A 56,070-nucleotide genomic window follows, 5' to 3' on the forward strand; every position below is an offset into this window, starting at 1 on the left:
ATCGTCGGCCGTGAAGCACCGCCCGAACGCCGCATGGGGCATGCCGGCGCGCTCACGCTTGGGGGAAAAGGCGATGCGGCCGACAAGATCAAGGCGCTGGAAGCAGCCGGCGTGCGGATCGCCTCGAGCGCTCATCTGGTCGGCGAGACCATCAGGCAGGCGCTCGCGGAGCGGGGGTGAATCTTGCCTTTTCCCGCAAGGGGAGAAGGGAAGAGCATCAATCGCGCCTTGGAAGCTGCCCGCCGATCGACAGGGTGATCTCGTCGGCGGCGCGGCGCACCATCGGGCCGAAGGCGTCGAGCTTGCGCTGCGTCACGCGCACGGCCGGGCCGGAGATCGAGACGCCCGCGATCGCCTCGGCGTGCTCGTTGAAGATCGGCGCGGCGATGCAGCGCATGCCGAGCGTGCGCTCCTCGTCGTCGATCGCCCAGCCGCGCCGGCGCCCTTCCGCGAGTTCGCGCAGCAGCCGGCTGAGATCGGTCAGGGTCTGGTCGGTGAAGCGTTCGAGCCGCCTTGCCGCGCAGATCTGGCGCACGCGGTGCTCAGGAAATTCCGCCAGCAGCGCCTTGCCGACGCCGGAGGTGTGCATGGCGCCGCGGCTGCCGGCTCGGAAGAAGGCGCGCAAGGTGTCATGGCTCTCGACCTGCGAGATGAACACCACCTCGCCATTGTCCTCGATGCCGAGATTGACCGTCTCGCCGCTGGCTTCCATCAGGGCATGCATCGTCGCCCGCCCCATGCTGGCGACACGGCGATTGCGCAGGAAGGCCGAGCCGATCTTGAAGGCTGCGACGCCGACCAGCCAATGGCCGCGATCCGTGTCGTGCTGGACATAGCCGCGGCTCTCCAGCGTCAGCAGGACGCGATGCACGGTCGAGGCCGAGACACCGGAGCGCCGGCCGAGCTCGGTCAGGGTCAGGCCGTCCTCCTCGGCCAGAATCTCGAGCAGCGCCAGCCCCCGGTCCAGCGCCTGGACCGATCCCCCAGTGAGCGCCGCCTTCACCGAACGCGGCCGTCCGCGCCCCTTCCGCTGTTCGACCAGGCTCATGCGCTCTCCTCCCGCCGCGTTCCGAAAACCGACGAAAACACAGCCGTCGCCGCTTGGCGAATAAAAAATGAAATAATTTTTCAGATTAGCGAAATCGGATTCGTGAAAGAAATTCAAGCTATTGATATTCAATGATATTTCATTGGACGTGCGCCGTCAGAATAAGTTTCTGAAAGAAATTGACCAGCCCAGGTCGATGGTATCTGGTATGCCAATCAACAAGCATCTCGCCGGGAGACTGCGCCATGTCGAAAATGAGAGCCGTCGAGGCCGCAGTCAGGGTTCTGGAGCGTGAGGGCGTCACGCAGGCCTTCGGTGTGCCGGGCGCGGCGATCAATCCGCTTTACGCCGCCCTGAAGAGCCGCCAGTCGATCCATCACATCCTGGCGCGCCATGTCGAGGGTGCCTCCCACATGGCCGAGGGCTACACCCGCGCCAAGGCTGGCAATATCGGCGTCTGCATCGGCACCTCGGGGCCGGCCGGCACCGACATGATCACCGGGCTCTATTCGGCCATCGCCGATTCCATCCCGATCCTCTGCATCACGGGGCAGGCTCCCCGGGCGCGTCTCTACAAGGAGGATTTCCAGGCCATCGACATCGAATCGATCGCCAAGCCGGTGACGAAATGGGCGGTGACGGTGCGCGAACCCGGTCTGGTGCCGCGCGTCTTCCAGCAGGCCTTCCACATCATGCGCTCGGGCCGCCCCGGCCCGGTGCTGATCGATCTGCCGATCGACGTCCAGATGGCCGAGATCGAGTTCGATGACGAGACCTACGAGCCTTTGCCGGTCTACAAGCCGGCCGCCTCGCGCCGCCAGATCGAAAAGGCGATGGCGATGCTGCAGGCGGCTGAGCGCCCGCTGATCGTCGCCGGCGGCGGCATCATCAATGCCGATGCCTGCGACCTGCTCGTCGAGTTCGCCGAGCTGACCGGCGTGCCGGTCGTGCCGACCCTGATGGGCTGGGGCGCGATCCCCGACGATCATCCGCTGATGGCGGGCATGGTCGGCCTGCAGACCAGCCACCGCTATGGCAATGCGACGATGCTGGCCTCGGATTTCGTCCTCGGCATCGGCAATCGCTGGGCCAACCGGCATACCGGGTCGATCGAAACCTACACCAAGGACCGCAAATTCATCCATGTCGATATCGAGCCAACCCAGATCGGCCGCGTCTTCAACCCGGATTTCGGCATCGTCTCGGACGCCAAGGCGGCGCTCGAACTGTTCGTCTCCGTGGCGCGCGAGCAGGAGGGCAAGGGCCAGCTCAAGAACCGCAACGACTGGGCGCAAGCCTGCCTCGGCCGGCGCGAGACCATGCTGCGCAAGAGCCATTTCGATAACGTGCCGCTGAAGCCGCAGCGGGTCTATGAGGAGATGAACGAGGCCTTCGGCCGAGACGTCTGCTACATCTCGACGATCGGCCTGTCGCAGATTGCCGGCGCGCAGTTCCTGCACGTCCACAACCCGCGCCACTGGATCAACTGCGGCCAGGCCGGGCCGCTCGGCTGGACCCTGCCGGCGGCGCTCGGCGTGCGGGCTGCCGATCCCGAGCGCGAGATCGTGGCGCTCTCGGGCGATTACGACTTCCAGTTCCTGATCGAGGAGCTCGCGGTCGGGGCGCAGTTCAAGCTGCCCTATATCCATATCGTCGTGAACAACTCCTATCTCGGCCTGATCCGCCAGGCCCAGCGCGGCTTCGACATGGATTTCCAGGTCGGGCTGGCCTTCGACAACATCAACTCGCCCGATCTCGCCGGCTACGGCGTCGACCATGTCGCGGTCGCCGAAGGCCTCGGCTGCAAGGCGATCCGGGTGCGCAGTCCCAACGAGTTCAAGGCGGCCTTCGCCCAGGCCAAGGCCTGGCTCAAGGAGCATCAGGTGCCCGTCGTGATGGAGTTCATCCTGGAGCGCGTCACCAACATCGCGATGGGCACCGAGATCGACAACGTCGTGGAGTTCGAGGAGGTGCTCGACCTGCCCTTGCCATCAGTGACGCAAGCCGAGCTCCAGCCGGCCGAATGACATCCCGGCGCGGCGTCCGTCGCCGCGCCCGGTATCGCCCTTGCCGGCTGGCCTCTGCCGATCCGGCTTTCGCAACGACGGGACAAGACCATGCCGCGCTTTGCCGCAAACCTGACGATGCTGTTCAACGAACTGGAATTCCTCGACCGGTTCCAGGCCGCCGCCGAGGCCGGCTTCACCGGCGTCGAGTATCTGTTCCCCTATCCTTTTGAAAAGCGCGATCTCGCCGCCCGGCTGAAGCGCTGGAACCTGACGCAGGTGCTGCACAACCTCCCGGCGGGGGACTGGGCCGCGGGTGAGCGCGGCATCGCCATCCTCCCCGACCGCATCAGCGAGTTTCAGCGCGGCGTGTTCGAGGCGATCGACTACGCCACGATGCTTGGCTGCAGGCAGGTCAACTGCCTCGTCGGCGTGGCGCCGCCCGGCATCGAGCCCGCCCGGCTTCATGAAACCCTGATCAACAATCTGCGCTTCGCGGCCCATGAACTGGGACAGGAGGGCATCGCGCTGCTCGTCGAGCCGATCAACACGCGCGACATTCCCGGCTTCTTCCTGAACACGACCGCGCAGGCGCTGCGCCTGCTCGACGATGTCGATTCACCCAACCTCTTCCTGCAATACGACATCTACCACATGCAGATCATGGAAGGGGATCTGGCCCGCACGATCGAGGCCAATCTCGACCGGATCGCCCATATTCAGCTCGCCGACAATCCCGGCCGCAACGAGCCGGGCACGGGCGAGATCAACTTCCCCTTCCTGTACCGGCACCTCGACGCCATCGGCTACGCCGGCTGGGTCGGCTGCGAATACAAACCCGCCCGCGGCACGCGCGACGGCCTGTCCTGGCTGCCCGACCGAACGTTGGCGGCCTGACGGACATGGTCGGCGAATGTTGACTGCAAGGAAGGGTGAGTGATGACGAATATCGGCTTCATCGGACTGGGCATCATGGGCCGCCCGATGGCGGAGCACCTGATCGCCGGCGGCCACAGCCTGCATGCCTCGAGCCATCACAAGCCGGTGGCGCCGGAGCTGACCGCCTTGGGCGTCACCGTCCATGCGACGCCCAAGGCGGTGGCGGCGGCAAGCGACGTCGTCATCCTGATGCTGCCCGACACGCCGCAGGTCGATGAGGTGCTGTTCTCGCCCGAAGGCATCGCGGCTGGCCTCTCGGCCGGCAAGATGGTCATCGACATGAGCTCGATTTCGCCGATGGCGACCAAGGATTTCGCGGGGCGGATCGAGGCGGCCGGCGGGCTTTATCTCGATGCGCCCGTCTCCGGCGGCGAGGTCGGCGCCAAGGCCGCCAGCCTGACGATCATGGTCGGCGGCCCGGAGGCGGCGTTCGAGCGCGCCAAGCCGCTGTTCGAGATGATGGGCAAGAACATCACGCTGGTCGGCGGCAATGGCGACGGCCAGACCACCAAGGTCGCCAACCAGATCATCGTCGCGCTGACCATCGAGGCGGTCGGCGAAGCCCTGCTCTTCGCCTCCAAGGCGGGCGCGGATCCCGCCAAGGTGCGCCAGGCCCTGATGGGCGGCTTCGCCTCGTCGAAGATCCTGGAAATCCATGGCGAGCGGATGGTGAAGCGCACCTTCGACCCGGGTTTCCGGATCGGGCTGCACCAGAAGGATCTGAACCTCGCTTTGCAAAGCGCCCGGTCGCTCGGAGTGTCGCTGCCCAACACCGCGACCGCGCAGGAACTCTTCAATGCCTGCATCGCCCATGGCGGCAAGGACTGGGACCATTCGGCCATGGTCAAGGCGCTCGAACTGATGGCGAACCACGAAGTCGCCTGACCACAACAACAACGGGGGAAGCTCCATGAAGATCTGCATCTACGGCGCCGGCGCGATCGGCGGATATATGGGCGTGATGCTGAAGCGTGGCGGCCACGACGTCTCGCTCGTGGCCCGCGGCGCCCATCTGGAGGCGATCAAGGCCAGGGGGCTGACGCTGATCCTCAAACACGAGACGGTGACGGAGCAGATGCCGGCGAGCCGCGATCCGCGCGATCTCGGCCGCCAGGATGTCGTCATCATCGCGCTGAAGGCGCATCAGGCCTGGGAGGCGGCCGAGGACATCAGGCCGCTGCTCGGGCCTGAGACCGCCGTGGTCACGGCCCAGAACGGCGTGCCCTGGTGGTATTTTCACGGGCTCGACGGCGAATATGCCGATCTCAGGCTACGCAGTGTCGATCCCGGCGACCGGCAATGGCGCGCCATCGGCCCGGAGCGGATCATCGGCTGCACGGTTTATCCGGCGACCGAGATCACCGAACCCGGCGTCGTCAAGCATGTCTATGGCGATCAGTTCGGCCTCGGCGAGCCCAACCGCAAGGAGAGCGAGCGGCTGACCCGCTTTGCCGCGGCGCTGACGGAGGGCGGGCTGAAGCCGCGCCTGTTTGCCGATATCCGCGACGACATCTGGCTCAAGCTCTGGGGCAATCTCTGCTTCAACCCGATCTCGGCCCTGACCCATGCGACGCTCGACGTCATCGCGACCGAGCCCGGCACGCGGGCGCTGGCCCGCAACATGATGCTGGAGGCGCAAGGGATCGGCGAGACGCTCGGCGCGCATTTCCGCGTCGATGTCGAGCGCCGCATCGACGGGGCGGCGGGCGTCGGCGCCCATCGCACCTCGATGCTGCAGGATCTCGACAAGGGCCGGCCGCTCGAGATCGATGCGCTGTTGACCGCCGTCCAGGAGATGGGCCGGCTGGTCAAGCTCCAGACGCCCTATATCGACGCCGTGCTCGGGCTGGTGCAGCAGATGGGGCGTGCGAAGGGCGTCTACCCGACCTTTCCGCAGGACTCTTCCCAAGAGGAAAAAGACGCTCACACTGAAGAAACCGTCTCGGAAGAAACCCATCCGGCGGGCCGTCCCGCAGTGGACGAGCGTCAACTGGCCGTCTCATGATGCGCGCGAATCGAAGCCGGTCAGGGCAGGGCACCTGCCGCCGGTCCGGGGCATTGTGAGGACACCGTGAAAAGACAACGACGTGCGAAGATCGTGGCCACTCTAGGGCCCGCGAGTTCCGATGCCGACACCATCAAGCGCCTGTTCGAGGCCGGGGTCGATGTCTTCCGGCTGAACTTCAGCCATGGCAGCAAGGACGACCACCGGGCGCGGCACGACATCATCCGCGCGCTCGAGAAGGAAGCGAATTATCCGATCGCCATCCTGCAGGATCTGCAGGGGCCGAAGATCCGCCTCGGTGCGGTCAAGGACGGCAAGATCGCGCTTCCCACCGGCTCGACGATCAGGCTCGTGCTCGACAAGGCGGCCAGCGATGCCCAGCATCTGCCGCTGCCGCACCCGGAGATCTTCGCCGCGGTCATGCCCGGCCACAACCTGCTCGTCGATGACGGCAAGGTCCGCCTGCAGGTGACCGGCTGCACCAACGACATGATCGAGGCGCGCGTCGTCACCGGCGGCGTGGTCAGCGACCGCAAGGGCGTCAATCTGCCCGACACCGTGCTGGACCTGTCGCCGATCACCGCAAAGGATCGCGAGGACTTGGCCTTCGGGCTGGACCTTGGCGTCGACTGGGTGGCGTTTTCCTTCGTCCAGCGCGCCTCGGATTTGATCGAGGCGCACGCTTTGGTCGGCGGCCGCGCCGGCGTCATGTCCAAGATCGAGAAGCCCTCGGCGCTGACGGCGATCGACGACATCATCGCGCTGTCTGATGCGGTCATGGTGGCCCGCGGCGATCTCGGCGTCGAGATTCCGACCGAGGACGTCCCCGGCGCGCAGAAGGATCTGGTCCGGCTCTGCCGCCTCGCGGGCAAGCCGGTGATCATCGCGACGCAGATGCTGGAATCGATGATCCTGACGCCGACCCCGACCCGCGCTGAAGCCTCCGACGTCGCCACCGGCATCTATGACGGGGCCGACGCGGTCATGCTCTCGGCCGAGAGCGCCTCGGGCCAGTTCCCGGTCGTGGCGGTCGAGACGATGGACCGGATCATCCGCCGCACCGAGCAGCACGGTTCCTATCGGCCGATCATCGAAGCGCTGAAGCCGACGGTCGAACCGATGCCGCAGCATGCAGTCGCGGCCGCCGCCGCCGAAGTCGCCGACGTGATCGGCGCCTCGGCCATCGTCGCCTTCACCCAGAAGGGCACGACCGCCTACCGGATCGCTCGCCAGCGCTCGCCGGTGCCGATCCTCGGCCTGACGCCGGAGATCTCGACCGCGCGCCGGCTCGCGCTGCTCTGGGGCACCTACAGCATCCAGTGCGACGAGGTCGGCGAATACTCGCAGATGGTCGAGCAGGCGGCGGCCCAGGCGCTCGCGGCGGACTACGTCAAGCGCGGCGAGAAGATCGTCGTCGTGGCCGGCGTCCCGTTCGGCCAGGCCGGCAGCACCAACAATCTCAGGGTGGTGGCGGTCTGACGCTTTCGGCTGTCGTCGCCCCCGTTTCCATCAGAAGTCGACAAGGGGGAAGACGATGGCCAGTTCAGCAATCCAGCAGAGGGTCCAGCAGGATCGCCAGGATGCGGCGACCTTCTGGATCCGCTTCTCGCGCGACGGGGTCGAGGGTTTCGGCACGGTCGCGGGCGAGACGGTCGCGGTCCACGTCGGCGATATGTTTGCCGGCGCAGAACCGACCGGCGAGACCGTGCCGCTCGGCGAGGTAACACTTCTGGCCCCGACGGCGCCCTCCAAGATCATCGCGCTGTGGAACAACTTCCACGCGCTTGCCGCCAAGATGTCGATGCCGGCCCCGGTCGACCCGCTCTATCTGATGAAGGCGCCGTCCTGCCTGGCGGCGCCGGGCGCCACCATTCCCCGGCCGCCATCCTATGCCGGTCGTGTCGTCTATGAGGGCGAGCTCGGCATCGTCATCGGCCGGCATTGCAGCGGCGTCACGCCGGAGGCGGCCGGCGATTTCATCTTCGGCTATACCTGCGTCAACGACATCACGGCGGCCGATTTGATCGCGGCCGATCCGACCTTCGCGCAATGGGTGCGGGCCAAGAGCTTCGACGGTTTCGGGCCGTTCGGGCCGGTGGTGGCGAGCGGGCTCGATCCGAGCAGCCTGACGATCCGCACCGTGCTCAACGGCCAGGAGCGCCAGAATTATCCCGTCGCGGACATGATATTCCAGCCGCATGAGCTGGTCAGCCGGCTCTCGCACGACATGACGCTGCTGCCCGGAGACCTGATCTGCTGCGGCACCTCGCTGGGCGTCGGCACCATGAAGGACCCAGTGAACATGGTCGAGGTGACGATCGACGGCATCGGCACGCTGACCAACGGCTTCGTGCAGTAGCCTCGGCTTTCGCGGATCGCGGAAGGCTGGCCTTCAATCGAAGATGTCGGCGTGCTCCACGCTCAATCGAAGATGTCGGCGTGTTCGTCAACATAGGCCGCAAGGCCGAGCGCATGGTCGCGCGACAACTGCTCGGCTTGCACCATGTCGCGGCGCTCCAGCGCCTCGATGATCTTCAGGTGATCGACGATCGAACGGCTGGCGCGGTCGTCGCGGCCGATGGTCATCTGGCGGATGCCGCGCACATGCAGCAGCAGGTTGTCGGTCATATCGACCAGCAATTTCGAGCGGCTGAGCCCGATCAGTGTCTGATGGAAGACGACATTGGTGTCGGAATATTCGGTGACGTGGTCGGAGGGCTTGTGGGCATCGTTGAAGCCCTTGAACAGGATGCGCAGCGTGCCGATCTCGGCATCCGTCGCATGCTGGACCACCAGCCGCGCCGCCATGCTCTCCAGCGCCGCCCAGGCCTGGATCATCTCGACGACTTCGCTCTTGGTCTTCTTCAGCACCATGATGCCGCGGCGCGGCAGCGACTTCACGAAGCCCTCCTGCTCCAGCATGGCGACCGCTTCGCGCACCGGTGTCCGGCTGACGCCGAGCTTCTCGGAAAGCTGGCGCTCGTCGATCCAGGTCGGCTCGGGTGAGCCGTAGATGTCCATGTTGATGATCGCCTGCTTCAGCGCGGCGTAGACTTTCGTCTTGAAGGTTTCCTCGGGCGCGAAACGCTCGAGCACGAGGCTCTGCGCGGAACTCTCCGGCGGAGACTTAAGCCTTGGAACTTTCAAAGGGAGCAACTCCTGCACCAGGCCGAGATGCGCGAGTCGCGCACGCTGGTCTATGTTCATGGTCTACCAGATACCTCGGCTTGGTTGAAATCCCTGTTTCAGGCGCAACCGGCCTTATCGTGCATTTCTGGCGCCAGAACCGGTTCCGCCGCGGCGGTCGATCGCCGCCGTCGCGCGCTTGCCGTCGAATGTCCCGACTTTGAGCGAGATGGGCAGGCCGCGAAGACCGCGTCAGAACGACCACTCGATCTCGGCGACCCGCTGTTTGATCTCGGCGGCCCGTCTTTGCACGGTCATCGGCTGCCGGCGCAGCACGTCGACGAGCGTTTCTCCAAGGCGTGCCGGCGAGGGCGAGACCTTGATGCCGGCGGCTTCCATGGCGGCGATCTTGTCCTCGGCGCCGCCCCCATCGCCCGCGATAAACCCGACCATMGGCTTGCTACGGCCGCGCTTGGCCTCGTCCTTGATGAACTGCGCCGCRTCCTCTTCCGCCGAGCCGCCGATCTCGCCGATCATCACGATCGAGGTCGTCTTCTCGTCGGCGAGGAACATCTCCAGCATGTCGATGAACTCGGTGCCCTTGACCGGGTCGCCGCCGATGCCGACCGCSGTGGTCTGGCCCAGACCCTCGCGCGTGGTCTGGAACACTGCCTCATAGGTCAGCGTGCCCGAGCGCGAGACGATGCCGACCGATCCCGGCTTGAAGATGTTGGCCGGCATGATGCCGATCTTGCACTCGCCCGCCGTGACCACGCCGGGGCAGTTGGGCCCGATCAGGCGCGACTTCGAGCCGACCAGCGAGCGCTTGACCCTGACCATGTCGAGCACCGGGATGCCCTCGGTGATACAGATGATCAGCGGGATCTCGGCATCGATCGCCTCGCAGATCGCGTCGGCCGCGCCCGGCGGCGGCACATAGACCACCGAGGCATCGGCCCCGGTCTTCGCCTTCGCCTCGTGGACGCTGTCGAAGACCGGCAGGCCGAGATGAAGCGAGCCGCCCTTGCCCGGCGAGGTGCCGCCGACCATCTGCGTGCCATAGGCGATCGCCTGCTCGGAATGGAAGGTCCCGTTCTTGCCGGTGAAACCCTGGCAGATGACCTTGGTGTTCTTGTCGATCAGAATGGACATGGATCCTCCCCAGGATCGTTTTCGACTCATCCCGTCGATCTGTGCTCGATCGTTCACCGGGATTGGGCACGTTATTGGCATTTGGCATGCCAATATGAATGGCTGTCAAGAGAGGATGGTTGCAGGCGCAACAAAAAGCCAGAACCTCTTTCGAGATTCTGGCCCAAGGTGGTCGAGGGAGACGAATAGGGTTGGCGGATTATTCCGCTGCGACGCGTGACGGGGCCTCCGTGACGCCGGTCGCACCGGATGCCATGATGGCTGCGATGCGGCTGTCATCGAATTTCAGCACGTCGCGCAGGATCTCGTCGGTATGTTCGCCGAGCAGCGGGGAGCGCGTCACCTCGGTCGGGCTGGCGGAAAGCTTGATCGGATTGCCGACCGAGAGATATTTGCCGCGCGTTGGATGGTCGACCTCGACCACGGTCCCGGTCTCGCGCAGCGACGTCTCCTCGGCGATCTCCTTCATCGACAGGATCGGGCCGCAGGGAATGTGGTAGATGTTCAGGATGTCCATGGCCTCGAACTTGGTCATGGTCATGGTCCATTGCTCGATGCGCCCGAAGATCTCGTTCAGCCGGGGCAGGCGGGCAGCGGGCTTGGCGTAATCGGGATCGGTCTTCCAGCCGGGCTCGCCGATGACGTCGCAGATCGCGCCCCAGACCGGGGTCTGGGTGATGAAATAGATATAGGCGTCGGGGTCGGTCTCCCAGCCCTTGCACTTCAGGATGCGGCCAGGCTGGCCGCCGCCGGAATCGTTGCCGGCGCGCGGCACGGCCTTGCCGAAGGGGATGCCCTCGCCGAACTGGCTGTATTCCTTCAGCGGTCCGTGCTCCAGGCGCTGCTGGTCGCGCAGCTTGATGCGGCAGAGGTTGAGCACGCCGTCCTGCATGGCGCAGTCGACCTTCTGGCCGAGCCCCGACGTCGTGCGATGGAACAGCGCGGTGACGATCCCCAGCGCCAGATGCAGGCCGGTGCCGGAATCGCCGATCTGCGCGCCGGTCACCAGCGGCGGCCCATCGCGGAAGCCGGTGGTCGAGGCCGAGCCGCCGGCGCATTGCGCGACGTTCTCATAGACCTTGCAATCGGCATACGGGCCCGGGCCGAAGCCCTTCACAGAGGCGACGATGAGGCGCGGATTGACCTCATGGAGCCTCTCCCAGGAGAAGCCCATGCGGTCGAGCACGCCCGGCGCGAAATTCTCGACCAGCACGTCGCAGACCTTGGCCATCTCCCAGAGCACTTCCATGCCCTGAGGGTTCTTGGTGTCCAGCGTGATCGAGCGCTTGTTGTGGTTCAGCATCGTGAAATAGAGGCTGTCGGCTTCGGGCACGTCGCAGAGCTGGCCGCGCGTGATGTCACCCGTTCCGGGGCGCTCGACCTTGATCACATCGGCCCCGAACCAGGCGAGGAGCTGCGTGCAGGTCGGCCCCGATTGCACATGGGTGAAATCGAGAATCCTGACGCCTTCGAGCGCTTTCATTGCGTTCTCCCCCTTTCTTGCCGCCGGTTGTCTCCGGCGCCGGCTTGCCTCCGACGCCGGGAACTTCTTCTGTGCAGCTTATTTCTTGCGGACCACGCTTTGCGGGTTGAGGTTGCCGATGCGGCCGCTCTCGGTGCCGGCGGCGGGATCGATCACGGCGTTGATCAGCGTCGGCATGCCGGAATCCATCGCCTTGTCGACGGCGCGCTTCAGCTCGTCGGGCGTGGTCACGTTCACGCCGACGCCGCCGAAGGCCTCCATCATCTTGTCGTAGCGCGCATTCGCGACGAAGACGGTGGTCGCGACATCGCCGCCGAGCGGATTGACGTCGGTGCCGCGATAGATGCCGTTGTTGTTGAAGATCACGATGCAGACCGGCAGATTGTACCGGCAGATCGTCTCGACCTCCATGCCGGAGAAGCCGAAGGCCGAGTCGCCCTCGACGGCGAGCACGGGCTTGCCGGTCTCGATGGCGGCGGCGACGGCAAAGCCCATGCCGATACCCATGACGCCCCAGGTACCGACATCGAGGCGCTTGCGCGGTTGGTACATGTCGATGATGCCGCGCGCGAGATCGAGGGTGTTGGCGCCTTCATTGACGAGGATCGCGTCGGGCCGCTCCTTGATGACGGTGCGCAGCGCGCCGAGCGCGCCATGGAAATCCATCGGCGACGAGTTCTTCAAAAGCCGCGGCGCCATCTTGGCGATGTTCTCGTCGCGCTTCGCGTTGACGGTCGAGATCCAGTCGGCTGGCGGGGCCGGCCATTTGCTGTCGATGCCTTCGAGCAGTGCCGAGACGCAGGAGCCGATATCGCCGACCAGCGGCGCGACGATCTCAACGTTGGAGTCCATCTCCTTGGGCTCGATGTCGATCTGAATGAACTTCTTCGGTGCGTCGCCCCAGGTCTTGCCCTTGCCATGCGAGAGCAGCCAGTTGAGGCGGGCGCCGACCAGCATGACGACGTCGGAATCCTTCAGCACCGTCGAGCGCGCCGCGCCCGCCGATTGCGGATGCGTGTCGGGCAGCAGGCCCTTGGCCATGCTCATCTGCAGGAACGGAATCCCGCTTTTCTCGACCAGCGCGCGAATCTCGTCATCGGCCTGTGCATAGGCCGCGCCTTTGCCGAAGATGATCAGGGGACGCTTGGCGCTCTTCAGCACGTCGAGCGCGCGCTTGACGGCGGAGGGGGCGGGAATCTGGGCAGGCGCCGCGTCGATGACCTTGACCAGCGACTTCTCGCCGGCCTTCGCATCCATCGTCTGGGAGAACAGCTTGGCCGGCAGATCGAGATAGACGCCGCCGGGGCGGCCCGAGACCGCGGCGCGGATGGCGCGGGCCACCGCGATGCCGATATCGGCGGCGTGCAGCACCCGGAAGGCCGCCTTGCACAGGGGCTTGGCGATGGCGAGCTGGTCCATCTCCTCATAGTCGCCCTGCTGCAGGTCGACGATCTCGCGCTCGGACGAGCCCGAGATCAGGATCATCGGAAAGCAGTTGGTCGTGGCATTGGCCAGCGCGGTCAGGCCGTTGAGAAAGCCGGGTGCCGAAACGGTGAGGCAGATGCCAGGCTTCTTCGTCAGGTAGCCGGCGATCGCCGCCGCATTGCCGGCGTTCTGCTCGTGGCGGAACGAGATGACGCGGATGCCCGCAGCCTGCGCCATGCGGCCGAAATCCGTGATCGGAATGCCCGGCACGCCATAGATCGTCTCGACGCCATTGAGCTTGAGCGCGTCGATGACCAGGTGGAAGCCGTCCGTCAGCTCCTGCTCGTCTGCATTCTCGCTGATGCTGTGTAGTATCGCGGACATTCCCATTCCTCCTGAAAATCTTTTTTGAAGCCGGTTGTTTCTTGGTGTTTGCGGTCTGGCTCAGTCGAGCTGGACGTATTTTTCGACATGCGCCCTGAGCTTCAGGGTGTGCTCGCGCACAAGCCGCTCGGCGCGCTCGCCGTTGCGGACTTCCATGGCCTCGACGATCTCCTTGTGATCGATGATCGAGCGACGGGCCCGGTCCTGCTCGGAGATGGTGCGCTCGCGGATGGCGCGCACATGCGTGAACAGGCCGTTGGTGATCTCGGCGATGAGCTTGCAGCCCGACAGGGCAATGATCGCCGCATGGAACCGGATATTGGCGTCCGAATACTCGCCCATATTCGAGTCGAGATCGGCGCTGTCGAACGTATCGACGAGTCGGTGCAGGTTCGCGATCTCGGCGTCGGACGCGACCTGGGTCACCAGTCGCGCGGCCATGCTCTCGAGCGCGGCCCAGACGGTGATCATCTCCAGGACCTCGGCCTTGGTCTTGCGCACGATATAGATGCCGCGGCGCGGCGCGATCCTGACCAGGCCTTCCTGCTCGAGCTGGGCGAGGGCCTCGCGCAAGGGCGTGCGGCTGACGCCGAACTGGAGCGAAAGAGCGCGTTCGTCGAGCCGCAGCTTGGCGCCGTCATCATAGATCTTCATCGCGCCGATCGCGGCTTTCAACGCATCATATGCGCGGCTCTTGAGGCTCTGGACCTCTTCGATCGGCTGGATGTCTAGGCGAGCTCTGACCATTGCGGATCGTGTTCCGTGCCGTCACGACCAGCCGTCTCGAGGCGCATCATGCGCTGGAAAGCGGTGGTTTCTGGCATACCATATAATGAAAGAAGAGAAGCGCGCAACGGCCATTTTCAGGCAACAATATTGCTGCAGCGCACCTAGAAATGGCATATTGCATGCCACGGAATTTCATCTTAGGCTACTTCCAACAAGGTAGGTCGGTTCTGCGCAGGGCATCGCGCGGTCCCAGAACACGCCGTTTTTTGGGGAAATGCGCCATGGATGAACTGAATGCCCTCATAGGCGGCTTTGCTGTCGCCCTCAGCGCCTATCACATCATGCTGATGGTGATCGGCATCACGCTTGGCGTCATTATCGGCGTGTTGCCCGGATTGGGCGGTGCGAACGGCGTCGCCATTCTGCTGCCGCTGACCTTCACCATGGCGCCGACCGCGGCGATCATTCTTCTCACGAGTATCTATTGGGGCGCGCTGTTCGGCGGCGCCATCACCTCGATCCTGTTCAACATTCCCGGCGAACCCTGGTCGGTCGCGACGACGTTCGACGGACATCCGATGGCGCAGAACGGCAAGGCCGACGAAGCGCTCGTCGGTGCCTTCACCTCGTCCTTCGTCGGCGCGATCTTCGCGGTGATAATGATCACGTTCCTTGCGCCGATGGTCGCTAAATTCGCCCTGAAATTCGGCCCGGCCGAATTCTTCGCGGTGCAGTTCCTGACCTTCGCCAGCTTCTTGGGCATGGGGCGCGGCACGGCCTTCAAGACGCTCGCCTCGATGTGCCTCGGCTTCGCGCTAGCCTCCGTCGGTCTCGACGGTATGACGGGCACGCTGAGGATGACATTCGGCCAGGATGAGCTGCTGAACGGTTTCAAGTTCCTCGTCGCCGTCATCGGCCTGTTCGGCATCGGCGAAATCCTGTCCTCGATGGAAGACGGACTCAAGTTCAATGGTCCCACCGCCAAGCTGCGCATGGATGCGGTCATCCGCACCTGGAAGCAGCTTCCCAGGATGTGGCTGACCTTCGTGCGCAGCTGCATTGTCGGCTGCTGGATGGGCATCACGCCCGGCGGCGCGACGCCTGCCTCCTTCATGGGCTATGGCATCGCCAAGCGCCTCTCCAAACAGGGCAAGAATTTCGGCAAGGGCGAGCTCGAAGGCGTGGTCGCGCCGGAGACGGCGGCCCATGCGGCGGGCACGTCCGCGCTTCTGCCGATGCTGACGCTCGGCATCCCGGGCTCGCCGACGGCGGCCGTGTTGCTCGGCGGCCTGCTGATCTGGGGCCTGCAGCCGGGCCCGCTGCTCTTCGTCGAGCAGCCGGACTTTGTCTGGGGCCTGATCGCCTCGATGTATCTCGGGAACGTCGTCGGCCTGATCATGGTGCTGACCTGCGTGCCGTTCTTCGCCGCAATCCTGCGCGTGCCGTTCTCGATCATCGCCCCGGCGATCGTCGTTATCTGCGCGATCGGCGCCTACACCGTGAACAACGCGATGTTCGACGTCTGGATGATGCTGATCTTCGGCGTGATGGGTTATCTGTTCAACAAGCTGCGTTACCCGCTGCCGCCGCTGGTTCTGGCGCTGGTGCTGGGTGATCAGGCAGAGAGCTCCTTCCGGCAGGCGATGCTCGTCTCCCAGGGCGATATCAGCGTGTTCTGGTCAAACTGGCTGTGCGGCGGCATCATGACGCTCGGCCTCGTGATGGCCTTCTGGCCGGCGCTCACAGCCCTGCGGGCCAAGTTCGCGGGAAACGGCGTGGTCGCTCGCCCGGCCTGACCGGTGGTGGCAGCTAACATGGCCGCGCGCAACGTGCGGCCATCGATGACGGCGGTGCCGTCCAACACATCCTCGCAGGAAGACGTCCCTCCGCGAGGCCAAAAATCCAAAAATTTGACTTCATGACGACCAACCGCGGCAGCAAGCCGCCAACAAGGAGAAGCATGATGGTCCGGAGGGGAATATCCAAGGTCCAGGGTATCGCGGCGGTTCTGGCGGCAAGTGCCTGCCTGGCCTCGCCGTCTCTCGCGCAAGGCTGGGAGCCGGCGAAGCCGGTGACCCTGGTCATCCCGGCGGGAACAGGCGGCGGAGCCGACCAGATGGCGCGCTTCATCCAGGGTGTCGTCCAGAAGCACAACCTGATGAAGCAGCCGCTGATCGTCATCAACAAGGCCGGCGGCGCCGGCGCCGAAGGCTTTCTGGAGATGAAGTCTAGCGCCAACGATCCGCACAAGATCATCATCACCCTGTCGAACCTGTTCACGACGCCGCTCGGCACCGGCTCGCCGTTCAACTGGAAGGACATGAAGCCGGTCGCCATGCTGGCGCTCGACCAGTTCGTCCTCTGGGTGAACAACGAGAAGCCTTACAAGACGGCCAAGGAATATATCGAGGCGGTGAAGGCCGGCACCGACCGCCAGTTCAAGATGGGCGGTACGGGCTCCAAGCAGGAAGACCAGATCGTCACGGCGGCGGTCGAACGGCAGACCGGCGGCAAGAAGTTCACCTACGTGCCGTATTCCGGCGGTGGACAGGTCGCGGTGCAGCTCGTCGGAAACCATGTCGATTCGACCGTCAACAACCCGATCGAGGCGGTGGCGCAATGGCGCGCCGGACAATTGCGAGCGCTCTGCATCTTCGACGCCAAGCGCTCGACCTACACGGCGAAGGTCACCGACAAGGAAGCATGGGGCGATATTCCCACCTGCAAGGAATCGGGACTGCCGGTCGAATACCAGATGCTGCGCGGCATCTTCACCACCAAGAATGCGACGCCTGCGCAGGTCGACTACTATGTTGATGTGCTCAAGAAGGTGATGGCGACGCCTGATTGGAAGGAATTCATGGAGAAGGGTGCCTTCAACCAGACCTTCATGACCGGCGCCGACTATGAGAAGTGGGTCGAGAGCGCCCAGGCGCAGCATGCAGACCTGATGAAGGAGGCTGGCTTCCTCGCGACGCAGTGAGCGCGCCGCGAAACTGATCGAACCCGGATCGCGAGCGGGCTTAGGCCCCTCGCGATCCATATGACCCCCTTTTTGCAGCGCCGGCGCGATGAAACGCACAGATCCGGCGAGGAGCATTCCAATGAGCACCAACGAAGAAGCCGAAGGCCGGCCCCTCGCCAGTTATCGCACGCTCGATATCGCGGTGGCGATCTTCTTCCTGGTCGTTTGCGCGATTGTCATGGTCGACAGCCTTCGCATCGGCATCGCCTGGAAGGCTAACGAAGGGCCGCAACCGGGCCTGTTTCCATTCTACATCGTCCTGGCGATGGGGATCGCGAGCCTCGTCAACCTGGCTAGGGCGCTGCCTCACACCGAAGAGGGTGCGGAGGCGGCGGTGAGTTCCGTGGGCCTCGGGCGAATGGCGGCGATCTTCGTTCCCGCCGTCGTCTTCGTGCTGGCGACGCATTTCATCGGGATCTATGTTTCGGCCACGATCTATATCGGCGCCTTCATGCTGTTCTTCGGCAAGTTCCCGCTGTGGAAGGCCGTCGTGGTCTCGCTCGGCATCGCGATCGTCAACTTCCTGATGTTCGAGGTCTGGTTCCTGGTGCCGCTGCCGAAGGGCCCGCTGGAAGCCGCGCTCGGCTACTGACCGCCGGTTCAGGGCGCAGGTATAGGTCATGATGGTGCCCGCTGCCTGATGCGCCGGGCCGGAGAGAACCAAGCGCCGCGGCCGAGCAAGGCTGCGGCGTTTGCATTTGCCTCGACATCCGCTGGGCACGTCGGTCTCCCATATCGCAGCGCGGGTTTTTCCCGAAGCGCGGTCGATGAGGCCGACAGCGTCGCTCAGGCCTGCGCCGAGCGCCAATGCGGATAGGTGACATAGGCGGTCAGCGCGCCTTCCTCGTGCGAGCGGATCATCACCGCTTCACCTTTGGGCATATAGACGATTTCGCCGGGGCCCGCAGTGACCGTGCCGGCATCCGTCGAGACCGAAAGCCGCCCCTCCAGAACGATCATGACGTCGTCGACCGACATCGTTTCAGTAAGGCTCTGCCCGGGTGCGTAGCGTCCATAGCCGATCGTGATCGGCCCGCCCTGCTGCTCGTCGACAAGATTGCCGACGAACACATCGGCTGGCTGGCCGGGCGAGCGTTCCAGCGACGCGTCGGCAATCGAGAATTTTTGCAGTTTCATCATCACGCTCCACAAGAGGTGGGGAGACATCGCGGTGTCGCAGAACCAGGACCGAGTACGGCTTTGCCGGGCTAAAAGTTCCCACGATGGTCTCGATGCAATCCGGGCGCCGGGCTTAGCAGCGGCGCGCCTATCCGCCGGCGACCTTGCGCAGGGCGGCTTCGATCTGACCGCCGCAATAGGCATCGCCGTAATCTTTTCGGGCCTTCTCGGCCAATCCGGCCAGGGCCGGCAGATCGGAGATACGGCGAACGAGCGCGCTGGTCGCAGGCGCGGTCTCGGAGAAGATCGCTGCGGTCTCGGAGAAGCGATCCGCCATCGTCGTCCACAGGGTCGCGGTCACGACATCGGCGATCCCCGGCGCCTCGCCTCCCAGCAGGAAGCCGGCCTCGCTGGTCAGGCCATGCCGGCGCCCGGTCTCCTCCCAGAACGACATCCACCTCTTGAGACGAGGCAGGAACTCGCGCCATTTGGCGTCGGTCCACATCGACTGCCCGCCCTGCAGCGTGATCTCGTCGATGACGTCATTGGCATCGTTGACGACCTTCATGGTCAGCGCGCGCAACGGTGCCGTCGCCGGCATGAGGTCGAGCGTCTCGCCGAGATAGAGAACGATCGCCGGCATCTCCGCGATCGCGAAGTCATTGGCGTGGTCGATCAGGAGCGGCGGCCCCATGAACGGCACCGGCATGGTCTCGACCGGGGCCGTCATGAGCTTTTCGATCTCGCCGTCGCCGGCCTCGCGCCAGTCCTTGCCGGCCCAGGCCAGGACCGCCCGCACGAACTGGCCCCGGAATGGGACCGACCAGTAATAGAGCGTATAATCGGGCATTGGCCGGCCTCCTGCCTGTCGCGATTGAATAGGAAACGCAGCAGGGGCGTCGTCGGTTCGGGCTGCGTTCAAATCACCCGATCGCGATCAAGGGTATGACTCCCACGACGAGCCGAGCCCACTTGGTGCGAAGCGGCCCAATCCGATCTTTCGCAGGGCGGCGATGGACCGATTCTTGCCCGGTCTCAAGCTTGGCAGGAGAGCCTTCTGGACTGCGTCTTGACCGCTTCGTAGCATTCGCAGGAGGCGCTCCTCAGCGCGTCGTGCCTGATGATCTCGATGTTGCCCCGGCTATACCTGACGATCCCCGCCTCTTGCAGCGCATGGGCCGCGGTTGAGATGCTGTTGCGCTGCACGCCGATCATCTGTGCCAATGACTCCTGCGTAAGCTCGAATTTCTTCCTGCCCGCCAGATCGACCATCCGGAGCAGGCAGCGTGCGAGGCGTCCCTCGACCGAATGTATCGCATTGCATGCCACGGACTGCTGGGCCTGCGCAAAAATCGCCTGCTCATGCCGAAACAGGGTGTTACAAAAACTGATGCTACGCGACGCGATGGCTCGAAAAACTCTGACATCCAGAATCGTTGCCAGACCTGGAAGTTGAACAATCGCGTGATTCAACGAGATAGTGTCACCAAGCGCTGCCGCCGCGCCAAAGATACTGTCGCGGCCTATCATAGCGATCTCGACCATGCCGCCGCCGGCCAGGCTGACGACGAGCGAGATTGCCCCGTCATGAGGGAAGAAGACATTGGACAATCGTTCGCCGGCGCCCACGATGACCGTGCCCTGAACAAGCGGAACCTTTTGAAGATGCGGGCGGAGAGCCTCGAATTCGTCAGCCGGCAGCGCCGCGAGCAAAGCATTGGGCGAGCGCGGCGGGCCTTCCATGACCGCTCCGGCTGAAGTCAGGCAGGAACTCACTTGGTCTTCTGACGTCGACACCCCCTAGCTTCGGCATCGACGTTACGAACAGCATGAACCCTTGGTCGCTCGATAGCAATCAATTCGCCATTTTGCTTTCATGCTAAACACGCTGGCGGGTGGACGCAGAGGAAATTCGATCCAAATTCTAGGCAAAATGGAGATTTGACGAATAAGCGGGCGCGAATCGACTTTGCTTGGGGCTTTGCGCCGACACTCCGGGGGGGAGAAGTCAGTTGTGACGCACATTCTCGTGGTTGACGACGACCAGTTGATTTGCTTTGCGATCCGCGCCTGGCTTGAAGCAAGCAACTTTTCCGTTTCCGTTGCCTATGGCGCAGAAACCGGGCTTCAGGCACTAGACGAAACGGCGTTCGATCTCATGATCGTCGATATCTTCATGCCACGCATGCGCGGGTTCGAATCGGTCAGGCTGTTCCGCCAACGCGCGCCGGCCGTGCCCCTGCTAGCTATCTCCGGCTACGTCTTCGCCGAACATCGCGCTGCAGCCCCGGATTTCTTGAGTATGGCGCTCGAACTCGGTGCCACGCGCTGCTTGCGCAAGCCTTTCACGCCCAAGATGTTGTTGGCTGAGATCGACGTTTGTCTGGAGAAATCCCACAGCCTGAAGATGACAGCCATTGCCCATTAAGCCGGAATCCAACGCCAGGAGTCCGGAAGCAAGATGGCTGAACGCCGTCGTGGAAACCGCAGTCGATGGCGTTATCCTGATAGACGCGCTTGGCAACGTGCTGATGTTCAATTCCGCTTGCGAAAGACTGTTTCAGTTTCCGGCCGAGGAGGTGATAGGACGGAACGTTAAGATGCTGATGCCAGACTCCTATAGTCGGGATCACGACAAGTATATCGACAATTTCAATCGGACTGGAGAGCAGAAGATCATCGGAATCGGCCGGGAGGTCATGGGGCGCCGCAAGGACGGTACGACGTTTCCCATGAATCTCTCGGTAGGAGAAGCAAAGCAGAACGACGGCTCGATCTTTGTCGGGATCATTCACGATCTCACTGAGCGCGAAAGGGCGGAGCGGGCCCTGCGCGAGAGCAGCGCCCGCCTCAAGGCCGTCGTCGACACGGCAGTCGACGGCGTGATCCTGATCGATGCGCGCGGCTGCATCATGGAATTCAACCCCGCCTGCGAAAAGCTGTTCCAGTATCGCGTCGACGAGGTCGTTCGGCAGAACGTCAAGATGCTGATGCCGTCCTCCTATCGTGTCGAGCACGACGGATACATCAACAATTTCCTGGCGACCGGCGAGCGCAAGATCATCGGGATCGGCCGCGAGGTGATTGGCCAGCGCAAGGACAGTTCCACATTTCCGATGGACCTGTCGGTGGGAGAGGCCAGACAGGACGGCGAATCGATCTTCGTCGGCATTATCCGCGATCTCACCGGGCGCAAGCGAACCGAGGAACTGTTGGTTCAGGCCCAAAAGATGGAGGTGGTCGGGCAGCTCTCGGGCGGCATCGCCCATGATTTCAACAACCTCCTGACCGTGATCGTCGGCAATGCCGAATTCCTCAGTGAAAAGCTCAAGGCCCGACAGGACCTGCAGCAACTCGCAGAAGATATCGGGCGCGCCGGCGACCGCGGCGCCGAATTGACCCAGCGTCTGTTGGCGTTCGGCCGGCGGCAGATTCTCCGCCCGACTGACATCGACTGCAACGGCTTATTGGGATCGATGCAGAAACTGCTGCAGCGAACCTTGCGGCAGGATGTCGAGTTCAAGGCCCATTTCGATCCTGCTGTCTCGTCCATCTTCGCGGATGCTGCGCAGCTTGAATCCGCAGTGCTGAACCTTGCGGTGAACGCCCAGGACGCCATGCCCGCGGGCGGGCGGCTGACGATTTCGACGGCCAACGCAACCCTCGACAATCACTATCAGAGCCTTCACCCGGAAGTGCTGCCCGGCGAATATGTCCTGATCGCCATCACCGACGAGGGCGAAGGCATGTCGAAGGACGTGATCGATCATGCGTTCGAGCCCTTCTACACGACAAAGGAGGTCGGCAAGGGCAGCGGGCTGGGCCTGAGCATGGTGTATGGTTTCGTCAAGCAATCGAACGGTCACGTTTCGATCTATAGCGAGCCGGGCCTGGGCACGACGGTTCGGATTTATCTGCCCCAGGCCGGTTCGAAGCCTCCGGTATCTCCGGAGCAGCCGCCGGCCGATCAGGGCTCGCTGCCGCGGGGCAGCGAGAGGGTTCTTGTCGTCGAAGACGACCCCTTCGTTCGATCCTACTCGATCAAGAGTGTCGAGAGCCTGGGCTATTCGGTCATCTCCGCCGTCGATGGCAATGATGCGCTGCAAAAGCTCAGGGCGGAAACCCGGATCGATATCCTGTTCACCGACATCGTGATGCCCGGCGGCATGAATGGCTGGCAACTCGCCGATCTCGCCTGCCAGTTGCGGCCGGGATTGCGCGTGCTGCTAACCTCCGGATACGCTTTGGAAACGCTGGTCAAGCATGGCCGGCTGCGTGAAGGCGCCCTCGTGCTGACCAAGCCCTATCGGAAAGCCGATCTTGCCCGGCGGCTGAAAGACGTCCTCGGCGTATCCGATCAGAGCGGTCCGTCCACCGAAACGCTGGTCGTCGAGCAAGGCGCGTAGATCGGAATGACGCGCGAGTTGCCTATTGCGTCGCCGCTACAGCGCCTGGCTCATGAGGCCGTTGTGCCTGCGCCTCATGGCCCTGCCATGGGAAGAGGGAACGCGCTAAACCCATCCGCCGTCGACGACATAGTGCTGCGCGGTGCAGGCCGAGGCCTCGTCGGAGGCGAGGAAGACCGTGAACTTCGCCAGTTCGTCCGGCTCCAGCCTGCGCTTCAGGCATTGTCTGCGCATCAATTCGGCTTCGCTCTCGGGCGTCAGCCATTTCTCGATCTGGCGCTCCGTCATGATCCAGCCGGGCGCGATCGCGTTCACGCGGATATTATGGGGGCCGTAGTCACGCGCCAGCGAGCGCGTCAGGCCGATCACGCCCGATTTGCTGGCGGTATAGGCGGCCATGCCACCCTGGCCCGCCATCCATGAGGTCGAGCCGAAATTGATGATGACGCCACGATGGGCGGCTTGCATCTCCGGCAGCACCGCCTGGGCGGCGAAGAACTGGTGCTTCAAATTCACCGCGATGCGGTCGTCCCAGTATTCAGGCGTCACATCCGCGGTCGCATGCCGCTCGTCATGGGCGGCATTGTTGATCAGAACCTCGATCGGGCCATGCAGCTTGCGCGCGACTGCGATACCCGCCCGCAGGGCAGGGATGTCGGTGAGGTCGACCTGCTGGAAATGAGCTGCGGTGCCGCCGGAGCGAAGCTCCTGCGCCAGCGTTTCGCCGGCCTCGTGCAGGATGTCGAACAGGATCACCGTCGAACCTTGCCCGGCAAAACGCCGCGCGATCGCGGCACCGATCCCCGAGGCGCCACCGGTGACGAGAACGACCTTGCCTTTGAGGTCTGGGTAGACGGCGGCCATCGTGAACTCCAACAGGGATTTGCATCAGCGCGGACTGCCGAACGGAAAGCACCGGCTGGACGCAGCCGGTGCTTTCCGTTCGGCAAGCGATCATATAGCGCAGTTTTTGAGTTGCGCACCTCAGAATTTGAGTTACGCTGCGGGCAACCCGCAAAGACGGGAGCAGGGAGGATATAATGCGATTTCTGACGAAGCTGGCGCTCGCCGCCGCAGGACTGACGCTGACCCTCGGAACAGCCTCCGCACAGACCACCGTCCGCTGGCTCCACCTCGAGCAGAACCCGGCCCAGGTGAAGATCTGGGAAGAGGTCGTTCGGCGTTTCGAGGCCAGGAATGCCGGCGTCAAGGTCGAGATGCAGTTCCTCGAGAACGAGGCCTACAAGGCCAAGCTCCCGACCGTGCTGCAGTCTCGGGACCGGCCGCACATCCTCTATTCCTGGGCCGGCGGCGTGCTCAAGGCGCAGATCGAAGCCGGCGTGCTGGAGGACATCACGACCGGCGTCGGCGACTACAAGAACAAGCTCTCGGCGGGGGCCGTCGAAGCCTTCACCATCAACGGCAAGCTCTACGGCCTGCCCTACAACGTCTCGCAGGTCGGGTTCATGTACAACAAGGACCTCTTCACGAAGGCCGCTATCGATGCCAGCGCGATCAAGAGCTGGGACGACCTCCTGGCTGCGGTGAAGACGCTCAAGGCGGCCGGCATCACGCCGATCGCCGTCGGCGGTCAGGACAAGTGGCCGCTGCATTTCTACTGGACCCATCTCGCCGTCCGGCTCGGCGGCAAGCCCGCCTTCGAGGCGGCGCTCAAGGGCCAGAACGGCGGCTTCGAGGGCGAGACCTTCCTGAAAGCCGGCGAGCTGATGAAGCAGCTGGTCGATCTCGAACCCTTCCAGACCGGCTTCCTCGGCTTCAAGAACCAGCAGGCCCTCGGCTATTTCGGCGACGGCAAAGCCGCGATGAACCTCGCGATCTCGCATCACTCCGCCACGCAGCGTGCGCTCGCAGCTGACAAGAAGGGCATCGCCGAGGACAAGCTGGGCTGGATCGACTTCCCGATGCCCGCGGGCGGCAAGGGCAAGCCCTCGGACACGCTGGGCGGCGTCAATGGCTGGATCATCACCAAGGGCGCGCCGAAGGAAGCGGTCGAATTCGTCAAGTTCTTCATCTCTGACGAGGTCCAGCGCGACCTCGCCAAGCAGAATTTCATCATCCCGACCTTTAAGGGCGCGGAAGCGGCCCTGAGCGCTGCCTTCATGCAGAACGTCGCCAGGAACATCGCTGCGTCACAGTACCACCAGAATTTCTACGACCAGGATCTGGGGCCCTCGGTCGGGCGGGTGGTCAATGACGCGACGGCCGAGATCGCCGGCGGCTCGATGACGCCCAAGCAGGCCGCCAAGGCGATCCAGGACGCGTTCAAGCAGGGCAACTGAGCCCGACCCTCCTGCGTCAACCTTGAGAGCGATACCGATGTCTCAGCACAGCGCGGCCGCCGTTATCCGCGGCAGGCCTGCGGCTCCTGGTGCGCGCCGCAGAGCGACGACCGACGGACAGCTCGGCGCTCTTCTGCTGTTCCTGCCGCCGGCCCTGCTGCTCTTCACGCTCTTCGTCGTGCTGCCGATTGGCGAGGCGGCTTGGTATTCCGGCTTCAACTGGAACGGCTTTGGCAGCCCGACCCGCTGGATCGGCTTCGACAATTACCGCTTCGTCTTCGACACCCGCGGTTTTGGCATCGCCTTCCGCAACAACCTGCTGATCATCGCGGTGTCGCTGGTGGTCCAGCTGCCTCTGGCGCTGACGCTGGCGCTGCTGCTCGCCGACAAGTTTCGCGGCTCGGTCGCGCTGCGGATGCTGTTTTTCCTGCCCTATGTGCTGGCCGAAGTCGCGACCGGCCTGATCTTCAGCTTCATCTATGACGGCAATTACGGGCTTCTCGCATCGGTCTACCGGATGTTCGGAGCCGAGGCGCCGCATCTGCTCGCCAGCCCGCAGACCTCGATGCTGGCGATCCTGATCGTCGTCGTCTGGAAGTATTTCGGCTTCCACATGATGCTGTTCATCGCCGCCTTGCAGGGCATGGACCGCAATCTGGTTGAGGCTGCGCGCATCGACGGTGCCTCGCGCTGGCAGGTGCTGCGCCATGTCGTGATCCCGCTGCTCTATCCGACGATCCGCCTGTCGGTGTTCTTTGCGGTCGTCGGCTCGCTGCAGCTCTTCGACTTGGTCATGCCGCTGACCCGCGGCGGACCGGCCGATTCCTCCAATACGATGGTCAGCTTCCTTTACAACAACGGCGTCTCGCGCATGCGCGTCGGCTATGGCAGCGCCATCGGCGTCATCCTGTTCCTGATCTGCGTGACCTTCGCGATTACCTACAAGCGCTGGTTCATGCGCGATGAGTGAAGCCGCCATCCCCGCCCGCCGGCCGCTCGACCCGGTCCTGGTCTACAAGATCCTGTTTCTCGGGATCGTGGCACTGTTCGTCGCCGTGCCGCTGCTCGCGACCCTGCTCGGCGGCTTCAAGACGCTGGGCGAATTGCGCACCAACCCGTTCGGCCTGCCGCAAACCTGGGAGTGGGAGAACTACACCGGCATCCTGTTCTCCGGCCGCTACTGGCAGATGCTGTGGAACTCGCTGGTGATCGCGAGCTTCACCGTGTTGCTGACGCTGATCGTGGCCTCGATGGCGGCCTTCGCCTTCGCCCATATCCGCTTTTTCGGCTCCTCGATGCTGCTGAGCTACCTCACCATGGGGCTGTTGTTCCCGGCTGCGACCGCGATCCTGCCGCTGTTCATAAAGGTCCGCGATCTCGGCCTGCTGGACAGTTATTTCGGCGTGATCCTGCCGCAGGTCGCCTTCGGCCTCGCCATGAGCATCCTGCTGCTGCGGCGCTTCTTCAAGGACCTGCCGCATGAGCTGCTCGAGGCGGCGCTGGTCGATGGCTGCAGCTATTTCGCTTTCTTCCGCCATGTCACCCTGCCGCTGTCGCGGCCGATCCTCGCCACCGTCGGCACCATCACCTTCGTCCATAGCTGGAACAGCTATCTGCTGCCGCTGGTGATGCTGAACTCGGAACGGCTCTATCCCTGGCCGCTCGGCATCATGATCTATCAGGGCGAGTTCTCGTCGGAATGGCACCTGATTCTGGCGTTCATCACGCTCACTTTGCTGCCGACGGTGCTGCTCTTCATCCTCGCGCAGAAGCACATCGTCGCAGGCCTTACCGCTGGCGCGGTCAAGGGCTGAGCTCGCGCTTCAACGAACCGACATCGGACAACATCTGTGGAGACGAGCATGCGCAAAGTGGGGATAGGCATCATTGGCTGCGGCAACATCAGCACGAAATATCTGGAGGCGCTCAAGCACTTCCCGATGGTCGAGCTCAAGGCTGTCGCCGATATGCGCAGTGCCGCAGCCGAGAAGCGCGGCGCCGAATTCGGCGTGCCGGGCTTGCGCGTCGACCAGCTGCTGAAGCGCGACGATGTCGAGATCGTGGTCAATCTCACGGTGCCGCTCGCCCATACCGACGTCAGCCTCGCGGTGCTCAATGCCGGCAAGCATGTCCATTCCGAGAAGCCGCTCGGCATCAACACGGTCGAGGCCCGCAAGGTCATGGATCTGGCGGCCCAGAAGGGCCTGCGTGTCGGTTGCGCCCCGGACACCTTCCTCGGCGGCGGCCACCAGACGGCGCGCAAGCTGATCGACGACGGCGCGATCGGCAGGCCGGTGGCAGGCAGCGCCTTCTTCGGCTGTCCCGGCCATGAGAGCTGGCATCCGGCGCCGGGCTTCTACTATCTGCGTGGCGGCGGACCGATGCTCGACATGGGCCCCTATTACATCACCGACCTCGTGCAACTGCTTGGGCCCGTAGTCGGCGTCATGGGATCGACGGCACGGCCGCGCTCCGAGCGGCTCGTCACCAGCCAGCCGATGAACGGCGCCCTGATCCCCGTCGAGGTCGACACCCATGTCGCGGGCACGCTGGAGTTCGAGAGCGGCGCGGTGGTCTCGATCACCATGAGCTTCGATGTGCCCCAGCACAGCCATTCGCCCATCGAGATCCATGGCGACAAGGCAAGCCTGCTGGTGCCCGATCCCAACAAGTTCGGCGGTGAGGTCAAGATCGCCAGACCGCGCGGGCCGTGGGAGACGATCGCGCTGTCGCATGGCCACGCCGATGGCGAGTTCCGCTCGATCGGCGTGGCGGACATGGCCGCGGCGATCCTGGGCAACCGGCCGCATCGCACCAGCGGCGAGCTCGCCTTCCATGTGCTGGAGGTGATGGAGGCGTTCCAGACATCGTCCAATGAGGGCCGGCGGGTCAAAATCGAAAGCCGTGTCGACCGCCCGGCTGCGATGCCCGCCGGTCGCGCCACCGGCCAGATCGATTGAACCAGGGGATCACGAGAATGCGCAAGGCGATGATAGTGTGGGGCGGCTGGGCGGGTCACGACCCGGACCTCTGCGCCTCGATGATGCGCGGCTGGCTCAAGGCGGAGGGCTTCGAGGTCCGGGTCGAGACCTCGACCGAGGTCTTCCTCGATCCGAGCATCCGCGAGCTCTCCCTGATCGTGCCGATCTACACCATGTCGAAGATCGAGAAGCCCGAGGCGCTGGCGCTCTGCGAGGCCGTGCGGGGCGGTGTCGGGCTCGCCGGCCACCATGGTGGCATGGCCGATGCGTTCCGCGATTCTGTGGACTACCAGTTCATGTGCGGCGGTCAGTGGGTTGCCCATCCCGGCAACATCATCGACTACAAGGTCGATATCACGAGGCCGGACGACCCGATCATGGCCGGGATCAGCGGTTTCGAGCATCGATCGGAGCAGTATTACATGCATGTCGATCCGGCCAACGAGGTCCTGGCGACGACGCGGTTCAATGGCGATCACGCGTCCTGGATCGACGGCGTCGAGATGCCGGTCGTCTGGAAGAAGCGCTATGGCGAGGGCCGGGTGTTCTACTGCTCGCTCGGCCACCGCGCCTATGAGCTGGACGTGCCGGAGATCCGCACGATGCTGACGCGCGGGATGCTCTGGGCGGCGCGCTGATGGGGGCTGGCGAGGCAGGGCTGATCGGCGCAGGACTCGTTGGCCGGGCGACGCTCGAGGATGTCGCGCGCACTGCGGGTGTGTCGCTCGCGACGGCCGACCGGGTCGTCAACCGGCGCGACGGCGTGCGCGACAAGACGATCGCGCGGGTCGAGGCTGCCGTCTCGAAGCTCGGCTACAGGCCGGACCCCGCCGCCGCCCGCCTCGCCCGCAACCAGAGCTTCCGCTTCCTCTTCGTCCTGCCCAGCGGCGCCAACAGCTTCATGAGCCTGCTGGGCGAGCAGGTCTCGCGCACCGCCGATTGGCTCGCCGCCCAACGCGCCTTCATCGACGTCGAATATGTCGATGTCTTCGATGCCGAGGCCCTGGCGCGCGTGCTGGAAAACCTCCTGCCCGGCTATCACGGCGTCGCCACCATCGCGCTCGATCATCCGCGCGTGCGCGCCGCCATCGACGATCTCGCCGATCGCGGCATTCCCGTCGTCACGCTCGTCTCCGACGTGCCGAGCGCGCGGCGCCTGCATTATGTCGGCATCGACAACCCGGCCGCCGGGCGCACGGCGGCCAACCTCATGGGCCGCTTCCTGCGCGGCCGCCCGGGCGTCGTCGGCGTGGTCGCGGGCTCGCTGTCGCTGCGCGACCATGCCGAGCGTCTTTACGGCTTCAACCAGGTCCTGACGCGCGAGTTTCCCGATCTCGTCGTGCTGCCCGCGGTCGAAGGCCGCGACGACAACGAGCAGACGCTGGCCGCAACCGCAGCCCTGCTGCAGCGACATCCGGATCTCGTCGGCCTCTACAATGTTGGCGCCGGCAATCGCGGCATCGCGGCGGCGCTGCAGCAGGCCGGCCGCGACCAGGACATCGTCTGGATCGCCCATGAACTGACGCCGCACACACGGCGCTTCCTGCTGCATGGCGACGTCGATGTCGTCATCAGCCAGAACCCGGGCCACGAGGCGCGTTCGGCGGCGCGCATACTCCTGGCGCATTGCTCCGGCGAAAAGCTGGTGCCGGATCAGGAACGCATCGGGATCGACATCTTCCTCAGGGACAATCTGCCCTGAGACCGATCGCCGGGCTCAAATCTGGCCGGTTGCAAAGATATCGGTGTCGGCGTGGGCCTAGCTCTCCCGCGCTGCGCCGCTTGACGCGCCGGCGGCGATCAGGTGTTCGGCCGTGGCGATGGCGCGAGTCCGGCCTTCCGGCGAAACCATGGCGGCCAGTAGCGCCGGCACCCAGGGCGGCACGGGGAGTTCGTCCGCCAGCCATTCGCGGACACGCTTCACCCTGCCGTTGCAGAACAGGTCGGCAAAGCGTTCCGCGCTCAGATTGACCTCGTCCAGGCCGAACTGGAACTGCGCGCCATCGATGTGATGGGCTTTCGATTTCGGCAGTCGAAGCGGGCTGGCCATCTCGGTTATCTCCAGGGGTACCCAGCGCGCCGCGTCGGGCAAAGGCAATGTAGCCGTCGTGCTTTGGTCGATGCTGCCAGCGATAGCAAACGCGAGGGCAATCGTCAGCCATGTCCAAAGGTCAAGGCCGGGCGTCGTTCAGGCACGGCGGCCCCGATGGGAAAACGGGCTGCCGGAGCGGATTGTCGAGCGCGTCGTCGTATGCGGAACAGCGTTGGCAGACGAGCGTTTCCCGGTCTCATCAGGAGATCGGCATGAGCGACGTGACGACGACGGCCATTCACCTTGAAGAGCGCGGCTTTGTCCCGAACAACCCGCGCCTGCCAGTCCTTATCTATTCGGCGGCCTTCGCATCGGACGCCGATCTCGCGTCGATCTTGGAGAAGCGTTTCGGCGACAATGGCTGGCCGCCACAGTGGCGTGACGGAATCTACGACTTCGATCACTACCATTCGCGGGGGCATGAGGTCCTGGGCATAGCCGCCGGGACAGCGGAGCTTGTTCTTGGCGGCGATGGCGGCAGGCAGATCGACGTCAAGGCAGGGGATGTCATCCTGCTACCGGCGGGCACGGGTCACCGCCGGATCAGGCAGTCCCGGGACTTCCTCGTCATCGGTGCGTATCCGCCGGGACAATCCGGCGATATCATCCGCGAGGCCCCGACGCCGGCGATGCGTCAGCAGATCGCTTTCCTGTCATTCCCCCTGATCGATCCGGTGCTCGGCCGGGACGGGCCGCTCCTGCGTTTGTGGCCCGACACGGTCGTCGGCAAATCCTGAAGCGGGTGAGGCGGCCGGTCACAGGCGTGGACGGCGCCGCCTCACCCCGTTCCAAGGCCGGTGATCAGGGTCTGGACCAGCGCGATCGCCCCCGAGATCGGCCTGAACTGGCTGGTGGCCGAGTTGTCGACGAGGAAGGTCAGGTCGGCGTGGCGCGCCAACGGGCTCTCGGGCACATCCGTCAGGACGAGGATGCGCTTCCCGCTGAGATGGGAATCGAGCGTGATGTCGACCACGGACTGGGTGTAGGGCGTGAACGCGATCGCCACGAGAAGATCGCCCGGCCGCATCGTGGCGATCTGTTCGGCCGCCATGCCGCTGCCGAAATCCAGCAGGCTGCACTGCCGTTCGCAGCGCGTCAGCCCATAGGCCAGATAGGTCGCGATCGGCCGGGACCGGCGCAAGCCCGCAATGTAGACATGCTCCGCCTGCCGCAGCATTTGCGTCGCCTTGTCGAGCGCTTCCGGCGAAACGGTGCGCCTGAGGTCCTCCAGCGAGGCTATCAGCGCATCCACGCACCCATTCAGCAGGGCGCTGTAATCCTTTGCCTCGCGCGGCGCGGGCTGACGCGCGAAGACCTCCTCGCGAGCGCGGGGGGCTCCCTCGATCAGGCGCAAGCGGAAGACCCGCTGCATCTCGGAGAAGCCGCGATAGCCGAATTCCTTGGCGAAGCGGATCAGCGTCGAGGGCTGGACATCGAGGTCTCCGGCGATGCCGACCACCGTGTTCAGCGCGAAGTCGTTGGGCTTTTCCAGCGCCGACCGCGCGATGCGCTGCAGATGCGGGCTGAGCTGGTCGAAGCGGTTGCGAAGGCGCTGGCGCAGGGCTTCGAAGGTCTCTTGCGCGATATCGCCCGAAGGGGCAACTGCTGCCGGTCGATTGAATGAATTTTCGTTCATTCACGCTTCTATCTCGCCCTGTCGGCCACGCCAAGCGCGAAATTCTCGAATCTGTTGACACGACCGAAAAAATATTCATGCTCTTTGAAAATTAGTTCTGACATTCGATCAGGCAAGAGACGGGCACGAGCCCGTCCGTTTCGGGGAGGACAAACGATGTCGAAGATCACGATTTCACGGCGCGTTCTGCTGGGCGGCGCCGGGGCCGCGTCCGCGGTCTCGCTCTTTGCGGGTCCCTGGAAGCACAATCGCGTCTGGGCGCAAGGCGCGGCCAAGCCGCTGCGGATCGGCATCACATCGGATGCCAGCGGCATGTATGCGAACTCCGGCGCCAGCGACAAGCGCGGCATGATGATGGCGATCGCCGAGGCCAATGAACGCGGCGGCGTGCTCGGCCGGAAGGTCGAGTTCGTCCATATCGACACCGAAACAACGGCCGCCACCGGCAGCCGCGTCGCCGAACGGATGATCAGCCGCGAGCAATGCGGCTTCCTCGTGGGGGCGGTCCATTCCGGCGTCGCCAATGCGATCAGCCAGGTCGCCCAGAAATACGGCGTGATCTACATCAACACGAACTCCTCCTCGCCGACCGAGGCCGGCCAGAACTGCCACCGCGTCAAATTTGTCTTCGACGGCAACGGCACCAACTTCGCCAAGGCCGCGGTCAAAAGCGCGATCGAGCGCTTCGGCTCCGACTGGATGCTCCTGACCAACGACTATGTCTGGGGTCATGATACCGCGAAGGCGACCAAGGCCCTGCTCGCCGAGTATGGCGGCAAGGTCATGGAAGAGATCCTGATCCCGCAGGGCACGCGCGACTTCACCTCGGCGCTGCTCAAGGTGCAGCAGCGCAAGCCGGTGGTGGTGTCGGCGGCGATCGGCGGGGACGACCAGAAGGCGATGCGCCAGCAGGTCGCGCAGCTCGGCATGGGCGACAAGCCGGCCTGGATCAACAGCCAGCAGGACTGGCCCGATGTCTACGGCCTGCCGATCGACAACCTCTTCGGTGTGTTCGGCACCACCTGGTATTATCGGCTCGACCTTCCCGGCGTCGCCGATTTCGTCAAGCGCTATCAGGCGATGTTCCCCGAAACCGCCATGCGTGTGCCCGGCAACGTCTTCTACAACGGCTACATGTCGGTGCGTGAGCTTCTGTCTGCCGTGGAACGCGCGGGCACGACCAGCAACATCGCCGTCATCAAGGCGCTGGAAGGCCACAAGATGCCGGCAAAGGACCGGATGCAGCATTTCGACGCGACGATCGACGCCGAGACGCATCAGGTCCAGCAGACCATCTATCTCGCCACCGCCAACCGTGCGCCGAAAGAGAAGGACGATCTCTTCGAGGTCCTGAGCCACGCCAGGCCGGAAGATGTGCGCGACACCGATTCCGCCAAGCTCTGCAAGCTCGAGCCCTACGACAAGACGCCGACCTTCGACGCCTGACCGGTCCCGCCATCCGCGGCCGTCAACCGGCGGCCGCGGACCACGCTATCGCTGCATCGGGACGCACGACGCATGATCGATCTCCTGCCTCACCTCATCAACGGCCTGACGCTGGGCCTGCTTTTCGCGCTGATCGCGCTCGGCTTCACCCTGATCGTCGGCGTGATGGAGGTGATCAATCTCGCTCATGGCTCGCTCTTCGCGCTGGGGGCTTATTTCGCGCTGACGGTGATCGCCGGCGGCTGGTTTTCCGGCACGCCGTTTGGCGCCTGGTGGCTGAGCCTGCCGCTCGGGTTGCGTTACGTGCTGGCGCTGGCGATCGGACCGGCGCTTGCTGGGCTCGCCGGCATGCTCCTCGAACTCTGCCTGCGCCCAACCTATGGCAAGCCGCCGCTCTACGGCCTGCTGCTGACCTTCGGCGCCGCTCTCGTCGTCGAGGAGCTGATTCGGCTGATCTGGGGCACCGGCGAGCAGAACCTGGCGCTACCGCAGGCGATCAACAGCGCCGTCCTGCTGAACGGCATGATCTTCTCGACCTACCGCTTCTTCGCCGCCGGCTTCAGCATTCTGGCCATCGCCGCCGTCTGGCTCTTCCTGGAGCGGACCTTGGCCGGCGCCGTGATCAAGGCGGGCGCGCATGACAGCGAGATGGTCCGGGCGCTCGGCTACGACCTCGCCAGGCTCCGGCTGCTCGTCTTCGGGTTCGGCTCGGCGCTGGCGGGGCTGGCCGGCGTGGTGATGGTGCCGATCTGGGGCCTGCGTCCGCATGTCGGCGTCGACATCGTCATCCCGGCCTTCCTGATCATCGTCATCGGCGGCGTCGGCAGCTTCTGGGGTGCCGTCATCGCGGCCCTGCTGGTCGGCCTCGCCATGGGGATCACCGGCGCCTATGCGGCCGCCTGGGCGACGATGTCGATGTACCTGCTCCTCATCGCCGTCCTCGGGTTTCGCAGCCGTGGCCTGCTCGGTCGCAAGAGCGCGCTGGAGAACTGACGCATGATCTCGCTCTCGGACATCCCCACCCGCCCGGCGGCCTGGATCACGCTGCCGATGATCGTCCTCGCCACTGTGCTCCTGGCCACGCCTTGGCTGCTGCCTGCCGTTGGGCTCTATCAGTATCTCGGCATCGAGATCGCGATCTGGATCATCTTCGCGCTCGGGTTCAACCTGCTCTTTGGCTATACCGGACTGCACTCCTTCGGCCATGGCGCCTATCTCGGCATCGGCGCCTATGCCTTCGGACTGTTCCAGCACAATGTCGCCGTCGGCCTGTGGGGCGGCCTGCTGGCGGCCGTGCTGGCGGCGGGCGTCGCCGGCGCGCTGGTCGGGGCGTTCCTGTCGCATCGCCGCGGCATCTACTATGCGCTGCTGACGATCGGCTTCGGCCAGATCTTCTGGTTCCTCGCCATGAAGCTGCATCGCGTTACCGGCGGCGAGGACGGCCTGCTCGGGATTCCGCGGCCGCCCCTGACGCTCGGCTCATGGCAGGTCGCGCTGACCGACAACCGGGCGCTGTTCTATTTCACCGCAACGCTGCTGATGATCGTGGTCGTGCTCGGCTGGCGGCTGGCGAATTCGCCCTTCGGCCGCGTGCTGCAGGCCATCCGTCAGAACGAGACCCGCGCGCGCTTCGTCGGGTACGAGGTCTGGCGCTTCAAATGGGCCGTCTTTACGCTCTCGGCGATGCTGGCGGGCCTCGCCGGCAGCCTGCTCGCCATGGCCCAGCAGAGCGCCTACCCGGACGTGATGAGCCTGCACCAATCCGGGCTCGTCGTGATGATGGTGCTCGTCGGCGGCGGCCTTGTCAGCTTCTGGGGGCCGGTGCTGGGCGTGGTGTTCTACTTCGTCGCCCGCGACGTGCTGGGCGGCCTGACCGAGACCTGGCTGCTCTGGTACGGCCTGATCTTCATGGCGATGGTGATCCTGCGGCCCGAGGGGCTCGCCGGCATGCTGCACGGGCTGTCGCGACGCAGACCGCGCCTGCAGCCGGCGCCCGCCCCCGCGACGGAGGCCGCGTGATGGCTCTCTTCGAAGCCCGCAACATCCATAAGCGCTTCGGCTCGCGCGTCGTGCTGGAGAACATCTCGCTGTCCTTCGAGGCAGGACAGGTCAGCGGCATCATGGGTCCCAACGGCGCCGGCAAGTCGACCTGCTTTCATGTCCTTACCGGTCAGCACAAGCCCGATCGTGGCGAGGTTACGTTCGACGGCCAGCGGATCTCTGGCCTGCCGCCGCAGCGCATCGCCCGGATGGGTGTGTCGCGCTCGTTCCAGTTGATGAACCTGTTCGACGACACGGTCGTCATCGAGAACGTCATGCTGGCGCTGCCCGCCTTCCGGGCGCGCCGCCTGCACGCGATGGCGGCTGTGTTCTCGGATCGCGTGCTGATCGACCAGGCGCTTGCCGTGCTCGATCAGGTCGGGCTCGCGGGACGCGCCTGGGACGCGGCGGCCTCGCTCAGCTATGGCGACCGCCGCGCACTGGAGATCGCGGTGGCGCTCGCGGCCGAGCCCCGCATCCTCTTTCTGGACGAGCCGACATCGGGGCTCGGGATCGAGGCGACGCGCCGCCTCGCCCAGCTCGTGAAGCGGCTGCGCGATCGCTACACGATCGTGATGATCGAGCACGACATGCGCTTCCTGTTCGAGCTCGCCGACAGGATCTCGGTGATCCACTGGGGCCAGGTCATCGCAGAGGGGCCGCCGGCGCAGCTTGCCGACAACAAATGGGTGCGCCGCTCGACACTGGCGGAGGCGACCCATGCTTGAGGTCCGCGACATCGAAACCTTCTATGGCGAGACGCAGGCGCTGTTTGGCACCTCGTTGCGCGTCGGCGAGGGCGAAGTGGTCTCGCTGCTAGGGGCCAACGGCGCCGGCAAGACCACGACGATCCGCTCGATCCTGGGCCTGACGCCGCCGCGTCGCGGCCAGATCCGCTTCGACGGGCAGGACATCACCAGGCATCCGACCCATCGCATCTCGGCGATGGGCATCGGCTGGGTGCCCGACGACCGCCGCATCTTCCCGACGCTGACCGTCGCGCGCAACCTGCAGATCGGCACGCGCAGGACCCGTTTCCGGTCCTGGCAGGTTGGCGAGATGTTCTCGATCTTCTCGGCACTCGAACATCTGATGCCGCGCGAATGCGAGAACCTTTCGGGCGGCGAAATGCAGATGGTCGCGATCTCGCGCGCGCTGCTGGGGTCGCCCGGACTGGTCCTGCTCGACGAGCCCAGCCAGGGCCTCGCGCCCAAGATCGTCCAGGATGTGCTCGCGACGGTGCGCCGGCTCAAGGCCGAAGGCATCTCCGTGCTGATCGTCGAGCAGAACGCGCTCGCCGCGCTCGAGGTCTCGGACCGCGCCTATGTCATGGACCGCGGCCGCATCGTCCATGAGGGGGTCGCCCGCGACCTGCTCGATGACAGATCCCGGCGCCAGCGCCTGATCGGACTGTGACCATGAGCGCGATGCTTGACGTCAGCAACCTCTCGAAGATCTACACGCGCGGCCGGTTCGACCGCACGCCGACCTTCCGCCTCGACGCGGATTTCCGCATTGAGCAGCCGGCGATCGTGGGCATGATGGGCCCCAACGGCTCGGGCAAGACGACCCTGTTCGAGCTGATCACCGGCTCGAACAGCCCCGCCAATGGCACTGTGGAAGTCGCCGGTCGCGACATCCACCGCGTCCGCACCGACGAGCGCGACCGCCTCGCCATCCACTACCACCAGTCCTACCAGGTCCGGCATTTCCGGTCGCTGCGCCCCAATGCCCTGATGGAGCGCGCCGGCAGCCAATACCCGCTGGTTCATCTTTTCGACGAGCCGCAGTTCAACACGCAGGACGGCTATATCGGTTTCATGCTGGATTTCTTCCGGCGCCTGCGTTCGGAGGGCCGGCTGGTCTTCCTCTGCGTCCACCCCAACGAGCGCTTCCATCTCGAGATCCTCGAGGAGATCTGCGAGCGCTTCATCTTCGTCAACAAGGGCGTCGTCACGCTGCTGCCGGACTATGCCGGCTTGCTCGGCTTCGAGCCGGCGCGCGCCTATCTCGGCAATCTCCTGACGGAGCGTGCCGCCGTGGAGGATGCCGCGTGAACCAGCTCGCTACGAACCTGACGCCGCAGATCGACCTCGACGCGATGGACCGGCTGTTCGACATCAAGGGCCTGCGCATCTTCCTGCCCGGCGGCTACGGCGCGCTCGGCGAGGCGATCGCGATGGCGCTGACGCGGCGCGGGGCCCATTGCGCCATCGCCGGCCCCAATGGCGCAAAAGCGGCCGCGCTTGCGCAAAAGCTGGCTTGCGTCGGCGTCGACACCTACGGCTTCGAACTCGATGCGCGCCGGCCAGCCGCGATTGCGGAGGTCGCCGACCGCGCCGCCGAGGCCATGGGCGGCATCGACGTGCTGGTCAACTGCGTCGGCGTCCAGCGGGAGCAGTCGTTGCTCGACGTCACCGAAGAGACCTTCGACGAGGTCTACGAGACCAATCTGAAATCGGCGATGTTCCTGGCCCAGGCGGTGGCGCGCCACCAGATCGCGCAGGGCACGGGCGGCCGCCAGATCCATCTGCTCTCGGTGCGCTCGCAGCTGGCGCTGCGCAATCGCGGCTATTCGGCCTACTGCGCCACCAAGGGTGGCCTCGTCATGCTGGTCAAGCAGCATGCGATGGAACTCGCCGGGCACAACATCACCGTCAACGGCGTCGCGCCGACCTTCATCCAGTCCGAGCGCATCCGCCCCCACCTTGAGCGCGACGGCTTTCGCGACTTCATCCTCGACCGCAACCCGCTCGGCCGGATCGGCGACCCCGTCGAGGTCGTCGGCCAGATCATCACCTTCGCCGCCCCGGCCGGCAGCTACATGACCGGCCAGATCGTCTACGTCGACGGCGGCGTCACCGCGAGCCAATGACGGCCGCCGGGCATCTCCCTCTCCCAGACATATCCCGTACCCGAAAACCGCCCGGAGGCTCCATGCCCGACCTGATTCCCAAGCTACTGATCGGCGGCGAATTCCGCACGCAGACCGCGCTCGAACCCCTGCGGGTTATCAACCCCTGCACGGAGGAGTTGCTCTGGACGGCGCCTCGCGCCGGCGCAGCCGAGGTCGAGGAGGCGCTGCATCATGCGCGCGCCGCGCTCAAGACCTGGTCGAAGGTGCATGGCTGGGAGCGGGCCAAAGTCCTGCGCGGCATCGCCCGGGCGATGGAGGCGCGCAAGGGCGCGCTGGCGAGCGCGCTCTCCCATGAAATCGGCCGGCCGATCGCACAATCCGAGGGCGAGGTGCTGATCGCGATCGAGCAGTTCGACTGGTTTGCCGGCGAGGCCGAGCGCCTTTTTGGCGAGACGATTCCCTCGCGCCAGGGCGGGCGCCTCGCCACGGCGCTGGAGCCGGTCGGCATCGTCGCCGCCTTCACCGCCTGGAATTTCCCGATCAACCTGCTCGCCCGCAAGATCGCACCCGCACTCGCCGCCGGCTGCCCGATCATCTGCCGCCCATCCGAGCAGACGCCGCTGACCTCGATCCTGATCGCGGAGGCCTGTGCGGAAGGCGGCGCGCCTGCCGGCACCGTCCAGATGCTGTTTGGCCCGGCCGAGACGATCACGCCGCTCCTGATGGCAGCCGAGGAGGTCCGCAAGATTTCGCTCACCGGCTCGACGCGCGTCGGCCAGATGCTGCTCGCCGAGGCCGCCAAGACCGTCAAGCGCTGCTCGATGGAGCTCGGTGGCCATGCGCCCGTGGTGATCTGCGAGGATGCCGACGTCGACAATGCTGCAACGTTGTGTGCGCTGTTCAAATTCCGCAATGCCGGCCAGGTCTGCATCGCACCCAACCGCTTCTATGTGCATGAGAGCCTGGCCGAGCGCTTCGCCAGCGGCATGGTCAAGGCGGCCGAGGCGCTGGTGTTGGGCGACAGCCAGGACCGGGCGAGCTCGATGGGCCCGTTGACGCTCGCCAGCCAGCGCGACCGGGTCGAGGCGCTCTCGGCCGAGACGGAAGCTTCAGGCGCCCGGCGCCTCGCCGGCGGGCGCCGACCGGCCAGGCGCAACAAGGGCTTCTTCTTCGAGCCGACGGTCTTTTCCGATGTGCCCGACGACGCCCGCATCATGCGCGACGAGCCCTTCGGCCCGCTGGCGCCGATCGCCACCTTCCGCGACTTCGACGACGCGATTGCGCGGGCGAACTCGACCCCCTACGGCCTTGCGGCCTACGGCTTCACCGGCAGCCAGCGCTATGCCGAGGCACTCAGCGCAGGCCTCAGCGCCGGCATGGTCGGGGTCAACACCTTCATGATCGCCCATGCCGAGGCGCCGTTCGGCGGCATCAACCATTCCGGCATGGGACGCGAAGGCGGCCGGCAGGCCATCCATGACTATCTCAACGTCAAGCTGACGCATTTCATCTCGACATGAGACGACCTCGACCCGGCGGCCGGTGTGGGGGCCCGACATTCAATGGGCCGGGCTGATCGTCACGCCCTGCTCAACGCTTCTGGTTGTAGACGTCGAGGCACACCGCGCCGAGCAGGACCAGGCCCTTGATCACCTGCTGGTAGTCGATGCCGATGCCGAGGATCGACATGCCGTTGTTCATCACGCCCATGATGAGCGCTCCGATCACGGCGCCGGAGACCCGGCCGACGCCGCCATAGGCCGAAGCGCCGCCGATGAAGCAGGCAGCGATGACGTCGAGCTCGAAGCCCAGACCCGCCTTCGGGGTCGCGGTGTTGAGGCGCGCAGCGAAGACGAGCCCCGCCAGAGCCGCAAGCACGCCCATATTGACGAAGGTCAGGAAGGTCAGCCACTCCGTCCGCACACCCGAGAGCTTGGCGGCGCGCGCATTGCCGCCGACCGCGTAGATTTGCCGGCCGATGCTGGTCCGCGTGGTGACGAAGGCATAGAGCGCGATCAGCACCGCCATCACCACGAGCACGTTTGGCAGGCCGCGATAGGAGGCGATCAGATAGGTCGCGTAGAGGATGATGGCGGAGAAGGCGAGGTTCTTGGCGACGAACAGGCCCTGCGGCTCCACCGGAATCCCGTGGCTTTCCTGCCGCTTGCGACTCTTGACGTTGAGCACCACGAGCACGAGCGTCAGCAGGGCCCCGATCGCCAGCGAGGTCGGATAGAGCGCGCCTGCTTCCGGCACCAGTTCGGGAATGAAGCCCGAGGACAGCTTCTGGAAGGTCGCCGGGAACGGCCCCAGCGATTGGCCCTGCAGGATCGCCAGCGCCAGCCCCTTGAATACGAGCATGCCTGCAAGTGTCACGATGAAGGACGGGATCTTGAAATAAGCGACCCAATAGCCCTGCGCAGCGCCGATCAGGGCGCCCAGCGCCAGGCAGATCAGCGCGGCCGGCACGAAATGCATCTCGTAGCGCACCATCAGCACGGCGGCGACCGCGCCGACCGCACCCGCCACCGAACCGACCGACAGGTCGATATGGCCGGTGACGATGACGAGCAGCATTCCAAGCGCCATGATGACGATGAAGCTGTTCTGCAGCACGAGATTGGTCAGGTTCAGTGGCCGCAGGAGCGTGCCCCCTGTCATGACCTGGAAGAACAGCATGATCGCCACCAGCGACATCAGCATGCCGTAGTCGCGCAGGCCCGTCTTCAGGTGGCTGCCGGCCGGACGCGCCGGCCCGCCGCTCAAGGTTTCGCCGCTCATGGTCTGGCCTCTCCGTTGCGCATGATGGCGCGCATGATGTTTTCCTGGCTCGCGTCCTGCGCGGAAAATTCGCCGACGAAGGCGCCGTCGTTCATCACGCAGATGCGGTCGCAGATGCCCAGCAGCTCCGGCATTTCCGAGGAGATCACGATGACGCCGCGCCCTGAATCCGCCAGCTCGTTGATGATGCAGTAGATTTCGTATTTGGCGCCGATGTCGATGCCGCGCGTCGGCTCGTCCAGGATCAGCACCTTGGGCTCGGTGAAGAGCCATTTCGACAGCACGACCTTCTGCTGGTTGCCGCCCGAGAGCTGGCTGGTCTCTTGATAGACGCTGCCGCTGCGGATCCCCATCCGCGAGCGATAGCCCGCCGCCACCTTGAGCTCGGCCATGTCGTCGATGACGCCGCCGGGTGCCACCGCCGGCAGATTGGCCAGCGTCACGTTCTTGCGGATGTCCTCGGCCAGGATCAGCCCAAGCTCCTTGCGGTCCTCGGTGACATAGGCGAGGCCGGCATCGACGGCGCGGCGCACCGTCGAGAGGTCGACCTCGCGACCCTCCAGCGTCGCCGTGCCGCTGATCTGACGGCCATAGGAGCGGCCGAAGACGCTCATCGCGAATTCGGTCCGGCCCGCTCCCATCAACCCGGCGATGCCGACGATCTCGCCACGCCTGACATGGAAATCGACGCCCTTGACCATGCGCCGGCCGGCATCCTGCGGATGAAAGACGCTCCAGTCCTTCACCGCGAAGATGACCTCGCCGATAGCAGGCTCGCGCTGGGGATAGCGATGCTCGAGATCGCGATCGACCATGCTGCGAATGATGCGGTCTTCCTCGACCGGGCCGGCGCGGCAGTCGAGCGTGTCGACGCTGCGCCCGTCGCGCAGCACGGTGATATGATCGGCGACGCGCGCGACCTCGTTGAGCTTGTGCGAGATCAGGATCGAGGAGATGCCCTGTGCGCGCAGTTCGACCAGCAGGTCGAGCAGCGCCTCGCTGTCGCGCTCGTTCAGGCTGGCGGTCGGCTCGTCCAGGATCAGCAGGCGCACGTCCTTCGACAGCGCCTTGGCGATCTCGACGAGCTGCTGCTTCCCGACGCCAAGATCGATCACGCGGGCATCGGGTGCCTCATTGAGGCCGACCTTCGCCAGCAGCGCCTGGGCGCCGCGATAGACCGCCTCGCGATCGATCACGCCCATGCGCGTCGGCGGATTGGCGAGATAGATGTTCTCGGCGATGGAGAGCAGCGGGATCAGCGCCAGTTCCTGATGGATGATGATGATGCCGAGCGCCTCGGAATCATTGATGTCGCGAAAGCGCCGCTCTTCCCCGTCGAAGACGATGGCGCCGTCATAGGACCCATGCGGATAGACGCCGCTCAGCACCTTCATCAGGGTCGACTTGCCCGCGCCGTTCTCGCCGACGACGGCGTGAATCTCGCCGGGTTCGACCGAGAACGAGACGTCGCTCAGGGCCTTCACGCCCGCGAACGCCTTGCTGATGCCGCGCATGGCCAGGATCGGATTCATTCGCTCTGCTCCGCGACCGGATGGATCGACGGCCCCGCCCCGGGGGCGGGGCCGCACGCGAGGGTGTCGCGTTACTTGATCTGCCCGGCCTTGTAGTAGCCGGAGGTGATCAGGACCGATTCCCAGTTCGACTTGTCGACCGCGACGGGCGTCAGCAGGTAGGACGGCACGGTCTTGCGGCCGTTGTTGTAGGTCTTGGTGTCGTTGACCTGCACCTCCTTGCCGCTCAGCATGGCATCGACCATATCGGCCGTGACCTTGGCGAGTTCGCGGGTGTCCTTGAAGATGGTCGAATACTGTTCCCCGGCGAGGATGGACTTGACCGAGGGAACCTCGGCGTCCTGGCCCGAAACGAACGGCATCTTCATCGAGCCCGAGCCGTAGCCGACACCTTTCAGCGAGGACAGGATGCCGATCGAGATGCCGTCATAGGGCGAAAGCACCGCGTCGATGCGCTTGTTGTTGTAGTAGGCGCTGAGCAGGTTATCCATGCGCGCCTGGGCGGTCGCACCGTCCCAGCGCAGCGTCGAGACCTTGTCCATGCCCATCTGGCCGCTGGCGACGACGAGTTGCTTGGAGTCGATGAACGGCTTCAGCACCGACATCGCGCCGTCATAGAAAAAATAGGCGTTGTTGTCGTCGGGCGAGCCGCCGAACAGCTCGATGTTGAACGGCCCCTTCGCCTCGGGCAGGCCCAGCCCCTTGACCAGCGTCTGCGCCTGCAGGACGCCGACCTTGAAGTTGTCGAAGGTGGCGTAATAATCGACGTTCGGCGAATTCCGGATCAGTCGGTCATAGGCAATGACCTTGGTCCCGGCCGCCGCCGCCTGCTGCAGGATGTCGGACAGGGTGGTGCCGTCGATGGCGGCGATCACGAGTACCTTCGCCCCCTTGGTGACCATGTTCTCGATCTGCGAGAGCTGGTTGGGGATGTCGTCCTCGGCATATTGCAGATCGGTGTTGTAGCCGCGTTCCTTCAGCACCTTCACGATGTTGTCGCCGTCCGCGATCCAGCGGGCGGATGATTTCGTCGGCATGGCGATGCCGACGGTGGGCTTGGATTGCGCCAGCGCGGGCCCCGCAAAGGCAACCGCGCCCAGCGCGAGAGCGGAAAGAAGCGTCGTGATCCTGAGTGCCATCGTCTTCTCCTTGGTTGGGTGTTGGTCGCCGCTTGGTCGCGGTCTTGGTCGGGTTTGCATCGTCGGTGCGGGGACTGTCAGTGCGCGCCCAGCCTGACGCGAGGCTCAGGCTTTCCGATCGCGTCGGGCGTAAGCAAGAAGGTCGCACCGCCCTGAGGATCGGCGGCGCGGGCAGCTTCATCCTGCCCCTCTCGCGCGCTGGTGACCAGCAGGCGGTTGAAGGCCTTGCCGACGAAAACGGGGCAGCTCGGCTGGCGCGCCGGCACGGAAAGACTGCGGACGGTCTCGCCCTGATCCGTGAGGGCATCGATCCGTGCGCCACCCCAGCGGGCGATCCAGATCAGTCCGTCGCGATCGATCACCGCGCCGTCGAGCCCTTCGCCGTCATCGGACAGGCGAAGCGGCGATGGCGCCTCGCGCGGCAGACCCGTCGCGGGATCCAGCGGCACCCGGTAAAGCGCGTTTCGCGCCGTGTCGGAGAAGAAGCCCTGCGTGCCGTCTGCCGAGAAGCAGATCGCGTTGGGAATCGTCAGCCCCGAAAAAAGCCGCACGACCTCGCCGTCCGACAAGGCATAGATCGAGGCCGCGCCGGGCTTTGCACCCTTGCCCATCATGCTGAACCAGAAGGCGCCGCAAGGATGCGCACGCGCATCGTTTGAGCGCGTCGTGGCGTCGTCGGCCTCGACCGCGCGAAACAGTGTCATCGCGCCATCCAGGCGGGCGCGGAGATAGAGCCCGCTTTCGGTGGCGACCAGTTGGCGCTCGTCGTCGACCATCGCGAGCGCCGAGGCCATCAGCGGCATGGCGTGGCTTTCGACCGAGCCGATCGCAAGATCGGCCTCGAACAGCTTGCGCTCCAGAATGTCGAACCAGAAGGCGGTGTCGGTCGCGGCGTCATAGGCCGGACCTTCGCCGAGATGACAGCGTGTCTCGCCCAGCAGCGCGGGAGCGGGCACGATGGCCTGTGTCGCACTCACCATGTGAAGGCCTCCACGCCTCGGCGCTTCCCGAGCAAAAAAGCATCGGCCACCAATTGCAGCGGCGCCAGATCGACATCGCTCTCCCGCCGCGAGACGAGATCGGCGAAGCGGCGATACAGTGCCGGATACTCCGCCTCCGGCTCATCGACGAGCGGGCGCCCGTCATGGTCGAGTTTCGCGCCACCTGCCGATAGCAGCAGCGTGCCGCCCTCCGTCTCGATGCGCATGTCCCAGCTCTGCGGGCCGCTCTGCAGGAAATCGAACTCTGCCCGGATCGGCAGGCCGGCCTCGTCGGCAAGGTCGAGTTCGGCCGCGATCGGCGCATCGCGGTTGGCGGGGAAGGCGAGCTCGGAAGCCCGGAGAAACAGCGGGCGCGGCAGGATGCGGGTCAGGATCGACAGCGCGTTGATGCCGGGATCGAACACGCCGAGCCCGCCGGCCTCGAAAATCCAGTCCTGGCCGGGATGCCAGACCCGCACATCCTCGCGCCAGTCGATCCTGACCGATAACGGACGATTCGCGGCGAGAAAGGCTCGCGCCGGCTCGACGGCCGGCGCATGGCGGGAATGCCAGGTCGCAAACAGCGTCAGGCCCTTGATCCGCGCAGTGGCGATCAGCGGCGCAAGCTCGCTGACGGTTGCCCCCGGCGGCTTTTCCAGCATGACATGCTTGCCGGCCGCCAGAGCGAGCGCAGCCTGGGCCCGTCGCACCTGGGGCGGCGTGCACAGTGCCACCGCGTCGACCGCGACATCGGAGGCGAACAGCTCTTCGAGGGTTTCAAAGCAGGGCACGCCATCCAGCACGGCATTGCGGCTGACGACAGCTGCAACCGCGATATCGGGCAGGCCCGCCACGGCCGGCAGATGCTGGTCGCGGGCGATCTTGCCCAATCCGACGATGGCGAGGCGCAGCATGCTCATTTGCTCCAGCGCAGCACGGCGGCGTCGAGGCTTTGGGCGATCTCGATCAGCCCGGCCTGCGTCGCAGGGTGAGGCAGCTCGAGTGGATGACGCAAGGCCGCCGAGCCGATGATGCCGCCCGCCTTCATCAGAATCTTGGCAGCCGACAGGCCGGTCTGGCGGTTCTCATAATTGATCAGCGGCAGCCAGCGCGCATAAGCCGCCATGGCCTCCTCGCGGCGCCCGGCGAAATAGGGATCGACGATCTGGCGGATGCCGTCGGGATAGCCGCCGCCGGTCATCGCGCCGGTCGCTCCGGCATCGAGATCGGCCATCAGCGTGATCGCCTCCTCGCCGTCCCAGGGCCCTTCGATCGTCTCGCCGCCAAGTTCGAGCAGCGTGCGCAGCTTGGCGGCGGCTTGGGCGACCTCGATCTTGAAATAGGAGACGTTCTCGATCTCGCGGGCGAGCTTTGCCAGGAAGGCGGGCGAGAGCGGCGTGCCGGCCACCGGCGCGTCCTGGATCATGATCGGGATCGAGATCGCATCCGAGACGCGGCGGAAGAAAGCTTCGATCGCCGCTTCGCCGACCCGGAAGGTCGCGCCGTGATAGGGTGGCATGATCATCACCATGGCCGCGCCCTTGTCCTGCGCGCGGCGCGAGCGCTCGGCGCAGACCGCGCTGCCGAAATGCGTCGTCGTCACGATGACCGGCACCCTGCCTGCGACATGGTCGAGCGCCGCATCCATCACCGCGTCGCGCTCGGCATCGGTCAGCACGAATTGCTCGGAGAAGTTCGCCAGAATGCACAGCCCGTTCGAGCCGGCGTCGATCATGAAGTCGAGGCAGCGGCGCTGCCCCTCCAGATCGAGCGTGCCGTCGTCGTGGAAGATGGTCGGTACGACGGGGAAGACGCCGCGATAGGGTCTGGTTGCTGCGGGCATGGCCGGGCTCAATCTTTGTTTGTCAGGAGGTGGGACGGGGCGATGAGATGGTGTGGACCGGCGAGCCGCCCGGAGGTTTCGGTGCGCGTCGCGCCGTGGCGGCGCAATCCGTTGAAGATGACCCCCACCATGGCCTCGGCCGCACCCTCGACGTCGCGGGCCGCGATGGCATCGACAATCTTGCGATGCGCGATGATGACGATGTCCCGCTCGGGTTCCTCGACCGGCGCGCTCAGCAGGAACGATGCCCGCAGCGCAACGTCGATGACGCCGCCGACCGAGCGCATGAACGGATTGCCCGAGGCATTGGCGACAGCCACGTGAAGCGCGAGATCGGCTTCAGCGAACGCGACGGAATCGGACGGCTCGCGCTGCATCGCGGCCAAACCGGCGCGCATCGCGGAGAGATCGGCTTCGGTTCTGCGCTCCGCGGCCAGGGCTGCCGCGCGAGGCTCGACCGCCAGCCGGATTTCAGCGAGATCGTCGAGGAAGCGGCGGTCGATCCCGGCCTGAAGGTGCCAGGCGAGCAGGTCGGCGTCGAACATGTTCCAGGCGGCGCGCTCGCGCACCACCGTGCCCACCCGTGCCTTGGTGGTCAGCAGGCCCTTGGCGACGAGCGTCTTCACGCTTTCGCGCAGCACCGGGCGCGAGACGCCGAAGCGCAGCATCAGTTCGGCATCGCCGGCGAGCTTGGCACCCTCCTTGGCGCGGCCGGCGATGATGTCGAGTGCGACCATCCGCGCCACCTCGGCGTGATTGGAGTGTTCCCGCCGTTCGGGAACCGCGACGAGTCCGGGTTTCATGGAGTGGCCCCTTTGGCAGTGGCGCCGCGCACTGAGCGGCGAGCGAGGGCCAGCGTCGCCTGCTGGAACGCGATGAAGGCGAACAGCAGGACGCCGGTCACGATCTTGGTCCACCAACTCGACAAGGTGCCGTCGAAATTGATGTAGGTCTGGATCAGGCCCTGCATGAGGACGCCCAGGAACGTCCCGATCATGAAGCCGTGCCCGCCGGTCAGAAGCGTGCCGCCGATCACCACGGCGGCGATCGTGTCGAGTTCGACGCCGACGGCCGAGAGCGAATAGCCCGACGAGGTGTAGAGCGAGAACACGATGCCCGACAGGCCCGCCAGGAAACTCGACAGCGCGTAGATCGCGACCGTGTGCCGGCCCACCGTGATCCCCATCAGCCCGGTGGAGACCCGGCTGCCGCCCAGCGCATAGACATTGGCCCCGAAACGCGTGAGGTGCAGCGCAATGCCGCCGGCGAAGAAGACCGCCAGCATGACCATGCCGACCACGCTCAGCCGGCCACCGCCCGGCAAACGGAAGGCGAAGTCCGAGACCGCGCTGTAGAGCGGCGCCGTGACGGGGATCGACTCCGTCGACAACAGGAAACTCGCACCACGCGCCAGGAACATGCCCGCCAGCGTCACGATGAACGGCGGCATGTCGAAGCCCTGGATGAGCGCCCCCATCGTGGCGCCAAACAGTGTCGCCACGAACAGCACGAGCATGAACGCCGCCAGCGGGGGAATGCCCCATGTCTCGATCGCAAGCGCGAGAAAGACCGTGGTGAACCCCACCACCGAACCGACCGACAGGTCGATGCCGCCCGAGATGATGACGAAGGTCATGCCCACCGCCAGAATGCCGAGGAAAGCGTTGTCGGTCAGCAGATTGGCGATCACGCGGGTCGACAGGAAGGCCGGGAACTGCAGCGCGCAGATCGCGTAGCCGAGCGCGAAGACGGCGGCGGTGACGATGACCGGGAGATAGCGCGTCATGCCGGTCTCCGGGCCAGCAGGAGGGCGACGCCCGACAGGCGCGGCGATTGCGCCAGCAACACCAGCAGGACGACCACCGCCTTCACCACGAGGTTGAACTCGGGCCTGAAGCCGGCCAGCAGGATGCCGGTGTTCATCGCCTGGATGGTCAGCGCACCGAGCACCGCCAGCGCCAGGCTGAAGCGGCCGCCCAGCAGCGAACTGCCGGCGATGACGACGGCCAGGATGGCATCGAGCTCGAGCCAGAGCCCGGCATTGTTAGCGTCCGCGCCCAGGATGTCGGCGGCGGCGACGATGCCCGCCAGGGCGGCGCAAAATCCGCTCCAGACATAGACCGCGATCGTGGTCGTGCGCGTCTCGATGCCGGCGAGAGCGCTGGCGCGGGCATTGGCGCCGGTCGCCTCGATCAGCAGCCCGAGCGCGGTGCCGCGGATGGCAATCACCGCCACCGCCAGCACGGACGCCGTCAGCACCACCGGCACCGGCAGCCCCAGGATCGCGCCGCCACCGAACCGGGCGAGCTCGGGCGAGGTGAAGGTGACGATCCTCCCCTCGGTGATCAGCTGCGCGATGCCCCGCCCGGCGACCATCAGGATCAGCGTCGCGATGATCGGCTGGATGCCGAGCACGGCGACGAGGATGCCGTTCCAGAGCCCGCACAGCAGCCCGGCGCCCAGGGCAGCCAGCAGCACGACCGGCAGAGCGTGCGTATCGGCCAGCGTTGCGGCGATCGCGCCCGCAATCGCCATCACCGCTCCGACTGACAGGTCGATGCCGCGGGTCGCCACAACCAGCACCATGCCCAGGGACAACAGCGCCACCGGCGCACCGCGATTGAATACGTCGATGAAGCTGCCGAACAGACGGCCGTCCTGCAGTCTGATGTCGAAGAACTGCGGCGAGACGGCAAAATTGATCAGCAGGACGACGACGAAGGCCGCGATCTGGGGCAGGCCCTTGCGGGGCAGTCGAAATCTCATCGGGGCCGCTCCATCACGCCGCAAGCGGGGGGGTATCGGCGGCGATCGCCTGCAGGATGGCGGTGACGTTCACAGCCTCGCCCTCCAGCACGGCGGTCTGCCTGCGGTCGCGCATCACGATCACCCGGTCGGCATAGCTCACGATCTCCTCCAGCTCCGACGAGATGACGACGAGAGCGAGGCCTTCCGTGCAGAGCTGCCGGATCAGGCGGATGATCTCGGCATGGGCGCCGACATCGATGCCGCGCGTCGGCTCGTCCAGAATGAGCAGGCGCGGCTCCGTTGCAAGCCAGCGCGCCAGCAGCGCCTTCTGCTGGTTGCCGCCCGAGAGCAGCCCGATCGGGCGCTCGGGGTCGGGCGGGCGGATGTCGAGCATGGTGATAAAACGCTGCGCGATCGCGTCCTGCTCGCGCCGCGACAGCGGATGCAGCGCGCCGCGCCTGGCCTGCAGCGCCAGCACGATGTTCTCGCGCACGGTGAGTTCGGCGACGATGCCCTCGGTCTTGCGCTCCTCCGGGCAGTAGCCGAAGCCGTGCCTGATCGCGTCGCGCGGCGAGGCCAGGCGCACGGCTTCGCCGTCGATCGTGAGCCGGCCGTGATCGGCACTCTCCACCCCGAAGAGCAGGCGCGCGGTCTCCGTGCGGCCCGAGCCGAGCAGACCGGCCAACCCCACGACCTGGCCGCTCGCCAAGGCGAGATCGAAGGGCGCGACATAGCCCGCCTTGCCGAAGCCCTCGAACCGGATCGCACCGCCCGCGTCGGGCGCGGCCTCGGTGGCGGCCTTGGCCGGATGCTCCGAGGCAGCCTCGCTGAGCTCGCGGCCCAGCATCATCCGGATCAGCTCCATGCGGGGCAGCGCCGCCGTCTCGCGCTCGCCGACGAGCCTGCCATTGCGCAGCACGGTGATGCGGTCGGTAATCGCATAGACCTGGTCGAGGAAATGGGTGACGAAAAGGATGCCGAGCCCCTTGCCGGCGAGGTTGCGCATGACGCGGAACAGGATCTCGACCTCATGGGCGTCGAGGCTCGCCGTCGGCTCGTCCAGGATCAGGATGCGGGCCGACATGTCGACGGCCCGCGCGATGGCGACGAGGTGCTGCACGGCGACTGAATAGTCGCCCAGGGGCGCGCCGACATCGATATCGAGGTCGAAATCGCGCAAGAGCGCGATCGAGCGGCGCCGCATCTCGGCCTCGTGCACCAGCCCGAAGCGGGTCGGCTGCCGGCCGAGAAAGAGATTTTGCGCCACCGTCAGATTCGGCAGCAGATTGACCTCCTGATAGACCGTCGCGATGCCCGCCTTCAACGCCTCGTCGGCCGAACGCGGCGCGACCGGCACGCCGCCAAGCGTCACCGTCCCGGCATCGCGCGTGACGACGCCGGTGATGGCCTTGATGAAGGTCGATTTGCCGGCGCCGTTCTCGCCGAGCAGCGCATGGATTTCGCCATGCCGCAGCGTGACGTCGACGCCGTCGAGCGCCGGGAAGCCCGCGAAGGACTTGGACAGGCCGCGCACGGCCAGGAGCGGCGTGGCAGCGGTAGCAGCTGTCGGGGACGGAGACGGGGACATCGGCACGCACTCCACTAAGGCCGCGCCGATGGGCGCGGCCGTGGGAATAAGCTCAGGAATAGGGGGCGTGCGCCCTCAGTAGCCGAGGTTCTTCTTGGAGTCGTAGACCTTCTGCGGATCGTCGGCCGCGGTATAGAGCTTCGATTCCGTCTGGATCCACTTGGGCGGAACGGTGCCCTTGGCCTTGTAGGCGGTCAGCGCGTCGAAGGCGGGGCCGGCCATGTCGGGGGTCAGCTCGACCGTCGCATTGGCCTCGCCGGCAGCGATCGCCTTGAAGATGTCGGGCACCGCATCGATCGAGACGGTGAGCACATCCTTGCCCGGCTTCAGCCCGGCTTCCTTCATGGCCTGGATCGCGCCGACCATCATGTCGTCATTATGTGCATAGACGGCGCAGATCGACTTGCCCCCGCCCTCGGCCTTGATGAAGCTCTCCATCACCTCCTTGCCCTTGGCGCGGGTGAAGTCGCCGGTCTGGCTGCGCACGACCTTGATGTTGGAGGTCGACGCGATCGCCGTGTCGAAGCCTTTCTTGCGGTTGGTCGCGACGCTGGCGCCGACCGTGCCCTGCAGTTCGACGACGTTGCACGGCTTCGTGCCGACCGTCTTGGCGAGCCACTTGCCGGCAACCTCGCCCTCATGCACGCTGTCGGAGGTCACGGCGGTGAGGTAGAGATCCTTGCCCGCCGGATCGATGTCGCGGTCGAGCAGGATGACGGGAATCTTGGCTTCCTTGGCTTCCTTCAGCACGGAATCCCAGCCGGTCGAGACGACCGGAGCCAGGAAGATCGCGTCGACGCCCTGGGCGACGAAGGAACGGATCGCCTTGATCTGATTTTCCTGCTTCTGCTGGGCATCGGCGATCTTGAGCGTGATGTTGCGCTTCTTGGCCTCGCTCTTGGAGACCGACGTCTCGGCCGCGCGCCAGCCCGATTCCGAGCCGATCTGCGAAAAGCCGACGGTGAGTTCCGCCGCGTTGACGGCATTGAGACCGCCGGCCAGCATGGTCGCGGCAAGCAGCATGGTCATGGATGTAGGACGGCGCATGAGCTTCTCCCGGATGATTATGAATCGAGGCGCCTCTACGTGCGCACCCCTGTTCTACCGGGCTCGTTTGAAGCTGTAAATAGTCATACTATCTTACTAATGCGCGCCCGGCATGCGGAAGGCCGCTTCAGGCCGCGAAGCGCGGCCTGCCAAGCTAGCGAGGTCATTGGTCTGCGTTAAGGCGAAATCGATACCGGGGGCGGTTTGGTTCTCACAGGCTGGAGCGTCGGACGGTGAGGTCGGAGCGTTTGAAGACGGCGGGGAGGAGTTCGACGCCGAGCCCGGGTCCTTCCATCGGCAGGACATGGCCGTCCTTGATCGTGGGCATGGTGGTGACGAGTTCGTTGTACCAGCCGGTGTAGAAGGCGCGCACCGATTCCTGGATCAGCGTGTTGGGCTGGCTGAACGAGGCGTGGATCGCCGCGATGAAGCCGACCGGGCCGATGCAGTCATGCGGCGCGAAGGGGCGGTGATAGGTTTCSGCCATCGCSGCGATCTTGCGGCCTTCGGTCAACCCGCCGGTCCAGCACARATCGGCCATGACGATGTGCATCGCGTCGCGGTCGAGCATCTCCTTGTAGGGRAAGCGCGAGCCCAGCGTCTCGCTGGCGCAGACCGACACSGTSGTCGAGCGCGCGAAYTCGGCCAGCGCCTGCGGCGAGTTCATCCGGATCGGRTCCTCGTACCAGCTCGGCTCGTACTGCTCGAGCACGCGGGCGATCTTGATCGCGGTCGGCAGGTTCCAGAGCGAATGCAGCTCGACCATGATCTCGATCTTGTCGCCGACGGCCTTGCGGATCTTCTCGAAGGGCTCGCAAGCCCGGCGCATCTGCTCGGGCGTGATGAACAGGCCCTGGTTCTCGATTCCCGCCGGATCGAACGGCCAGATCTTCATCGCCGTGATGCCGCTCTCCAGCAGGCTCTCGGCCACCGCATCGGCGCGGTTCATGAAGCCGTCGAGATCCTCATAGGGACCTTCGGTCTCGCCGAGATTCCAGGTCGAGACCGGCTTGATGTTGTGCGAGCGGACATAATTGTAGCCGGCGCAGGTGTTGTAGATGCGCTGCTTGTCGCGGCACAGGCCGCCGAGCATCTGATGCACCGGCTGGCCGCAGACCTTGCCGAAGACGTCCCACAGCGCGATGTCGACCGCCGAGGTCGCGCGGGATTCGACGCCGGTCGAGGCCTGCGCCATCGGCAGGTTGGTCATCTCCTTGTGCAGCGCCTCGATATGCAGCGGGTTCTTGCCGAGCAGCCGCATCGCCAGCGTGTCGTGCAGATGCGACTCGACCGCGCCGGCGCCGTAGAAGGTCTCGCCCAGCCCGATGATCCCGGCATCGGTGTGCACGCGCACCCACAGCACATTGGCGAACTCTTCCGTCCGCAACGTCTCGATCGCGGTGATCTTCATGGCACGGGTTCCTGATGGATTTTTCGATTTAGGGGCTGCATGGGCAGCGCAGCGGCGTTCTCGGTTGGACGGTCCAGGCCGCCTACGGCACGGAGTTCATGCAGCCGCCCGCATCGTCGGACGCCAAGGAGACCGGATGGACGCAGCGTCCGGCGAGCCGCCCGACCGGCCGCGAGGTCAAACAGATCAGACAAGCGGCTGGATCCTATGGGCGGTTCGGCTGCAAGGCGGGATGGGCCGGAGCACCGCCGTCGTCGAACATTTTCGCGGCGTATCTCCGGTATGATTCCCCGATATGCTTGCGCATCGCTTCGCCGGCCCCGTCGGGGTCCTTGGCCCGGATGCGGTCCAGAACCGCGGCATGATCGGCCCGGCGGATCGCGATGTTGGTGTGATCGCCGCGATCCCTGTCTCGCATGCTCCTGATCGAATCGAGCAGGGGCCCCGACACGAACTCCAGGACGCTCAGGAAGAGCGGATTATGCGCGGCATTCGCGATGGCGATATGAAAGGCGAGATCATGGGAGGCGCTGTCCTCTCCCCTGTCGTCGGCCGCGTTCATCTCCGCCGCGATCGCCTCGATGCGGTCGAGTTCCTCGGGCGTATGGCGAAGCGACGCCAGCTGCGCGGCCTCGACCTCCAGCCCGAGCCGGAACTCCAGGAACACCAGGATCGACTGTTCCGACGCCGAGATCTCCGCGCGGCGAAGCCGCAGCGAGTCCTGCTGGTTGACGAAGAGCCCAAGCCCGCGCCGGCTTTCGACGATGCCGTCGGCCTTGAGATAGGCGATGGCCTCGCGCACGACGGGCCGGCTGACGCCAAGCTGCCGTGCCAGTTCCGTCTCGGACGGCAAGCGCGCGCCGGGCTGCAGGTGACCCTTGCGGATCGATCCCGCCATCGCGGCGGCGGCGTCGGCGGCCAGGTTTGGCCGCGAACCGATAGATGACAGCAGCATGATACTCCCTCGATGCGGGAACATTGTCATGTTGCCAGTTGTTTGACAAGCTGACAGCCATCCGATTATCTGGCGCGCAATGGCGCCTCTTCAGAGCGCTTTCCGGATGGAGGACGAGATGATCCAGGGTACGCGCCGGGCTGTATTGGGATGCGTGGCGGGAGTCGTCGCGGCTGCTGTCGTTCTCGCTGCACCGGCAATCGCTCAGGAGGCGAAGACCGCCAAGCTCGGTCATTCCTTCACCGATTCCCATCCTCGCGCGGCCGCGATGAAGCGCTTTGCCGAAGAGGTCGCCAAGGCAACCAATGGCAGCGTCAAGATCGAGGTCTTCGGCAATGCGACGCTCGGTTCCGAAGAGAAGATGCTCATCGCGGTCCAATCGGGCACGGTCGATTTCTACATGGGCGCGCTCTCGCCGATCGCGACCCGGAAGAAAGAGCTGCAGATCTTCGACTTTCCGTTCCTGTTCGCCAGCGACGCCGAGGCCGCGGCCGTTCTCGACGGCCCGGCGGGCCGCCGTCTGCTCGACGGCCTGTCCGATATGAACATGCAGGGCCTGACCTGGTCCGGAGGCGCCTTCCGCAATTTTTCCAACAGCAAGCGTCCGGTTGCGTCCCTGGCCGACATGAAGGGCCTGAAGGTTCGCGTCATGCAGAGCCCGATGGCTCTGGCGAGCTTCAATGCGATGGGCATGAACGCCGTGCCGATGGCCTTCACCGAGGTCTATACGGCGCTGGAGACCAAGGCGCTCGACGGCTACGAGCATCCCTTCGTCGATATGTACGCCAACAAGATGTTCGAGGTGCAAAAGCACATCACGGTCACCAACCATGTCTACACGCCGGTGGCGCTGGTCGCCTCGAGGCGCTTCTGGATCTCGCTGACGCCGCAGCAGCAAGCCGCGGTGCAGGCCGCCGCGGAGACCACGCGTGCCTTCCAGCGCGAGGCCGAGTTGCGCGAAGCCGTCGACGTGCTCAAGGAGCTCAAGGCCAGGGGCATGGTCGCGACCGAAATGCCGGCTTCGGAGCTGGATGCGATCCGCGTGGCGATCCGGCCCGTCATCGAGAAGAACACCCAGGTGATCGGCGCCGCCTTCGTCAACGACTTCTACGGCGAAATCAAAAAGCAGCGAAAATGAGAGCCAATCCGTAGGCAGGCCAGGAGATGGGCTGTATAGCGAGCCCATCAAGAGCCGATTGGGAGATGAAACCGTGAACAACACGACTTTGACGCGAGCCGGCTTCGTTGCCGCGCTGACCGCTGCCTTGCTTGGCTCCACCGTCGCCTTTGCCGAGGTCAAGGCCAAGATCGGGCATGCGATGCCCGACACCCATCCGCAGTCCGCCGCAGTGAACAAGTTCACCGAGCTGGCGAGCACCTACACGAATGGCAATGTGAAGATCCAGCCGTTCCACTCGGCCATGCTCGGCAGCGACGAGAAGCAGCTCCAGGCCGTCCAGGCCGGCAGCCAGGAATTCTATATCGGCACGCTCGCGCCGCTTTCGACGCGCGTGAAGGAGGTTCAGGTCTGGGATCTTCCGTTCCTGTTCCAGAACGTGAAAGAGGTCTATGCGGTACTCGATGGTCCGTCGTCCAAGGCGATCTTCGACAAGATCGAGCCGAGCGGGCTGGTCGGCCTGACCTGGACCGGCATGGGCTTCCGCAACCTCTCCAACAGCCGCCGCTCGGTGAAGACGGCCGAGGACGTCAGCGGCCTGAAGCTGCGCGTGATGGCCAACCCGGTTGCTCTCGACACCTGGAAGACGATCGGCGCGAACGCGGTTCCGATGGCCTTCTCCGAAGTGTTCACCGCTCTCGAGGTCAAGGCGCTCGATGGGCAGGAGAAC

At 65.2% G+C, this 56,070-nt stretch carries 54 protein-coding genes (2 of these 54 running past the window's edge); 29 read left to right on the forward strand and 25 right to left on the reverse strand.

Translation table 11 applies throughout. The features are described from left to right. Positions 1-180 carry the 3' end of a succinate--CoA ligase subunit alpha gene (gene sucD, locus AC1DYU_RS15180; protein ID WP_476792349.1) on the forward strand. The gene continues 702 nt to the left of window position 1, outside the view, so the window shows 180 of its 882 coding nt (coding positions 703-882); the start codon falls outside the window, past its left edge; its stop codon occupies positions 178-180. A 37-nt stretch (positions 181-217) separates the two neighbouring features. Here the strand turns inward: sucD (AC1DYU_RS15180) and bhcR are convergent, their stop codons facing one another. Continuing rightward, complete coding sequence (bhcR, locus tag AC1DYU_RS15185) at positions 218-1,048, reverse strand: HTH-type transcriptional regulator BhcR (RefSeq protein WP_476792350.1); 831 nt, start codon at positions 1,046-1,048, stop codon at positions 218-220. A gap of 245 nt (positions 1,049-1,293) precedes the next feature. Between bhcR and gcl the strand changes: the two genes are divergently transcribed. The 6 genes from gcl to AC1DYU_RS15215 all read left to right on the forward strand — a co-directional run bounded on the left by gcl (position 1,294) and on the right by AC1DYU_RS15215 (position 8,357). Beyond that, entirely contained in the window at positions 1,294-3,075 is a 1,782-nt protein-coding gene (gene gcl / locus AC1DYU_RS15190; protein ID WP_476792351.1) for a glyoxylate carboligase, read from the forward strand. Between the two features lie 90 nt (positions 3,076-3,165). Then, entirely contained in the window at positions 3,166-3,951 is a 786-nt protein-coding gene (gene hyi / locus AC1DYU_RS15195) for a hydroxypyruvate isomerase (protein WP_476792352.1), read from the forward strand. Positions 3,952-3,993: 42 nt separating this feature from the next. Further along, positions 3,994-4,878, forward strand: a complete 885-nt coding sequence (locus tag AC1DYU_RS15200) for a 2-hydroxy-3-oxopropionate reductase (RefSeq protein WP_476792353.1) — start codon at positions 3,994-3,996, stop codon at positions 4,876-4,878. Positions 4,879-4,903: 25 nt separating this feature from the next. Continuing rightward, entirely contained in the window at positions 4,904-5,998 is a 1,095-nt protein-coding gene (locus AC1DYU_RS15205) for a 2-dehydropantoate 2-reductase (RefSeq protein WP_476792354.1), read from the forward strand. A 66-nt stretch (positions 5,999-6,064) separates the two neighbouring features. Beyond that, on the forward strand, positions 6,065-7,477 hold the full coding sequence (gene pyk / locus AC1DYU_RS15210; RefSeq protein WP_476792355.1) for a pyruvate kinase: 1,413 nt from the start codon (positions 6,065-6,067) through the stop codon (positions 7,475-7,477). A gap of 55 nt (positions 7,478-7,532) precedes the next feature. Beyond that, positions 7,533-8,357 carry a fumarylacetoacetate hydrolase family protein gene (locus AC1DYU_RS15215; RefSeq protein ID WP_476792356.1) on the forward strand — a complete coding sequence of 275 codons (825 nt, stop codon included), beginning with the start codon at positions 7,533-7,535 and terminating at the stop codon, positions 8,355-8,357. A gap of 62 nt (positions 8,358-8,419) precedes the next feature. Here AC1DYU_RS15215 and AC1DYU_RS15220 read toward each other — a convergent pair whose 3' ends face one another. The 5 genes from AC1DYU_RS15220 to AC1DYU_RS15240 form a co-directional block, all read right to left on the reverse strand. Next, positions 8,420-9,145, reverse strand: coding sequence for a GntR family transcriptional regulator (locus tag AC1DYU_RS15220; protein WP_476792412.1), 726 nt, complete (start codon positions 9,143-9,145; stop codon positions 8,420-8,422). A gap of 231 nt (positions 9,146-9,376) precedes the next feature. Continuing rightward, positions 9,377-10,276 (reverse strand): succinate--CoA ligase subunit alpha, encoded by a 900-nt coding sequence (gene sucD / locus AC1DYU_RS15225; RefSeq protein ID WP_476792357.1) that lies wholly within the window; start codon positions 10,274-10,276, stop codon positions 9,377-9,379. Between the two features lie 199 nt (positions 10,277-10,475). Beyond that, on the reverse strand, positions 10,476-11,759 hold the full coding sequence (gene frc, locus AC1DYU_RS15230; RefSeq protein ID WP_476792358.1) for a formyl-CoA transferase: 1,284 nt from the start codon (positions 11,757-11,759) through the stop codon (positions 10,476-10,478). 78 nt (positions 11,760-11,837) lie between these two features. Beyond that, a complete protein-coding gene (gene oxc / locus AC1DYU_RS15235; RefSeq protein ID WP_476792359.1) occupies positions 11,838-13,568 on the reverse strand; it encodes an oxalyl-CoA decarboxylase in 1,731 nt (576 codons plus the stop codon). 60 nt (positions 13,569-13,628) lie between these two features. Beyond that, positions 13,629-14,315, reverse strand: a complete 687-nt coding sequence (locus AC1DYU_RS15240) for a GntR family transcriptional regulator (protein WP_476792360.1) — start codon at positions 14,313-14,315, stop codon at positions 13,629-13,631. A gap of 263 nt (positions 14,316-14,578) precedes the next feature. Between AC1DYU_RS15240 and AC1DYU_RS15245 the strand changes: the two genes are divergently transcribed. From AC1DYU_RS15245 to AC1DYU_RS15255, 3 genes are all read left to right on the forward strand, one after another. Next, on the forward strand, positions 14,579-16,093 hold the full coding sequence (locus AC1DYU_RS15245; RefSeq protein ID WP_158487004.1) for a tripartite tricarboxylate transporter permease: 1,515 nt from the start codon (positions 14,579-14,581) through the stop codon (positions 16,091-16,093). 167 nt (positions 16,094-16,260) lie between these two features. Further along, on the forward strand, positions 16,261-17,280 hold the full coding sequence (locus AC1DYU_RS15250; protein WP_476792361.1) for a Bug family tripartite tricarboxylate transporter substrate binding protein: 1,020 nt from the start codon (positions 16,261-16,263) through the stop codon (positions 17,278-17,280). 121 nt (positions 17,281-17,401) lie between these two features. After that, on the forward strand, positions 17,402-17,914 hold the full coding sequence (locus tag AC1DYU_RS15255) for a tripartite tricarboxylate transporter TctB family protein (RefSeq protein ID WP_158487002.1): 513 nt from the start codon (positions 17,402-17,404) through the stop codon (positions 17,912-17,914). Positions 17,915-18,108: 194 nt separating this feature from the next. Here the strand turns inward: AC1DYU_RS15255 and AC1DYU_RS15260 are convergent, their stop codons facing one another. From AC1DYU_RS15260 to AC1DYU_RS15270, 3 genes are all read right to left on the reverse strand, one after another. Beyond that, positions 18,109-18,459 (reverse strand): ethanolamine utilization protein, encoded by a 351-nt coding sequence (locus AC1DYU_RS15260; protein ID WP_476792362.1) that lies wholly within the window; start codon positions 18,457-18,459, stop codon positions 18,109-18,111. A gap of 130 nt (positions 18,460-18,589) precedes the next feature. Beyond that, positions 18,590-19,291 (reverse strand): glutathione S-transferase, encoded by a 702-nt coding sequence (locus tag AC1DYU_RS15265; protein WP_476792363.1) that lies wholly within the window; start codon positions 19,289-19,291, stop codon positions 18,590-18,592. 185 nt (positions 19,292-19,476) lie between these two features. Continuing rightward, positions 19,477-20,184: a Crp/Fnr family transcriptional regulator gene (locus tag AC1DYU_RS15270; RefSeq protein WP_476792364.1), complete on the reverse strand. Its 708-nt coding sequence runs from the start codon at positions 20,182-20,184 to the stop codon at positions 19,477-19,479. Positions 20,185-20,455: 271 nt separating this feature from the next. Between AC1DYU_RS15270 and AC1DYU_RS15275 the strand changes: the two genes are divergently transcribed. Both AC1DYU_RS15275 and AC1DYU_RS15280 read left to right on the forward strand, forming a co-directional pair. Continuing rightward, positions 20,456-20,869: a response regulator transcription factor gene (locus tag AC1DYU_RS15275; protein WP_476792365.1), complete on the forward strand. Its 414-nt coding sequence runs from the start codon at positions 20,456-20,458 to the stop codon at positions 20,867-20,869. Next, positions 20,859-22,847, forward strand: coding sequence for a hybrid sensor histidine kinase/response regulator (locus AC1DYU_RS15280; RefSeq protein ID WP_476792366.1), 1,989 nt, complete (start codon positions 20,859-20,861; stop codon positions 22,845-22,847). The genes AC1DYU_RS15275 and AC1DYU_RS15280 overlap by 11 nt, the downstream gene beginning before the upstream one ends. A gap of 105 nt (positions 22,848-22,952) precedes the next feature. On the opposite strand, the gene AC1DYU_RS15285 is transcribed toward AC1DYU_RS15280, so the two are convergent. Continuing rightward, the gene (locus tag AC1DYU_RS15285; protein WP_476792367.1) at positions 22,953-23,711 is read right to left on the reverse strand and encodes an SDR family NAD(P)-dependent oxidoreductase; all 759 of its coding nucleotides are present in this window, start codon (positions 23,709-23,711) and stop codon (positions 22,953-22,955) included. A 176-nt stretch (positions 23,712-23,887) separates the two neighbouring features. Here AC1DYU_RS15285 and AC1DYU_RS15290 point away from each other — a divergent pair, with 176 nt between their 5' ends. The 6 genes from AC1DYU_RS15290 to AC1DYU_RS15315 are packed head-to-tail and all read left to right on the forward strand — an operon-like array spanning position 23,888 to position 29,830. Next, on the forward strand, positions 23,888-25,147 hold the full coding sequence (locus AC1DYU_RS15290) for an extracellular solute-binding protein (protein ID WP_476792368.1): 1,260 nt from the start codon (positions 23,888-23,890) through the stop codon (positions 25,145-25,147). A gap of 37 nt (positions 25,148-25,184) precedes the next feature. Beyond that, positions 25,185-26,117, forward strand: a complete 933-nt coding sequence (locus AC1DYU_RS15295; RefSeq protein ID WP_158486995.1) for a carbohydrate ABC transporter permease — start codon at positions 25,185-25,187, stop codon at positions 26,115-26,117. Beyond that, positions 26,110-26,961 carry a carbohydrate ABC transporter permease gene (locus AC1DYU_RS15300; protein ID WP_476792369.1) on the forward strand — a complete coding sequence of 284 codons (852 nt, stop codon included), beginning with the start codon at positions 26,110-26,112 and terminating at the stop codon, positions 26,959-26,961. The genes AC1DYU_RS15295 and AC1DYU_RS15300 overlap by 8 nt, the downstream gene beginning before the upstream one ends. Positions 26,962-27,009: 48 nt before the next feature. Next, positions 27,010-28,107, forward strand: a complete 1,098-nt coding sequence (locus tag AC1DYU_RS15305; RefSeq protein WP_476792370.1) for a Gfo/Idh/MocA family protein — start codon at positions 27,010-27,012, stop codon at positions 28,105-28,107. A 17-nt stretch (positions 28,108-28,124) separates the two neighbouring features. Further along, positions 28,125-28,766: a ThuA domain-containing protein gene (locus AC1DYU_RS15310; RefSeq protein WP_476792371.1), complete on the forward strand. Its 642-nt coding sequence runs from the start codon at positions 28,125-28,127 to the stop codon at positions 28,764-28,766. Beyond that, positions 28,766-29,830, forward strand: a complete 1,065-nt coding sequence (locus tag AC1DYU_RS15315) for a LacI family DNA-binding transcriptional regulator (RefSeq protein WP_476792372.1) — start codon at positions 28,766-28,768, stop codon at positions 29,828-29,830. The genes AC1DYU_RS15310 and AC1DYU_RS15315 overlap by 1 nt, the downstream gene beginning before the upstream one ends. A gap of 57 nt (positions 29,831-29,887) precedes the next feature. Here AC1DYU_RS15315 and AC1DYU_RS15320 read toward each other — a convergent pair whose 3' ends face one another. After that, positions 29,888-30,226: a hypothetical protein gene (locus tag AC1DYU_RS15320; protein ID WP_476792373.1), complete on the reverse strand. Its 339-nt coding sequence runs from the start codon at positions 30,224-30,226 to the stop codon at positions 29,888-29,890. Between the two features lie 206 nt (positions 30,227-30,432). On the opposite strand from AC1DYU_RS15320, the gene AC1DYU_RS15325 reads away from it, so the two are divergent. Beyond that, complete coding sequence (locus AC1DYU_RS15325) at positions 30,433-30,957, forward strand: cupin domain-containing protein (protein ID WP_476792374.1); 525 nt, start codon at positions 30,433-30,435, stop codon at positions 30,955-30,957. A 41-nt stretch (positions 30,958-30,998) separates the two neighbouring features. Here AC1DYU_RS15325 and AC1DYU_RS15330 read toward each other — a convergent pair whose 3' ends face one another. Next, a complete protein-coding gene (locus tag AC1DYU_RS15330; RefSeq protein WP_476792375.1) occupies positions 30,999-31,856 on the reverse strand; it encodes a MurR/RpiR family transcriptional regulator in 858 nt (285 codons plus the stop codon). 156 nt (positions 31,857-32,012) lie between these two features. On the opposite strand from AC1DYU_RS15330, the gene AC1DYU_RS15335 reads away from it, so the two are divergent. The 8 genes from AC1DYU_RS15335 to AC1DYU_RS15370 all read left to right on the forward strand — a co-directional run bounded on the left by AC1DYU_RS15335 (position 32,013) and on the right by AC1DYU_RS15370 (position 39,719). After that, entirely contained in the window at positions 32,013-33,302 is a 1,290-nt protein-coding gene (locus AC1DYU_RS15335; RefSeq protein WP_476792376.1) for an ABC transporter substrate-binding protein, read from the forward strand. Between the two features lie 72 nt (positions 33,303-33,374). Beyond that, complete coding sequence (locus tag AC1DYU_RS15340) at positions 33,375-34,295, forward strand: branched-chain amino acid ABC transporter permease (RefSeq protein WP_476792377.1); 921 nt, start codon at positions 33,375-33,377, stop codon at positions 34,293-34,295. A gap of 3 nt (positions 34,296-34,298) precedes the next feature. Next, on the forward strand, positions 34,299-35,321 hold the full coding sequence (locus AC1DYU_RS15345) for a branched-chain amino acid ABC transporter permease (protein ID WP_476792378.1): 1,023 nt from the start codon (positions 34,299-34,301) through the stop codon (positions 35,319-35,321). Beyond that, a complete protein-coding gene (locus tag AC1DYU_RS15350) occupies positions 35,321-36,070 on the forward strand; it encodes an ABC transporter ATP-binding protein (protein WP_158486985.1) in 750 nt (249 codons plus the stop codon). Before AC1DYU_RS15345 ends, AC1DYU_RS15350 begins: the two co-directional genes overlap by 1 nt. Beyond that, positions 36,063-36,758 (forward strand): branched-chain amino acid ABC transporter ATP-binding protein, encoded by a 696-nt coding sequence (locus tag AC1DYU_RS15355; RefSeq protein WP_158486984.1) that lies wholly within the window; start codon positions 36,063-36,065, stop codon positions 36,756-36,758. The genes AC1DYU_RS15350 and AC1DYU_RS15355 overlap by 8 nt, the downstream gene beginning before the upstream one ends. A 2-nt stretch (positions 36,759-36,760) precedes the next feature. Continuing rightward, positions 36,761-37,399 (forward strand): ATP-binding cassette domain-containing protein, encoded by a 639-nt coding sequence (locus tag AC1DYU_RS15360; RefSeq protein WP_476792379.1) that lies wholly within the window; start codon positions 36,761-36,763, stop codon positions 37,397-37,399. Further along, the gene (locus tag AC1DYU_RS15365; protein ID WP_476792380.1) at positions 37,396-38,217 is read left to right on the forward strand and encodes an SDR family NAD(P)-dependent oxidoreductase; all 822 of its coding nucleotides are present in this window, start codon (positions 37,396-37,398) and stop codon (positions 38,215-38,217) included. The genes AC1DYU_RS15360 and AC1DYU_RS15365 overlap by 4 nt, the downstream gene beginning before the upstream one ends. Positions 38,218-38,279: 62 nt before the next feature. Further along, positions 38,280-39,719: an NAD-dependent succinate-semialdehyde dehydrogenase gene (locus AC1DYU_RS15370; protein WP_476792381.1), complete on the forward strand. Its 1,440-nt coding sequence runs from the start codon at positions 38,280-38,282 to the stop codon at positions 39,717-39,719. Between the two features lie 70 nt (positions 39,720-39,789). Here the strand turns inward: AC1DYU_RS15370 and mmsB are convergent, their stop codons facing one another. The 13 genes from mmsB to AC1DYU_RS15435 all read right to left on the reverse strand — a co-directional run bounded on the left by mmsB (position 39,790) and on the right by AC1DYU_RS15435 (position 54,223). Further along, positions 39,790-40,980, reverse strand: coding sequence for a multiple monosaccharide ABC transporter permease (mmsB, locus tag AC1DYU_RS15375; protein WP_476792382.1), 1,191 nt, complete (start codon positions 40,978-40,980; stop codon positions 39,790-39,792). Continuing rightward, positions 40,977-42,512, reverse strand: a complete 1,536-nt coding sequence (gene mmsA, locus AC1DYU_RS15380; protein ID WP_476792383.1) for a multiple monosaccharide ABC transporter ATP-binding protein — start codon at positions 42,510-42,512, stop codon at positions 40,977-40,979. Before mmsA ends, mmsB begins: the two co-directional genes overlap by 4 nt. Positions 42,513-42,583: 71 nt before the next feature. Next, on the reverse strand, positions 42,584-43,651 hold the full coding sequence (gene chvE / locus AC1DYU_RS15385) for a multiple monosaccharide ABC transporter substrate-binding protein (protein ID WP_476792384.1): 1,068 nt from the start codon (positions 43,649-43,651) through the stop codon (positions 42,584-42,586). A 77-nt stretch (positions 43,652-43,728) separates the two neighbouring features. After that, positions 43,729-44,631, reverse strand: coding sequence for an SMP-30/gluconolactonase/LRE family protein (locus AC1DYU_RS15390; RefSeq protein ID WP_476792385.1), 903 nt, complete (start codon positions 44,629-44,631; stop codon positions 43,729-43,731). Continuing rightward, a complete protein-coding gene (locus tag AC1DYU_RS15395) occupies positions 44,625-45,551 on the reverse strand; it encodes a Gfo/Idh/MocA family protein (RefSeq protein WP_476792386.1) in 927 nt (308 codons plus the stop codon). Before AC1DYU_RS15395 ends, AC1DYU_RS15390 begins: the two co-directional genes overlap by 7 nt. After that, positions 45,548-46,474 carry a dihydrodipicolinate synthase family protein gene (locus AC1DYU_RS15400; RefSeq protein WP_476792387.1) on the reverse strand — a complete coding sequence of 309 codons (927 nt, stop codon included), beginning with the start codon at positions 46,472-46,474 and terminating at the stop codon, positions 45,548-45,550. The genes AC1DYU_RS15395 and AC1DYU_RS15400 overlap by 4 nt, the downstream gene beginning before the upstream one ends. An 8-nt stretch (positions 46,475-46,482) precedes the next feature. Then, complete coding sequence (locus AC1DYU_RS15405) at positions 46,483-47,277, reverse strand: FadR/GntR family transcriptional regulator (protein WP_158486975.1); 795 nt, start codon at positions 47,275-47,277, stop codon at positions 46,483-46,485. Continuing rightward, a complete protein-coding gene (gene yjfF, locus AC1DYU_RS15410; RefSeq protein ID WP_476792388.1) occupies positions 47,274-48,260 on the reverse strand; it encodes a galactofuranose ABC transporter, permease protein YjfF in 987 nt (328 codons plus the stop codon). The genes AC1DYU_RS15405 and yjfF overlap by 4 nt, the downstream gene beginning before the upstream one ends. After that, a complete protein-coding gene (locus AC1DYU_RS15415; RefSeq protein ID WP_476792389.1) occupies positions 48,257-49,240 on the reverse strand; it encodes an ABC transporter permease in 984 nt (327 codons plus the stop codon). The genes yjfF and AC1DYU_RS15415 overlap by 4 nt, the downstream gene beginning before the upstream one ends. 13 nt (positions 49,241-49,253) lie before the next feature. Continuing rightward, on the reverse strand, positions 49,254-50,810 hold the full coding sequence (locus AC1DYU_RS15420; protein WP_476792390.1) for a sugar ABC transporter ATP-binding protein: 1,557 nt from the start codon (positions 50,808-50,810) through the stop codon (positions 49,254-49,256). Between the two features lie 75 nt (positions 50,811-50,885). After that, positions 50,886-51,839 carry a galactofuranose ABC transporter, galactofuranose-binding protein YtfQ gene (gene ytfQ, locus AC1DYU_RS15425; protein WP_476792413.1) on the reverse strand — a complete coding sequence of 318 codons (954 nt, stop codon included), beginning with the start codon at positions 51,837-51,839 and terminating at the stop codon, positions 50,886-50,888. A 229-nt stretch (positions 51,840-52,068) separates the two neighbouring features. Then, positions 52,069-53,268: a mandelate racemase/muconate lactonizing enzyme family protein gene (locus AC1DYU_RS15430; protein ID WP_476792391.1), complete on the reverse strand. Its 1,200-nt coding sequence runs from the start codon at positions 53,266-53,268 to the stop codon at positions 52,069-52,071. A gap of 205 nt (positions 53,269-53,473) precedes the next feature. Then, the gene (locus AC1DYU_RS15435; protein ID WP_476792392.1) at positions 53,474-54,223 is read right to left on the reverse strand and encodes a FadR/GntR family transcriptional regulator; all 750 of its coding nucleotides are present in this window, start codon (positions 54,221-54,223) and stop codon (positions 53,474-53,476) included. Positions 54,224-54,341: 118 nt separating this feature from the next. Here AC1DYU_RS15435 and AC1DYU_RS15440 point away from each other — a divergent pair, with 118 nt between their 5' ends. Together AC1DYU_RS15440 and AC1DYU_RS15445 are read left to right on the forward strand one after the other, a co-directional pair. Then, on the forward strand, positions 54,342-55,361 hold the full coding sequence (locus tag AC1DYU_RS15440; RefSeq protein ID WP_476792393.1) for a DctP family TRAP transporter solute-binding subunit: 1,020 nt from the start codon (positions 54,342-54,344) through the stop codon (positions 55,359-55,361). Positions 55,362-55,434: 73 nt separating this feature from the next. Then, positions 55,435-56,070 carry the 5' portion of a TRAP transporter substrate-binding protein gene (locus AC1DYU_RS15445; protein ID WP_476792394.1) on the forward strand. It continues 384 nt past the right edge of the window, so the window shows 636 of its 1,020 coding nt (coding positions 1-636); the start codon lies at positions 55,435-55,437; its stop codon lies beyond the right edge, outside the window.

The sequence above is a fragment of the Allobosea sp. P2_B12 genome, from assembly GCF_056404835.1.

Bases quoted from the DNA above. Each gene is read 5' to 3' on its own strand.
- bhcR (WP_476792350.1), bottom strand. From the start codon at position 1,048: ATGAGCCTGGTCGAACAGCGGAAGGGGCGCGGACGGCCGCGTTCGGTG.
- gcl (WP_476792351.1), top strand. From the start codon at position 1,294: ATGTCGAAAATGAGAGCCGTCGAGGCCGCAGTCAGGGTTCTGGAGCGT.
- hyi (WP_476792352.1), top strand. From the start codon at position 3,166: ATGCCGCGCTTTGCCGCAAACCTGACGATGCTGTTCAACGAACTGGAA.
- AC1DYU_RS15200 (WP_476792353.1), top strand. From the start codon at position 3,994: ATGACGAATATCGGCTTCATCGGACTGGGCATCATGGGCCGCCCGATG.
- AC1DYU_RS15205 (WP_476792354.1), top strand. From the start codon at position 4,904: ATGAAGATCTGCATCTACGGCGCCGGCGCGATCGGCGGATATATGGGC.
- AC1DYU_RS15215 (WP_476792356.1), top strand. From the start codon at position 7,533: ATGGCCAGTTCAGCAATCCAGCAGAGGGTCCAGCAGGATCGCCAGGAT.
- frc (WP_476792358.1), bottom strand. From the start codon at position 11,759: ATGAAAGCGCTCGAAGGCGTCAGGATTCTCGATTTCACCCATGTGCAA.
- oxc (WP_476792359.1), bottom strand. From the start codon at position 13,568: ATGTCCGCGATACTACACAGCATCAGCGAGAATGCAGACGAGCAGGAG.
- AC1DYU_RS15240 (WP_476792360.1), bottom strand. From the start codon at position 14,315: ATGGTCAGAGCTCGCCTAGACATCCAGCCGATCGAAGAGGTCCAGAGC.
- AC1DYU_RS15245 (WP_158487004.1), top strand. From the start codon at position 14,579: ATGGATGAACTGAATGCCCTCATAGGCGGCTTTGCTGTCGCCCTCAGC.
- AC1DYU_RS15250 (WP_476792361.1), top strand. From the start codon at position 16,261: ATGGTCCGGAGGGGAATATCCAAGGTCCAGGGTATCGCGGCGGTTCTG.
- AC1DYU_RS15255 (WP_158487002.1), top strand. From the start codon at position 17,402: ATGAGCACCAACGAAGAAGCCGAAGGCCGGCCCCTCGCCAGTTATCGC.
- AC1DYU_RS15260 (WP_476792362.1), bottom strand. From the start codon at position 18,459: ATGAAACTGCAAAAATTCTCGATTGCCGACGCGTCGCTGGAACGCTCG.
- AC1DYU_RS15265 (WP_476792363.1), bottom strand. From the start codon at position 19,291: ATGCCCGATTATACGCTCTATTACTGGTCGGTCCCATTCCGGGGCCAG.
- AC1DYU_RS15270 (WP_476792364.1), bottom strand. From the start codon at position 20,184: ATGGAAGGCCCGCCGCGCTCGCCCAATGCTTTGCTCGCGGCGCTGCCG.
- AC1DYU_RS15285 (WP_476792367.1), bottom strand. From the start codon at position 23,711: ATGGCCGCCGTCTACCCAGACCTCAAAGGCAAGGTCGTTCTCGTCACC.
- AC1DYU_RS15290 (WP_476792368.1), top strand. From the start codon at position 23,888: ATGCGATTTCTGACGAAGCTGGCGCTCGCCGCCGCAGGACTGACGCTG.
- AC1DYU_RS15295 (WP_158486995.1), top strand. From the start codon at position 25,185: ATGTCTCAGCACAGCGCGGCCGCCGTTATCCGCGGCAGGCCTGCGGCT.
- AC1DYU_RS15300 (WP_476792369.1), top strand. From the start codon at position 26,110: ATGAGTGAAGCCGCCATCCCCGCCCGCCGGCCGCTCGACCCGGTCCTG.
- AC1DYU_RS15305 (WP_476792370.1), top strand. From the start codon at position 27,010: ATGCGCAAAGTGGGGATAGGCATCATTGGCTGCGGCAACATCAGCACG.
- AC1DYU_RS15310 (WP_476792371.1), top strand. From the start codon at position 28,125: ATGCGCAAGGCGATGATAGTGTGGGGCGGCTGGGCGGGTCACGACCCG.
- AC1DYU_RS15315 (WP_476792372.1), top strand. From the start codon at position 28,766: ATGGGGGCTGGCGAGGCAGGGCTGATCGGCGCAGGACTCGTTGGCCGG.
- AC1DYU_RS15325 (WP_476792374.1), top strand. From the start codon at position 30,433: ATGAGCGACGTGACGACGACGGCCATTCACCTTGAAGAGCGCGGCTTT.
- AC1DYU_RS15330 (WP_476792375.1), bottom strand. From the start codon at position 31,856: ATGAACGAAAATTCATTCAATCGACCGGCAGCAGTTGCCCCTTCGGGC.
- AC1DYU_RS15335 (WP_476792376.1), top strand. From the start codon at position 32,013: ATGTCGAAGATCACGATTTCACGGCGCGTTCTGCTGGGCGGCGCCGGG.
- AC1DYU_RS15340 (WP_476792377.1), top strand. From the start codon at position 33,375: ATGATCGATCTCCTGCCTCACCTCATCAACGGCCTGACGCTGGGCCTG.
- AC1DYU_RS15345 (WP_476792378.1), top strand. From the start codon at position 34,299: ATGATCTCGCTCTCGGACATCCCCACCCGCCCGGCGGCCTGGATCACG.
- AC1DYU_RS15350 (WP_158486985.1), top strand. From the start codon at position 35,321: ATGGCTCTCTTCGAAGCCCGCAACATCCATAAGCGCTTCGGCTCGCGC.
- AC1DYU_RS15355 (WP_158486984.1), top strand. From the start codon at position 36,063: ATGCTTGAGGTCCGCGACATCGAAACCTTCTATGGCGAGACGCAGGCG.
- AC1DYU_RS15360 (WP_476792379.1), top strand. From the start codon at position 36,761: ATGAGCGCGATGCTTGACGTCAGCAACCTCTCGAAGATCTACACGCGC.
- AC1DYU_RS15370 (WP_476792381.1), top strand. From the start codon at position 38,280: ATGCCCGACCTGATTCCCAAGCTACTGATCGGCGGCGAATTCCGCACG.
- mmsB (WP_476792382.1), bottom strand. From the start codon at position 40,980: ATGAGCGGCGAAACCTTGAGCGGCGGGCCGGCGCGTCCGGCCGGCAGC.
- mmsA (WP_476792383.1), bottom strand. From the start codon at position 42,512: ATGAATCCGATCCTGGCCATGCGCGGCATCAGCAAGGCGTTCGCGGGC.
- chvE (WP_476792384.1), bottom strand. From the start codon at position 43,651: ATGGCACTCAGGATCACGACGCTTCTTTCCGCTCTCGCGCTGGGCGCG.
- AC1DYU_RS15390 (WP_476792385.1), bottom strand. From the start codon at position 44,631: ATGGTGAGTGCGACACAGGCCATCGTGCCCGCTCCCGCGCTGCTGGGC.
- AC1DYU_RS15395 (WP_476792386.1), bottom strand. From the start codon at position 45,551: ATGAGCATGCTGCGCCTCGCCATCGTCGGATTGGGCAAGATCGCCCGC.
- AC1DYU_RS15400 (WP_476792387.1), bottom strand. From the start codon at position 46,474: ATGCCCGCAGCAACCAGACCCTATCGCGGCGTCTTCCCCGTCGTACCG.
- AC1DYU_RS15405 (WP_158486975.1), bottom strand. From the start codon at position 47,277: ATGAAACCCGGACTCGTCGCGGTTCCCGAACGGCGGGAACACTCCAAT.
- yjfF (WP_476792388.1), bottom strand. From the start codon at position 48,260: ATGACGCGCTATCTCCCGGTCATCGTCACCGCCGCCGTCTTCGCGCTC.
- AC1DYU_RS15415 (WP_476792389.1), bottom strand. From the start codon at position 49,240: ATGAGATTTCGACTGCCCCGCAAGGGCCTGCCCCAGATCGCGGCCTTC.
- AC1DYU_RS15420 (WP_476792390.1), bottom strand. From the start codon at position 50,810: ATGTCCCCGTCTCCGTCCCCGACAGCTGCTACCGCTGCCACGCCGCTC.
- ytfQ (WP_476792413.1), bottom strand. From the start codon at position 51,839: ATGACCATGCTGCTTGCCGCGACCATGCTGGCCGGCGGTCTCAATGCC.
- AC1DYU_RS15435 (WP_476792392.1), bottom strand. From the start codon at position 54,223: ATGCTGCTGTCATCTATCGGTTCGCGGCCAAACCTGGCCGCCGACGCC.
- AC1DYU_RS15440 (WP_476792393.1), top strand. From the start codon at position 54,342: ATGATCCAGGGTACGCGCCGGGCTGTATTGGGATGCGTGGCGGGAGTC.